This window comes from Rheinheimera baltica DSM 14885, assembly GCF_000425345.1.
Classification (GTDB): Bacteria; Pseudomonadota; Gammaproteobacteria; order Enterobacterales; family Alteromonadaceae; genus Alishewanella; species Alishewanella baltica.
Map to the genome: position 1 here is coordinate 1 of NZ_AUDG01000002.1, position 57,671 is coordinate 57,671.

The window sequence follows — 57,671 nt, forward strand, 5'->3', positions numbered from 1 at the left end:
CTAAATTGTTAAAGCGGATAACCAAATCACTGATGGTTGCCCGACCAATATTCAACGCTTGGGAGATTTGCCGATCGCTTAACCGTGCTTCAAATTTGAGGCGGAATATATCCAGATAAGTTTGCATATCTGTCCTTACCATTTTCTTTTTACGTGTCATGACTACTCCGGCAAAACAGTTAAAAAACTGTTATGCCAAAGTCCGTAAAACGAAGGAAGAACAAACTGGCCGGACGATACCGAAACAGATGGCCGGATGAGGCCGAAATCAGTGGCCGGATGATACCGAAATGGGTGGCCGACTCATGCCGAAATCGCTGGCCGGATCATCCCGAAATACGCACTGTTGTAGGGCCAGTTAATTTTGTTTACCCTAGCACCATAATTAACCGGACGTTAATAAACTAGCAATTTCAGCATCCAAAATACGGCATGGAAGCAACAAACTTACTTTATTATTAGTGGAACCTCATGTTTAGCCGTATCATGCAGTTGCTGTTATTAACAGAGTCTGATCTCAATTCACCTTCCGTTACCATCCTGCAACAGAGTGCCTTAAGAATTATTTTAAGCTCAGGCTTATTGCTGGTGCTGGGTATCGTGCTGCACAGCTCGTGGCAAGCTTTCCAGCAGGGAGCCTGGTACATTATTGTAATAACTTTTGGCTTTTATCTGTTGCTGGCCGCGGCTTTCTACCTTTCAACGCGCCAACTTGGCATTAGTCGGGTCATTATGTTGTTTGCGGTATTTGGTGCGGGCCTTTGCATGCAGCTATTTATTGATGATTTTGAACTGTCAAAACTTGGCGCAATTTTTGTCTATGTTGCACCGCTGATTGCTCTTCTATTTTTCAATCGTGCAGTAACGTTTTGGGTGATGGCGGCCAACTTTATTCCGTTTTTGTTTTTGCTTAACATTGACGCCCCCATTAAACTGTTCGATTTTTCTATTACGCTACCCGCTACTCACACCTATCTACATAGCTTATTATTTTTATTTATAAATTTATGTATTCCGCTGGCTATCATGCGGATGATAAGCACCTTTAAACGCAACGCCAATGCACTTAAAGCGCTCAATAATACGATTAGTGAAAGTAACCAGTTGTATCAGGAAATTTTCAATCATCACAGCAATGCTACCTTGCTGGTTGCATCAAAGGGACGCATTTTAAAAGCCAATGCGAAAGCCAAACAACTACTTCAACTTGAAAACATTGAGCAGCACCGACTAACAGCACTGTTACACACTACAGCGACTAATAGCCCGATGTTTTGGTTGGGGCACGACATGCACTGCCAGCTATCCAGTGAACCAGGTATCCACTTATTACTCAATCACATCACAACGACAGCCCAGGAACATCATTTAATTCAATTAGATGACGTAACACCCTTAAAGCTTATTCATGAGAAACTTACCGCTTCCAAGCAACAAAATCTGCTTTGGCGAAATTACGATCGCTTAACCTCATTACCCAATATGACGTTTTTTCTACATTTGATGCGTAAAGTGCAGCAGGAAAATACACAATCTGGCGTGATGCTAATTGTCCGCTTATGTCATGTAAAGGCATTTAACCAACAATATGGTTACGCGGCAGGTGATGAGCTATTAAGCAAGTTTGCGGGCCAATTTCGTGAAAGCTTGCCTGATGGCACTATACTAAGTCGTTTGCGTGGAGTTAAATTTGTACTTTGGCATCCGTTACGCGAACACAGCATTTCTGTGTCCGATGAAGTGTCGCGGCTAAGGCAATTGCTGCCGGCAAAATTAACCTTGTCGCACGGTGACATAATGCCCGCTTATGAAATTGGCGTCAGCACTGCCAAAATAGCTGACGCCAGCACTGAGCTTTTACTGGAACAATGCGAGTCAGCATTGGAGCTAGCTAACACCTACCATCAACCTGTTGCATATTTTCAGCAGGATTCATTGCACGAACGTAATGTAGAACTACAGCTACTGGCCGATTTGAAAATAGCGCTGGCACAAAAAGAGTTGACACTATGGTTACAACCTAAAGTAACGTCAGAAGGAACCATACAAAGCTTTGAAGCTTTGTTACGCTGGCAACGCAGTAGCGGCGAATATGTACCACCGGACAAGATTGTCGCTCTGGCTGAGCAATATGGGCTTATTGGGCAGTTGTCGCTTTATGTATTTAATGCCGCGCTGAATGTCATAGCTCAATTTCGTCAACAGCAGCTGTTTTACCCCATTGCGATAAACCTTTCCGGCTCTGATGTTATAACATCGAATTTTTATAACGCCTTGGTTGATCTGGCAACGCACAGACCTCAACTTTTAAAGTATTTAACGTTAGAACTGACAGAAAACAGTATCGTTAGCCACCAGCAACCGCTGTTTGATAAGTTAGCCGTGTTACAAAAACTGGGTTTTAGTATTGCGTTAGATGATTTTGGTACTGGCCAGGCATCATTAAGCATGCTGACAAAATTGCCACTAGATACCATGAAGCTCGATAAGAGTTTTTTGCGGGATATTCCACATAATAAAATGCAAGTACAATTAGTTCAGACGGTTATTCAACTGGCTAAAGCGCTTAATCTGCATCTGGTATTAGAAGGTGTAGAAACAGATGTCCAGCGTCGTTTTATGGCACAGCTGGGCTGTAAGCTAATGCAGGGCTACTTTTTTTCAAAGCCTCAGCCAGCACAACACTGGTTAGATACGCTTAAACAGCAACCGGCTATAAGTTAAAAGCCAAACACCGCTTTGCCCAAAGTAAGGGTTAGTGCACTTATAATAATGATGGCGAAAATATTAAGTGCCAGCCCCGCTTTAGCCATATCGATAATTTTAAGCTCACCCGATGAAAACACAATTGCATTGGGTGGCGTTGCAACGGGCATCATAAAGGCACAACTGGCGGCTATTGCCGCAGGAATAACTAAGGTTAAAGGGCTTCCTGATAATGACAGTGCGACAGGACCTAATAGTGGCAAGAAACCGGCAGCGGTAGCGGTATTGCTGGTGACTTCAGTTAAGAAAATAATCACAGCGGTAACCAATACCACCATCAGCCATAACGGCAACGTATCAAAGCTACTCACCTGCTGTGAAATATAAGCAGCCAGGCCTGAGCTGGACATTAGGGCGGCAAGCGATAAGCCACCACCAAACAACAACAATATGCCCCACGGTAACTTTTGCGTATCTTCCCACTGTAAAATTGGTTGTTTCATCTGGCCACTGGGTAACATAAACAACACTACCGCAGCAATAACTGCAATCATCGTATCATCTATCGCCAGTCCCGTTACGCTAACTAACACGGGCCGGAAAATCCACGCTAGCGCAGTAGTCACAAACACCAGTGCGACCGTTTTCTCCGCCTGACTAATGGGCCCTAACGCGTTACGTTGTTGCAGCAACGCTGCCTTGGCACACAGGGTACCGGACTGATCCAGCTTATACATAACGCGGGTAAGCCAGAACCAGGCAAAAACAATAAGGACCAATGTTAGCGGCACACCAAACAACATCCATTGAGCAAAACCGATATTTAGCTGATAAGTTTCATTTAAATAGGCCGCTAATAACGCATTGGGTGGCGTGCCGATTAATGTTGCCAAACCGCCGATAGAAGCAGCATACGCAATGGCTAACAGTAACGCTTTGGCGAAGCTGCCATTGTTTCCCGCTTGCACCATTTGGCAAACAGACAATCCAATTGGCAACATCATAACGGCAGTGGCCGTGTTAGACATCCACATTGATAAAAACGCGGTAACTGCCATGACGGCCGCTATTTGTTGGCTGGGTTTACTGCCAGCCATTAGCATAGTGGTTAAGGCAATTCGCTTGTGTAACGACCAGCGTTCCATAGCAATGGAAAGTATAAAACCGCCTAGAAACAGGAATATTAGCGGGTGGGCATAAGGTGCACTAGCCTCTTTAATGCTAGTAAGCCCTAGCAATGGTGCCAAAACAAGGGGCAGTAACGCCGTAACAGCAATCGCCACTGTTTCGCTTATCCACCACACTGCCATCCACACCGCCAGACCGCTGGTTAACCACGCTTGCTCAGTCATGCCTTGCGGCGCATCAGTGAGCATTGTAAATAACAAAGCGCCAGGCCCGGCAACACGGGCCAACCACTGCCAATTAGGTTGCATCATGCTAATTACCTTATCTGTTAGTTACAGCCGAATTAGTGCAAAAGTTGCAGCTCTGCCAGTTGCCGATACAAGGGGCTAGTTTGCAATAGCTGTTGGTGGGTTCCACTGGCAATGAGTTTGCCCTGTTCAAGCAGTAAAATTTTATCAGCATTAAGCACAGTGGCTAACCGGTGCGCAATAATTATGGTGGTCTTACCCCGCATAAGATAGTCTAACGCATGCTTAACGTGCTGCTCGCTCACGGCATCTAATGCACTGGTGGCTTCATCCAGCAATAATATGGGCCGGTCAGCTAATATAGCCCGTGCAATGGCAATGCGTTGTTTTTGTCCGCCGGACAGCCTAACGCCTCGCTCGCCCAGCTCAGTGGCGTAGCCCTGGCTAAATTGACGAATAAACTCATCAGCTCTTGCTGCAATACAGGCCTGCACCACATCCTCTTCACTGGCATCAGGACGGCCGTAACGCACGTTTTCCAACACCGACATAGCAAAAATAACCGACTCCTGTGGTACCAATGCATATTGTGCCCGTAGCTGCGCTAAATCAAGCTGACTAATATCAACATCATCTAAATAAATCTGTCCGGATTGCGGCTGATAAAACCGTTGTAGTAGTTGAAATAAGGTTGTCTTACCAGCACCACTGGGGCCAACCAGCGCCAATCGCTGGCCCGGTTTAATCTCTAAACTCAATTGATGCAGCACTGTGCTGTCGGGTACTTGCAGGTAGGCAAATTGCAAAGCGTCAATACGAATAGCCCCTCTTACCGGCTGTGCCAGTGCCTGTGGCGCTACAGGTGAAACAATATCAACCGGCATGGTTGCAAGTTCAATTAATCTTTCGGCAGCGCCTGCAGCACGCTGAATATCGCCAATCACTTCACTGATTGTCGCGGCGGCACCTGCCACCATTACGGCATAAAACATAAACGCGGTGAGCTCACCCGCACTTACATTACCGTTAATAACATCATGCGCGCCTACCCAGCTTATTAGCACCATAGCACTGATGCTAAGCAGCATTACGCCCGCAATTAGCATAGCCCGGTAAAGTATACGCCCTTGAGCCGCCTGCATTACCTGCTCAATTCGCGAGGTAAATAGCCTGGTGTCTTGTGCTTCATGGCCATAAGATTGCACGGTGTGAATTTCATGCAGGCTTTCATCAACATAGGCACCTACATCGGCCAACCTGTCTTGACTGTCTCGGGACAGTTTGCGTACTTTTCGTCCAAGTACAATAATGGGTAGCAATACCAGCGGCACAGCCAGCAATACCAATGCGGTCATTTTAAAGCTGGTCAGAGCCATCATTAGCAAGCCGCCTATTGCCGTAACCGCAGATCGCAACGCCATAGACAAGCTAGACCCGACGACACTTTGCAACAAGGTGGTGTCAGCAGTAAATCGCGATATCACCTCGCCGGTTCGCATTTCACTGTAAAAAGACGGCGTAAGCTTAAGCATATGCTGATACACCTGATTACGCATGTCTGCACTGACACGCTCGCCCAGCCAACTCATTAAATAAAAGCGACAAAAAATGGCCGCTGACGCCAGCAGACACACAAGTAAAATCGCCAACGTTATCTTATTAAGTGTGTCAGTGTTATTGGCAACAAAACCATCATCTACCAGCAGGCGCACGCCCTGACCCAGCATTAACCAACTAAGTGAACCAATTAGCAGAAACATCACCGCCAACACAACTCGCCAACGATATGGTGCTAAAAAGCCTGCAATCCAGGGGAGCACCGCGATATTTGTTTGTGGCATGGCTTTGAAGTCCTTACTAAGTAACGGCGAATTTATACAATGAATAACATGCCATTAAGCCGGATGTGGCGTGTACCAGTCAGTCCAACTGCGGGTAAGCGAATAGACGGTAAAACTGCTAAATTCAGAAATAAGTTTGCTGTAAAAATCATAGTTTGACAGGTTAACAGTCAGCATACAGTTAGCACTGCACTTAATCTGGCGAAATGTTTGGCTGGAGACCGACAGTACCTGGCTTGGCATTCTATACTGTTTAACTAACTGCTTAACGCGCCAGGCATGAAAATCGCTGCTTAAAATGTAGTCCGGTCGCAGGCCTTTTCGCTGGGACAAGCTAGTAAACTCCTGATAGGTATTTTCACCGCCATCAAAACAATCAATCGCCACATTCGATACCAAGCTGTGTAATTTATCAACGTAGGGTTTGCAATACTGGCTGGTAATTACCACGCTACTGCCTTCTTTGGGCAGTAACGTTGCCAAATGTTGCACTCTGGCCTCAGCACAAGCGGTTAACCCCTGCTCAGTGCCACCACAACCTAACAGCACCACTACACTACCTGGCGCAATAGCATAACTGCTGACCTGGCTGACGTACCAGTGACGAAGCTGGTTAGCAAAAAAGGTATTACCCGCCAGATAATAAAATACCAGCAGCACAAACAAACCTTTTTTACGATAACAAAAACAGGCCAGCATTAACCCGACCAAAGTCAGGTTGTGTGGATATAAAAATGGTTCGAAAAAATCCTTCATCTTAGCTCCATCGTTTTACACTCTTGTTGTGCCACTACCAGTAATAATGCGTTACACAGTGCCCATGGCAACCATAACATGCCAGAGGTAAGAATATGTCCTGCAATTGACGACACTAACAATAACAATACGTTAAGTAGTAACAGGCAACGACCAGCGCCACTATGGCGTGTTTGCAAACCAACGCGAAAGAATACCGCAAAACTGACAATAAACACCGCCAGCCCAGCCAAACCGTGAAACACGGTAAGGTCAAACCAATCCATCTCGGCAAAGTACTTTTTCAGATACACTGCAATGCCCCCCTGACCAACACCCAATAAGCGTTGCCCGTCTGCATAGTGCTGAGTGGCCACCTGCCAGATTTGGTTGGCATAATAATCACGTGAGGATAACAAAATGCCGCTGATCCCCCGCTGCTGGTAAACAAACTGCAGTTTGTCGTACATACCCAACATCCGCAGCAAGTATTCCGCATTAAGCCATACAGACAACGCCACGAATATCAGACCGCTTGCAATTAACATCAACGTTTTAGTATTTCGCTGCCAAAATAGCGTTGGCTGCAGCAACAGTGGTATTAACACGATAAACGTTGTCACACCAAATAGACCGGTTTTAGTTAGCAATAACGCAGCAATGATAATAAACATTGCGCTGCACAACAGATAAAGTGCTTTGTGCTGGCGCCAACAACTACTCAGCACTGCACAACAAAGCACCAACAACACGGCGGACAGTTCATTGGTGGAATAGAAAAATCCTTTAATACCTAAAAACGACTGGGCAACCCCATCAAGCGGTTGATAAGCATGAAAACCCAACCCCGCCAGCCCAGCTAAGGTATTTATCAACATCAACAGAGCACTAAAATATAAAGTATTTTTACATAATCTCAGGCAAGCCAAGGGTTCGCGCTGGCTTAGCAAGCATAAATAGCTAAAAGCGATTAGGGGGCTAAGAGCCTTGATAGCCAGCTGAACATCAGCTCGTATCCAGTGGAGTGACATGCTATGCCATAGCATTGCCGGGCCTGCTAACAGACACAATAGTGCAACAGCAAACGCTATAACCAACTTAGCCTGCTTATAGCCCAACGATATGAGCATCAGCAGCAACACGGTAAGTTTGTAGCCGACAGAAAGCCCGGGATTCACCCCAAAAAACTGCAATATGGCGCCATTTAGACCATCTACCAGCAAAAATACCGGCACCAGCCAAAAAAGCGCAATGTCGCAGCGTTGTTGCCAGCGCATGCTGTTATCTTGTTGTGGCATTATTTTTTAAACAGCCCAGACAACCCCTTACTAAACACTTTGATACGCCAACGCCCGAGTAAGCCTAATTTGTGTTTTATGTAGTATCGCCATTTTAGTTTTATCAAACCATAGCGACTGCTATTGAGCAACTGCACCAATGTCATTGGAATATGCTCCATCGACTGACGATAAAACATTTGATTATGTAAATTACGTTCGTTCATCAGCACACGATGTTTTGCAACAAATTGTTTGTGTGCATCTAAGCGCTTCGGCGAATTAGTAATGCGCCCCAATTCATGGCCAACATTTACTTTGTAGCTAGGTTCGGCAATGCGCAGAGCAGGGCCAAATGCCAGTACCACCCTAACCCACATGTCGTAGTCCTGAAATGCGGCTAGTGATGTGTCAAAACCACCTAGCTGAAGCATGCGGTCGCGTCGTACCAGCGCCTGATTGGACAAAGTATGCAAATCAAGCAGCTCGGGTAAACTCACCACATGACGATATGCAAATAAGGGTTTTTGCACTGTGCCATAGTCCCAGATATAACCAGAACAAACACAACTGTATTTGTCATCATAGGCCTGATATAAGCTGCTAAGCCGGTGCGACAAAAACTCATCGTCGTCGTCAATACCGGTAACAAATTCTCCCTTAGCTTCTTCAATTGCCCGGTTACGTGCAGCACAAGCGCCCTGCCCAGTACTTTGACGAAAGAACCGTATGCGATCGTCATTAATATACTTATTGGTCAACACTGGCCAGGTTTCATCGGTGGAAGCATCGTCTACCACCAACAGCTCAATATTTGGGTAGTCCTGCGCCAATACCGACTCTATAGCCCGGATAGCCATATTAACCCGGTTAAACGTGGGCATATAAACACTGATAAGCGGTAATTGTTGTTGAGTCATGTTATTGCATCCGTGACATTATATTTTACCAGTCCAATACAACCAGACGTATCGAAGTAGCCCCAGCTGTCGGCCAATACGACTTGGTTGCGCCAATAACCGATATGCCCATTCCAGATTTAACTTACACCACAGTGGCGGAGCGCGTTTAACGTTGCCCGTAAACACATCATAGGTACCGCCAACGCCCATATAAAAGCACTCTGGGTGCTGTGCTCTAATCCGCTGGAACAGTAGCTCCTGCTTTGGCGATCCCATCGCAACGGTAACAATACGAGCGCCACTTTGTTTAATTTGCGTAATTAGCGCACCTTCATCGGTAAAATATCCGTCTACCCTACCCACCAAATTAACGTGTTGCTCGAGCAGTTTATCAGCGGTTTGCTGGCATATCTCTGGTTTTGCACCCACAATAAACACCGGCACGTTATAAGCCGCAGCGCGTTTCATTAGTTGCTGCCACAATTCACAACCCGGAATCCGTTGCACATTTTGTTTTAGTCGGCTTCGCATTACTTTCACCACACCAATGCCATCGGCATAACAAATATCAGCACCGGAAATCACCGCTGCAATATCCGCACTGCGCATAGCGCTAAGCACTTTTTCCGGGTTAATCGCAATAGCTGAACCAGCATAAACACTGGCGTCGTCGCGAATAATAAATGTTAACAACTGTTGCATATCAACAAATGCTGACACCGGAACCGGGCCTATGTTTACTGCGGCTATGGGCTGTTGCAAAACCTCTGTTGCATTATTCATGACATCACTCTTTGATAGACACTTTGAAGTTCATTGACGACCTCACCCAACAAATATTGCTCTGCGCTGGCTCTGCTGTGCGTTTGCCACTGCGAATAGTGCATAGACGACAGCTGGAAAAAATCGGCTAACGCCTGCGCCAAACGGCCATTAACTTGCGCCTCATCACCTTGCTGACTAACCAGCAACCCGTTCACGCCAGATTGAATTTGCTCTACCGAGCCGTCAGTATGGGTAGCAATAACAGGGGTGTAACACGCCATTGCCTCCGCCATTACCAAGCCAAAAGCTTCATGGCGAGAAAAGCTAATAAAACATCTTGCCTGTTGATATAACGTTTTTAATGCCGCACTGTCTTTGGGCCCTACCACCAGCACATTGGGAAACTGTCTTGCCGCTAATTGCAGTTTATCGCGCCATGGCCCGGCGCCAGCAATAACCACCTTTTTATCTTTAAGATAAGGTAACAGTGCCAGCAACCGATCCATGCCTTTGTTGTGGTCAAGGCTGCCAACGTATAGCACATCAATCGTTTTATCCTGCCAGCTTACACGCTCAGCCTGGCGATACACTTCACTAATACCGGCAGTTAGCACCTGTGCACGCAACGCCGGCAAGCTAAAATGCTGTGCCAGCGCCTGGCTGGCAAATATCCAACTGTCCACTTTTGCAGCGCACCAACGATACAGTTTACCGGGCGGTTGATATTTATAAATATCACTGCCATGGCACGTAACAACTATCTTTACTCTGGGATTTCTTAATGCTTTATATAACAGCGCCAGCCAAATGGTCGGGTAAAAGAAATGTACGTGTACAATATCAAAACGACGCCTGCTCAGGATATAGCGCCAGACAAAATCCAGCAAAAAAACCGGATACTTCAACGCCTTGTTCAGCAAAGAGTCACTGTGCCAACGCATATAATGATAACCAGGATGAAGTGCTGCTAAAGCCCACACTTGGTTGTCCACAAACTTGCCTTGAAATGGCGACGAAGGTTTTGGTCCCATATTACTGATGATCAGAATATTACTGTTAATAGTGTGCACGCTGAATTTTATCCTGACAGTATCAAAGACTGTGTACAATACGTGTAACATGATTAAAAAACACTTTGTTTATAGCGCGTTGCGCCCTAAACCCGATGTAATAGTAATAACCGATATCAGCTGACGCTTAGCTGAATAAATAGAGTCTTTAGTGAACATCCGGATGGTGAAATGCCTGAATCCCTCTTAATGTATTTTGTCTCATTTATAGCGTCTTGCCTGGCCATAGGCATACTTTATCCCCTGTCAGTACGAATAGGCTTAGTGGATATCCCCCGCGGGCGCAAACAACATCAGGGCGCTGTACCACTTATTGGCGGCATTGCCACATACTGCGGGCTTGCCATTGCCATGTTATGGTTTGCCGACGGCGCTATTGAACCACTATATTACCTGACGTGCGCCGGTGTTATTGTTATTTTAGGCGCATTTGATGACTATCTGGATTTAAGTGTCAAGCTGCGTCTGGCAGTACAAACCCTGATTGGCCTTGCCATGACGTTTAGTCTGGACTTGCACCTTGCCAGCTTAGGTAATTTATTTGGCTTCGGTCAGGTCGAGCTTGGCCCCTTGGGCTTGCCCATCACCTTACTGGCCGTTATCGCCACCATTAATGCCTTTAATATGACTGACGGCATTGATGGCTTGGCTGGCATGCTCAGCTTAGTGAGCTTTAGCAGCATCGCTATTTTTATGTCGTTGTGGGGGCAGCAACATTACGCCGTAATGGCACTAGTCATTGTATTGGCCATGTTGCCTTATTTGGCTTGCAACTTACATGTAATCCCAGCCAGGCGTATTTTTTTAGGCGATGCCGGTAGCATGCTAATTGGCTTAAGTGTTATTTGGCTGCTTATTATTGGCACGCAAAGCGAAAGCGCGAGTTTTAGACCGGTTACTGCGCTTTGGATCATCGCTATACCTTTGATGGATATGATAGCCATTATGGTGCGTCGAATTCGTAAGGGCCAATCGCCGTTTCAGGCCGACCGGGAACACCTACATCATATATCATTGCGTCTGGGTTTAAGCTCACGTGAGTCACTGGCGTTGATCACGGCTTTGGCTTGCATCTTTGCCTGTTTTGGCATTATTGGTGAATATTTGTTGATACCTGAGGGCGTCATGCTGACATTATTTTTATTATTGTTCGCAGGCTACCTGTATCTGCTGCAACATATCTGGCGTATCATTTCGCACATTCGCCGCAAGCGCCTGCAACATAGCCGCCCCAAGGTAGTTAAGTAGTGAACTTAATTAAAAAAATTCTGCTCGCCAGGGCAACTGCCATGTTGGGTGATAAGCTGGTAAAACTCAGCGCTGGCGCTGTACTTACGGTATTAGTGGCCAGAATGCTTGGTGCAAGTGAACTGGGTGTTTACTCTATTGTTATGGCCTGGAGCGCCTTTTTAGTGCCCATTACCGGCCTTGGTTTAAATAACATTGTCGTGCGGCAAATGGCGAAACAGCAGCAAGGTCAAGATGCCATGACGCTGTTGTACAGCGCCATCAGTCTACGTCTGCTGGTGGGCTTGATTGGCGGCAGTTTGATGTTACTCGCGTTCTACTTGCTGTATCAGGATATGTTTAACGGTAATACCGCCATCGCAATACCGGTGCTGTTTTTACTGCAAAGCTTTTTTGGCTTCTTGTTATTTGAGCTTTATCTTAACTACCAAGGCACTTTTCGCAGTGTGGCTTACGCCAAGTCAATTATTTCGTTGTTTAGCTTTAGTGTAAAACTGGCCCTGTTATACAGTGGTTTTGGTATTGCCAGCTTGTTGCTGATCACTGGTATAGAATTTTTCGTCGTCGCGCTAGCGCAATACCTGCTTTATCGCCGTAAACTGCAAACGTTTCAACAAGGTGAAACGCTATGGCCCGGTTATCACCCTCGCTGGTTTAATGCAGCCCAGGCTAAATTATTGCTTAAGCGTTCATCCTGGTTATGGTTATCAGGTATTGTTTCGGTTATCTATCTAAAAATCGATATTGTGATGATTGGCTCTATGGCCGGCACAGACCAGGCCGGTATTTATGCTGCAGCCAGCAGGTTATCTGAGCTGTGGTATGTGTTTCCGGCAACGTTGGCTGCACGTTATTACCCGGACATGATCAAAGCACATCAGCAAGGCTGGCAACCCTACTACCTTAAGCTACGACGTTTTGCCATGCTGTTTTTTTGCTCGGCTTTTGTCATTGCCGTTATCATGTCGGTTAGTTCGCCCTGGATTATTAACCTGTTATTTGGCGACACTTTTAGCCGCGCGGTTGACGTATTACGTATACATATCTGGGCTGGCTGTTTTATTTTTGTACGCTACCTCATCAGCCAACATTTATTAATCACCGAACAAGAGCCGTTGTCCCTGCTAAGTCACGGTGTAGGCGCTTTGCTGAATATTGCGCTGAATTTCTGGTTAATACCCACCATGGGCATTGTTGGTGCGGCTTGGGCGACGCTAATATCCTATGCCTATGCCTCGTTTTTCTTTTTATTTTTTGCTGCAAGCACACGTAAGCAACTATGGCAGCTACTTACCGTGCGTAAATCGGCATCTATCAATTAAGGGGTGTTATGCAAAAGCCATTGTTTGTTGAAATAAAGGGCGTACAGTTTCGCAATAAAGGCGCCTACCTTATGCTACTGGCATGCCTTGATGGCTTGAATAAACTTCAGCGCCCTGTAGAACTGGTATTGTCGCCCGGTCCTAATCTGCCCTACCCTGAACGCGCCCGCTTTGGCGCCTGGCAAAAGCTTTCTTTACGCCGCGGCGGCTTGGATTTAACGCCTCTTATTGGCAAACTACCGGCCGCAGTGCAGCGCACCTTTAACCGCTATGGCATGGTAAGCGAACAACAAGTTGATATGGTGTTGGAAGCCAGCGGTTTTGCTTACGGCGATCAATGGCCGCTGCGCTTTTTACAAAATACCGCAAAAGAAGTTGTGCGCTTTGCTAAAGCCGGTAAACCGTTTATTTTTATGCCCCAGGCTTTAGGCCCTTTTAGCAGTACCCAGAGCAAAGCCGCTATGCGCGACATAATTCAGCATGCCACCCTGTTATTTGTGCGTGATCCGGTATCTCTTCAGCATGTGAAGAGCTGTGTAGATACCTTGCCAGACTCTGTAGTATTAACACCGGACTTTACCGTAGGATTAACCGCACGGCCTAACGATGAAATACCCGTTATCGCCACACCCTACGCTGCACTTATCCCCAACAACAAAGTGGTGTCGAAGTTTAATCACGCCAATGCTGAGCAGTTACGTAGCGACTATATCAATGCTTTCGCCGCTGCCGCCAATAAGCTGGCCGACCATGGCATGCAATGTGTATTAGTTAACCACGAAGGTAAGGAGGATGCGCTACTGTGTTCAGAGATTGCTGCTTTAGCCCCTTGCCACATTGTACAAATTGAAGATCCATTAGCAGTAAAGGCCTTTATTGGCAGTGCTGAACTGGCCATAAGCTCGCGTTTTCATGGCGCCGTTAATGCGCTTAGTCAGGGCGTGCCATGCATAGCAACCAGTTGGAGTCATAAGTATCACGCTATGATGACTGATTTTGGTATGGGTGATTATTGTGTGGCCGACTTAAGCGCCCAAAGCTTGTTAAATGCATTACAACAATTGCTAGAAAATAAAGTTGCTTTGACTAATGAGATTAAAACGAATGCTGTGGCGTTAAAACAGAAAAATGCTGAAATGTGGCAGCGCTTATATCACGCCGTTAATTAAGCACAAAGAGTGACAGCACCAAACTAATACACAGGCTAAATTAAATTATAATATAGCCTGTGTATTCTACGGGTAATTTATAAGCCTATTGAAAGGTTAATATATTGACTACAGTAAAACGATGATAAAGCAGCCGTATTAGCCTACTGCAGCAACAAACAAAGGCACCTTTAACGTGTTATCGACTTTTTCGGTCCCACCACACATTTCGTCATATGCAGACTTATGCACCAAGTGAGCATTATAAATAGTACACCGGTTCAACGCCTGTTTTACCTCTTCTACGCTATGAAACTGTTGTGGTTTGTTATTTTCATCAACCAAAAAGCCTAGACGGTCATCATAGTTTACTTCTGCTAAATACATGCCCATTTCCAACGAATGAACAGTTAATTCTTCAATTCGCACATCTTGCCTGTTTAAGTGACTAACCCGATGAAAGTTCATAATAGCAAGCTCCATTGTTATATTTTAACTTTTGCAAAATAAGTATAGCTAAACGTTCATTATTGCCAACGCGTAAGAATGAAAAACCGGTCATAGCTACTAGATGCTTTACTAAAGAGGTTAACATGCCATAGTATTAACAGCTCAATGTCATTAAGATGTGGCCTTTATGGATGCTAGCTTTTACCGTTGCAAACAAATATTAGTGATTGATGATTGCGCGCCTGTGCGTACATCAATAAAATCAATGGTGCAGCAAATAGGTTTTGAATCTATCCATCTCGCGCGTGATGCTAATGAAGCTATCGCCAAATGTCATGAAATCCCGTTCGATTTTATACTATGCGACTTTAATTTGGGTGATGGTAAAGATGGCTACCAAGTCTTTGAAACATTAAAAGCACAGCAATTATTAGCACCACTTGGCTGTTTTATTATGGTTAGTGCCGAAAACCAACGCCAAATTGTGCACGGCATGATTGAATTACAACCTGACGACTATCTGCTCAAACCCTTTACTTATCAACAACTAGAAGAGCGCATAGACCGAGCCGTTAAAAATCGTATTGCCCTGCGCAAAATATACGTCAGCTTATTCGAGCATGATTTTGTCAACGCGATAAAAGAATGCGATAGCGTGGTGCAAGCTAAACCAGATTTTGCTCTTGCTGCATTACGTATCAAAGGCGAATTGTTGCTCAACCAGCGTCAATTTGCTAAAGCCGAAAAATTTTATCAGCAAATCCAGCAACAATATAAACCATTAACCTGGGCCAGGCTTGGTTATGCTCTAGCCTGTTTTTATCAGGAGCGATGGGATGATACTGAGTTACAACTAGCCGATTTAACACAATTTGATGAAACCAAAGTGGAGTCGCTGGATTGGCTATCACGCCTGTATGTGAAGTATCGCCGGTTTCAAATTGCACACGATACCTTGTATGAAGCAGTGTTACTATCCCCGAAAAACATAACCCGGCAAAAAACACTGGCCAATCTGGCATCCATTGTTGGCGATAAACCTGCAGCAGCACGCATAAATGCCAAAATTGTTAGTGCCGCACGCCACTCTATTCACGACATCGCAGATAACTACTTAAACCAAGCTAGAGCACTAGTAGACGCAGCCTATTGCGGTAACGTATTGGAACGCGCAGTGACCATTAACAATGCTGCCAAGATTGTGGATCAGCTAGCCAAGCGCTTTGATATCAGTAAATTAAAAGGCGAAATAACCATACTGCGCAGCCGTTTTATGGCGGCCAAAAGTGAACTGGCTGAAGCCAAACAGTTGATAAGCGACATTCCGCTGTCATATCAACAGCAGCTTAGCATTGACAGTTGCATGGACGCCGCAAAAGCCTATTTTGAACTGGGCGATCTCTTCGCAAGCCAAAGCTATATCGACAAACTACAACATATTTTAGACCGGGATGACTTTCTTACTGAAACGCAACGCATTATGCTCGAAATGGAGCAAGCACGGCATGAAGAACTTAAAGCTAAGCTAAAAATAATAAATGCAGAAGCCAATGAAGCCTACCAACGTGAAAACTACAACGAAGCTTTTGACCGTTTTGCAGAGACATTTGATTATATGCCTACCAGTCCATCTATCGCGTTAAATTTAATGCAAAGCATGGTTAAAGGCGCCAAGGTAACCCCTTTCACTCAACGATACGTTCGAATGGCAGTAAAGTTACTGGCACGAAGCGAGCTTGATGATGAGATCATGCAACGATTTAAACGTTATCTTAATCAAATTAAAGAAATGCACCCGGAGGTTATCCCCCGGCGCAGGCCTAAAGAACGCGAAGCTTTGTAATCGTACTTTGATACGAATTCAGACCAACCACAGCTGTTTGCGCTAAAAATTAGTTTAATCTATTCTGGCGCAAGCTTCACTGCTTGTAGTTTTGTCACCACGCGTTCTACAGAGGCTGGGCTTGAGACGCATCTTGATACTCCACCATACCGCATCGTATAACGCACAACTCCATCTATTTACCATCCACTATCAACATAGCCTTTATTTATAACAAATTAAGGCATTAAATTTTCGAAATCCCTAAAAAACCAGACAATACATAACGTTGCATTTAGATTTTCGTGACTATATAAATTTAACAATGTACAAAAAAATGTTTTTTTTATTTACAATAAATAAGCTTTAAAGCTTGTTACTGAAACATTAATTACAATACACTATTGTTTCTTTGCAAAGTATTTTCTCAAACTAATTTATTGATTTTCATTAATATATTAGTCCGTATCACGCCAAGCTAGGCTGGCTGCACGGAAGAACACAACAGGGACAGTAGGATGACACTTTTAACGAAACTCAGTTTACTCACTGGCGTATTGCTTTTATCCGGTTGCGGTGGTGGCAAGCAAATCGCCCCCGAACCCATCCAAAAAAACAGTTACCAACTGGATGTAATTGTTGCGGGTACCGATGAAGCAGTCAAATTCAGTTGGCTTGGCAAAAACCTTACAGCAAGCAAACAAGGCAACTTTAATGAAAGTGCATCCAGCTATCAGCCACCTAGTGCCTTACAGTTTCCACTTAAGCACCAATGTAGCTATGCACACACTCAGTTAGCCCAATTGCACTATCAAATCAGCATTAACTGTCAGGCTGAGCAAACGTATCGACTGGTTGTAAGTGTTGCTGGCACAGATCAGCCAATACAATTTAACTGGCAAGCCAATAGCCATACAGTAACACGCCAGGCAGAAATAACTGCAACAGGCTATGAATATCAGCCTCCAACCGCATTTGTTTACCCCAACAATGTAACTTGCCAAGCTGTTCATAAAAGCGTTTTGGCGTTAGCGGATACGAATCAACAGGATTATCAACTCACAGTAACTTGCCAAACGCCAGAAGTAACAACTTACATTGAGATTTTACAGCCTTTACCCTATCAAAGCATGGTGCAATTTGGTGAACAAACCGTCGCAGTGCAAAATACCGACACATTAACGCTCAAGAGCGTTGATGTGAGCTTAGTTCCCAGCATCAGTTATTCCGATGGCCCGCAGCTATGTCAGCTAACTGTTATTCCAGAGCAAGCAAGACACTACAAGTTGACCTGTGAGGAGTTTTTGATTGCACAACACAATACGGCAGGTGCCGCTGCGCCATTAATGTTATTCACTGCTAATCAAACGCCACTAGACCTTGGGCTAAGCACCGATCTTATGCTTACAGAGCATAAAGTATTCACTTGGCAGGGAAGTTATTATTTTGCGACTAACCAGGGTATTTATAAAATGACCTTAGTCAATGGTGAGGTCGATAGGGTTACATTAGAACTTAACAACGACACAAGTTTAACGCACGAGTTTTACAATCAAGAGCTTAGGAAACTTGTCGCATTAGGTCCGGCAGGGGCAAAACGTTTAGAAGATAACGGATGGCAAACGGTGCAAGCAACCAGTGGCACTAATATCTCTGCATTATTTAGCTCCCAAAACAGCCTGTCCTGGCTAAATAAACAGAATGACAACAGCGTTCGACTAATGCAACGAGTTGATGGCGACACTGATCGTATTAAACTGGCTGAACAAGAGTTTTCTCGTCATAGCGACTATGGCACCTTGGTAGGAGAAGGCACTAGTGTTTGGACTTACTGGAATAAACATGGTGAGTTGGTGTATCAAAACCTACGTTACACTATACCAACGTTAATCGATGTTATACCTGCCGTTGAATCCCCCAGTGTATGGCAGCGTAGTAATATCGCTGACAACCTGGTGCGTTTGCGTGATGGCCAAGTGCAGTTTTTTGACACGGAAGCCGACAGCTACAATTTTAGTTGGCAGTTGCTATTTACTGACGCCGCTAACTGGTTAAGTGGTTCAAAAAAACTGTTGTTAACCGGCCAGCAGACCGAGCAATCGATAGCCCAAATAAATACCGTATACATTGATGGTGAAAATACCTTGCCACAATTACAAGCAAGTAGCCAATCGGTAAGCCCTTTTTGGATCAATACGCAAGTAATGGAAAATGACCAAAAAAGAGCGCTTAACCCCAAAACCATGCTGCAAGGCTGGGCATTATTGTATCAGGGCAGTGAACAGGCGGGCCAAATCTGGCTAACGAATGGCAAAGCGCTGTATTTAGTCAAAGATGCTAGCAATTTAGCTCAGTACCAAGCACTTAGTTTATTACAGGTTGGTAAGCAATTAGCGTTAATAAACAATGAAACAACAACGGCTGTTGAATTGACGCCGTTGATAAACAACCAAGCACTGACCAACACGAGTAAATAAAATCCAGCACCCGGGTTAGAGACGGTTAAGCCATTCCTAACCCGCCGCCCGGTTTAGTTATATCGTCAATGGTATCATCATCGACATAATCCTGGGCGTTGCCATCCAGTATGCGTTTGCGGATTTTGGCTAGCACTTTCTCAATATCGTGGCGCGGATAGGTGCCATCATCAGCAGCAGCTTGCAGCAGATCCATCAGTTGTTGGAGGGTTAAACCACGCAGATCAGCACGGTGGATTCTGGGCATGTGTTTCTCCTTAAAATTAAGGTTATGTTAAGACCTTGCACTAAGCGATAGGCTAGGACTAAATTACAACTTCAGTTTTCAATTTGCCTGCCAACCTAAGTTCAAAGACAAGTACGTAATTTCTTCAATCTGACTGCCCCCCAAAGTAATGGTAGCGTTAAGGGTAGACAGGAAAGACGGGTTAATTTCAGTATAACTAACAGATTGCCCCAGGGCTTCAGCACTCACTGTCTTAAAGAATTCGTCTGCGCTGCCACTACTGTCAGCTTTAAAATCACCGCTCCACTCACCATTAGCATCTAATGTAAAATTATTGGCGACAAAGCCGATGCTGAGCGGACGCTCTGATTTTCCAATGCGAAACATAACAAACCGTCGACCATCCCAAAGTAGCATTTCACGCCCAAATTCAAACACGATACGCACCGAAGAGCGTGGCGTCTCAGAAGCACGAAAACGCAAACCGCCGTTTGCAAGTTCAATACCGGTTACTTTAAGCAGTCGATTATTGCGAAAGAACTCATCCGCAGCAGGGATAAGATCCAGCATGGGTCCAAATACCACGCGTCGCTCACGCGCCAGCGCATTACGTCGAGTTGCATCTATTTCAAAACGTAAGACATTACCCCGAGGTATACCCTGCTCTTGTCGCTGGCGTAAAAGCTTACTCGCCAGTTCACTTAAAGTATTGCGCAATGCATCGTTACCAAAAGCTTCAATACTCGAATCGGTCATTACCGACAACTGAGCTATATCTGCCAAAGCATTCCCGTTTTTTGCGGTCTGACGGGCGTCACTAATGGCTTCCCGGCTGTTGCGCAGCCATTTATCTGCCTGCTCAATAAAACCATTTAAACTGGCTACATCATTTCCCACGGTTTCGCAGTATTCATACATATAAGCCTTACGAAGCAAATACAGATAGTAATCCATGCGTTGCCGTGCCTGACGTTGCATCGCAACCAGTGAATTTTTCAAGTTGGCATCAAGCCCGCGTGCGAACGCCAGTCGATTACGGCTAATATCGATGCTCGCCTGAATCGCGCTGGAAAAGTCCGCGGTTAAGGTCGTAACGCCCTGATTACAGTTCATCAACTCGCTTAATGCTTCAGTCATTGTTGCTGTGGCTTGCTTTACCTGATCTTGCAGTTCAGTATAACGCTCACCATATTTGCCTTTGAGGATCTGTGCTTTAACCGCTTGAACTTCATCACTGTCATGTTCTGGCATACGGGATACGCTGCTGATTGCTGTTGCAATGGAAGCTGCCCCTTCCGCCATGCGCTGAGCACCTTCAAGTGCTTTGCCCGCAGTAACACCAGCTTTCTTAATTTTAGTTTTAGCAGCTGATTCTTCAAAATCAGGTAGTAGCTTATCTAACGCCTTTTGCTGAGCTTCCAGCTCACTTCGTCTTGTCGCAAGCGCTTGGCGCGGAGCCTCTAGTTCTGCACGTTTTTGGCCATTGCCGGCAATCTGAAGTTCCAATTCACGGCTTTCGTTCTGACTATTGGCCAGCAAAGTGTAAAGTTTTGCGCGGGCAATAAGTAAACGCTGCTTAGCTCGGTTTGCTGCAGCATTTTTAATAGAATTATTGTCATCGCTATCTACACGCAAGTCATTCAGCGTCTGGTTAAAGTGTTTTAATTCTTGCAGAATATGTTCACGCTGTTGAGAGTTTCCGACTAAACGCTCGCTAAGTGCCTGATCGGTGTTTAGCAAGTCAGCCAGTACTTCGTCGCGTTCAAGTGTGGCGTTAGCTTCAATGACAGCAGCGTCATGCTCCGCTTGGCCTTGCGCAAGGGCCGTGCGCAGCTGATTAACCTGAGTACGCAAATCTGCGCCGTCAGGGTCAAGCTGGTCTTTATAACGGGTACGTAACTTATCTTCAAGCTGGCTCTTGAAGCTGCCCGCATTATCTTTTAGTACACTACCGACAGAGCTGCTAATAGTCGCCACCGCCTGCCAACCGTCAAATGGCTGCTCCGGATCAGGATCCATGCCGGAGACAACCACGCCGCCAATACTTTCCACAACGGCGCCTACGCCGGCTAAAGCAGGTTGGTAAACTGGTATAGCCTTTAGTACAGCACCAGAAATGTCAAAAATCGCCTTAACCACAGCTTTATCGTGGACCTTTATAATAGACGCGAGCTCAGCATCGTTTTCCAATGCAGCAAGCTGCTGTTGCACACTCATTAGTGTCGCGTTGGCTTTATCAAGCAACTCGCGCGCGGCGTCGTAACGCACAAAAGCGCTGTATAGTTCTTCGCGTAGCTGGTCAATTACCGTTTCAGCAGATGCCGCAATATCGCCCAGCATCGCATTGGCCTGTTCCAGCCCTCCCATCAGTTGAGTCGCATTTTCCATTATGCCGACAAAACGATAGCTAAAGCGACGATCTGCCAGATAAGTGCGCAGATAACTCGATGCGCTAAAACGGGGTACCCAACCTGGTGGATTGCCATAAAGATCGAGGTTGGCTTGATAATTCTGCACCAGGCTTTCGATGGCCTGACGGGTGCTCAGAGCCTCCGTGCTCAGTGTGGCATCTGGCAGTTCGCGACACGCCTGCCAATAAGGTGCTATAACTTCCCACGCGCGTTCGCGTTGCCCGGCAGCATAATATTCCCGGGCATAATCAGCCATAGTACGCAACAGTCGCGTATCTAACCAACTTAACCCTGCTGCATGGGTTAGCATGCCATCCTTGCCTTTACCTTTGGCGTTTCCTGAAGCTTTTTTTCCAGGCTTAGTGGCACCAATGATGCGGCTATCTGACAGTCGATCAAAAAATCGAAAAAGATTTATACCTGTGTCTGCAGAATCATTGACAAATTGTTCCGCACTAAACGCGGCACAGATATAGTATTGAGGTTGACCCGGTTTGCCTCCTTCAACGTCAGGCGAAAGTTGCGAACTACCACCACAGCAAGAATACCAGTTAGGCGTTCCATCGGTCGGTTCGAACACATCAGGGGCTGCAAGCAAAGTAGTAATAGAAATAGCGCCGCCGCGTCCACCATGTCCAGTGAATCCAGATGGATAAGCATCCTCACCATCAGACGGTATCCAAGGGTTACTAAGCTTGCTGGTGTTTTCCCATGCTTTACCAAAGGTTAGCTGTTGCGGCACCTTAATTCGACCAGACCTCTGTCTCGCCGGTAATGGCATTTCATTATAAAAATCTTGCAGAACCTTCATAAAGGCTAAGCCCACACGCACATCGGTAACTTTATAATCGCTGCAGTCAATAAGCTCACCATCAACAATGGCATCACGGTTCAAGGACTTCCAGGTATTATTAAGTCCGGTAGCACCCACACCACCTATGGTTTTCCAATGTTTGATATGTTTCAGGTCATTCGTTGAATTTTCGCTATCACTAAATACTGCCAGCAGTTGGTCTTTAGTGACCGGCACTACATCTTTGGTTGGCGGGCCATTCTTGCGGGGTACAAACGGCAACGTATTACCTTTTTCACCAATCTGTCCGGCACCACCGTCTTTTTTCAGCCGAAGCTTAGTGCTGTCTCCCAAATCCAGCTTAGCGATAAACAGACTGATATCACCGCCATCTTCGCCATCACGCCCGTCAGCAGCTTCAATCTTATTTGCGCCGTTCAATGGGTAATCGTGGTCATTGCGCTTTTCACTGAAGGCTGGGCCCGCATATGGTTCCGGGCTGGTATCAATGTGGCCATTACCACGAAACACCAACGATCGAGCGTAAATCTCAACTTGTGCCCCTTTCCACTGCAATGCTTGCTCTATCCGAATTTCATCTGCAATTAATACAATTCGGGTAACGTCTCGAGAAACGCATAAGGCTTCGAGTACGGGGTTAGAACCATTCCAGTGCAATACTGTACTGGTTACCGTAAGTTCGCGGGTTACCGGGTTTTGCAGAGTATTGAATTGCCCACGAATAAAGCTTTTTTGCTCAGACACCTGCACACGATCATCAGGCTTCACAACAAACTTTTCTTCAAGAACCACAATATCCGCTTGGTTGGTGCCAGACAACAGAGCCTGAGTATCCATAGAATTATTCTCACTTAAAAGCATTAGCGCTGCATTTAGCTGATAATTATGTCTACCGGCATCTTTTGTTGCATGGAATTAGCCGACAGCGAAAACTACCTGGCACTCAGCATTTATCGCAACAGCCAAATTGTTTAACATTTGTTATCAACTCTGCATGGTTCTGGCACTAATTTCAAGACAAAATTAACACTGCATTTCAACAGAAAACTAAATTCAAGTGGGAGAACAATAGCAAACCTGACAATATGTCAGGTTAATTTGATAAAAAGTGTGCGTTATATTTTTGCAAGCGAGCAGCACCCATTTCACCGTTCAAAATGATCCCAAGGGCCGGTGATTGCCAAGGTTTTAGTAGGCGAATACACATTAACAAACAGCGTTTTACCGTCTGGAGAAAAACAGGCTCCGGCAAGTTCTGTTTGCGCGGTTAAACGCGCAAAGTTGTATACGTCTCCCTGTGGTGTTACACCGCGTAAATGGTTATCCACAATGGCTGTATACTGGTCTTCGCACACAATTAAGTGGCCATTAGGTGCAACGGTTAAGTTGTCGCCAAAATTAAATAACGACTTATCGACACTTTCCAAAAACAACTGAATTTGACCCGGTACCGCCTGTTCTTTGTCTGTTCCTTCAAAGGGGGAAGGTTGGTACTTCATCACTTGGCCCAGCTGTTTTTTACCGCCATTGGTACAGCAGAAATAGAGCTCTTTGTCACCCCAATGTATTCCTTCACCTCGGGCAAAAAGTGCAGCACCTTGGGCATAACCACGCAGTCTTAAATCATCTTTTGGACTTTCAGGCTCAGTTAAATCAACCCATTCAACGTCCATATTCACTTGCAACGCCATGGCTGCATCGATCCAATTTCGGCTATCAAATTGAGGTTTTCGCTTTACTGCCATAGCTTGAAGTTTACCGCCTTTATTCAGCTTACCGGTTTGGTTAGGAATAAAACGGTAAAACAGGCTATCGCCTCTATCTTCGGTCAAATAAACAATACCTGTGCGAGGGTCAACCGCAGCCGCCTCATGATTAAAGCGGCCCATTGCAACTATAGGTTCAGCATTAACCAACCCTTTAGCGGTGGCCGGTACTTCAAAAATAAAACCGTGTGGCTTGGCAAAACCATCACTTTCATTGAGGACACTTTCTTCGCAAGTAAGCCAGCTGCCCCATGGCGTAATACCACCAGAGCAATTACGCATAGTGCCGCAAAGGCTTAAAAACTCCTGCTCACGTTTTTGCGTTTTTACATTATAAATAATGTGGCTGGTGCCGCCCGGCAAAGCAACGCCATCATCAAAGGCGTCATAAGCTAATGGCGTTCTATGTGACTGAATACTCGCTGACGCTCTTTTAATGTTATCCGGCGATAACTCATGGTTTCGAATAAGCGCTACCCGGTCATCATCAAGAGCAATACACCCCATACCATCCGCTTTATCTGGCACATCAAGTCCGTCATTCATTTTATCACCAAGCTGTGAAATAACCTGGTAACTAAAGCCAGCCGGTAAGTCGAGTAAGTTTTTAGCATCCGCTATTAAGGGGCCATAAGCGGGAACTGTATTCGTCACTCCCGTTAAGGATACTTTACCAAATGCGCTGCGTGTAAGCCCCATAAACGCAAGCGTACCTGCGCTAAAAATAAACTGTCGTCTTGAAAACATAGCTGACTCTACAAAAATTAAGATTGCAATAACAAGCATTGAGTATAGAGCAAAGCGTTAAAAAAAAGCCGCATAACACGGCCAAACCCCACAATTACCACGTGAAACCCAATACTAGCATTCTGGTATGCTTAAGCCTTATTGCTGCAAATTATTCGCTTTTAATCGTGGCTTGCCAGTTCACGGCCTGCCACTTACCACTGCGCTTTACAAAGGTGCCACTGTTTAAGTAGCGCTGAGTCTCAGTTTCAGACTTACCCACCAGAGTAAACGCTACAATTGCAACGTCGCCGTATTGCATAATACGCACATCTTCACTGCCGTAAACCGTTTCAATATCTTCTGGTTTTAATACCCCACTACTAGTGACGCCTTTCATTAACTCGGCTTTGCCAAAGCGGGTGCCGCGTGAGCTGGTATAGATCAGCTCATCGGCCCAGTATTTATCGTGAATTGCCGGGTCGTTACGCGTAGCGCCGTCTAAAAACTCGGCCAGTAGTGCGCTAAGTTCAGCCTTATCATCTGCCAGAACCAAGGTGGGTGTAAAAAGCAGCGCGCTAAGTAAAAAATAGTTTTTCATTATACGTTTCCTGTGGTTATAAATAATGTAAATGTATCTTTTATATACACTAATTATCATCTTTGGCAATTCTGCATAACCGTATGTGTGATAAACGAGTATTAAAAAAGGCGCCATAGCGCCTTTTATAATATCAATAGCCTCCGCTTACATGCTGATGCCGCCATCAATTTCCACTACCCGGCCGGTGAAGAAATCGTTTTCAAAGATGTATTTGGCGGTATGAGCTATTTCACTGGCCTCGCCTAAGCGCCCTACCGGCTTCATTTTTTCCAAGCGATCACGCGCTTCAGGCTTCATGGCATCAGTCATCGCGGTGCGGATAACACCCGGCGCAATTGCGCCCACGCGGATACCGAAGCGACCTAGTTCACGTGCCCAGGTTACGGTCATAGCAACAACACCGGCCTTAGAGGCGGCGTAATTGGTTTGCCCCATATTACCGCCACGGGCGACGCTGGACATATTGATGATAACGCCTTTAGTGCCACGTTTAACCATAATGGCAGCAGCTTCGCGGCCACACAGGAACACACCGGTTAAGTTAACATCGATAACTGACTGGAACTGCGCCAGCGACATCTTGCTTTGCAACGCGCCGTCTTTGTATTTCAGCAATAAGCCGTCACGCAATATACCGGCATTGTTAATCAGGCCATCAATGCCGTTAAAATCACTGTCGATTTGGGCGAAGGTGCTTTCTACCTGTTCTTCATTAGCCACGTTGGCAATGTAAGTATGTACTGTGGTGTTAGTGCCAAGTTCAGCTTTCGCCGCAGCTAACTGGTCGGCATTCATATCGATTAAGGCCAGCTTGGCACCTTCTGCTGCACACATGCGGGCCATTTCCAGACCTAAGCCTTGTGCTCCGCCAGTTATAACGATGGTTTTGTTTTGCAGGTTCATTTTTCTACCTTAATTTACAAGTATTGTTCTGCACCGCCAGCCGCTGCGTACATTTTTCGTCGGACACGACGTAAATACTTCCCTATAGGCTCCTCTTTTTCATCCATGAAAAAGACGGTCCGCCAAAAAAGTACATCCGCGTCTGTCTTTGAAGTAACGCCCGGCGGCGTAAAAAAGCCGCAGTAGCCGCGTGACTTCACTACTTAACCAATTACTTCTTTTCAAACAGTTTAAAAATACTGGAAAAATCCAGTTTGCCATTGCCGGCACGCTGGTGCGCCACATACAGGCTGCGCGCCAGTGCGCCCATTGGAGTGCTGCTACTACTTTGCAGCGCAGACTCCAGTGCTAAGCCTAAATCTTTCGCCATTAAGTCGACCATAAAGCCGCCCTGATAACCGTTTGATGATGGCACATTGGGCATAACGTCCGGGCATGGGTTGTACAATTCCAATGTCCAGTTGCGGCCTGAACTTTTTAGCATAATATCCGACAGCACTTTTGGATCTAAGCCGTTATCAACACCCATTTGCAACGCTTCTGAGGTGCCAACCATTAAAATACTCAGCAGCATATTATTACAAATCTTTGCTACCTGACCTGCACCAACATCACCTGCGTGAAACAGGTTTTTGCCCATATTACCCAGAACAGTTTTCGCACGGTCAAAATGCTCAGCATCGCCACCGATAATAAAGGTTAAAGTACCCGCCTTTGCACCGCCCACACCACCGGATACCGGCGCGTCGATAAAGGCAATGCCTTGTTCCGCTAAACCCGCGCCTACTTTGCGTGCGCTGTCTGCATCAATGGTAGAGCAATCAATGACCAGTGCTTCTTTGCTGATATTGCCTGCTACACCCTGCTCGCCCAGATATAAGCCGATGACATGCTTACCGGCCGGCAGCATGGAAATCACAAACTCCGCGCCTGTTACGGCCTCTGCTGCTGTAGCAGCAACCACTGCGCCTTCAGCTTTGACCTGTGCCAGTGCCGCCGCTGATAAATCAAACGCCGTAACGGCGTGCCCGGCTTTAACCAGATTGATGGCCATAGGGCCACCCATATTTCCCAAACCAATAAATGCAACCTTAGCCATGATATTTTCCTAATCAGTTATCCAGTTGACCCAGTTCGCGCAGCGGGTGCTCGTTTGCCGCCCATGGCGATGTAAACAGCTCGTCAATAATGCTTTGCGGCACGTCGCTCACTGTTTTGTACTGCCAGTTGGGTGTTAAATCTTTATCCATCAACAGCGCACGCACGCCTTCGGTAAATTCGCCCAGCTTCCCACATTGCACACTTAAGCCAAGTTCTAAACGGAAACTGTCAGCCAGAATTTTACTCTGCCCCAGTTTTAGCAGTTCAAACACAATATGAGCGGTAATTGGGCTGCCATAATCCAATGAAGCTTTGGCTTTGACCAGCCATTTATCATCGCCTGGCATAGCGTTAATAGCGGCAATAACATCAGCTAAACTACTGTGCTTAGCCAGCATTTCAATTTCAGTTTGATGCGGGCGAATTTGGCTTAACGGCATCTGCGTGCGGCACTGATCTTCTTCGCTACGTAGTGCATCGCTTAACTTCTGATGATTAAGCGCAACGGTATCGCCCCATTTAATCTGCAACAGCTTTTCCACTAATGCGTCTTTGCGCTCATGCAGCAAAAAGTTGTCTGCTAAGCCGATAAACTTTGCATCAGCTGCATTAATTGACGCACCAGTAAGCCCCAGAAACAAACCGCAACCAGCAGGCATGCGATTTAAGAACCAGCTGGCACCTACATCAGGATACAAACCAATAGCCATCTCAGGCATGGCTATGCGGCTGCTGACATTAACGACACGATGCGACGCTCCGGCCATTAACCCCAGACCACCGCCCATTACGATGCCATTACCCCACACCAAAACCGGTTTACCAAAGGTGTGGATTAAGTAATCCAGTGTGTATTCTTTGGTAAAAAACTCTTCGACATAGGGCGCATATTCACCAGGTTTATCCAGCATGGCTTTGTATAAATCGCGGATATCACCACCGGCACAAAATGCTTTTTCGCCACTGCCCTGCAGCAAAACCATGCTGATGCTGTTATCGGCTTGCCAGCTGGCCAATTTAGGCAGAAGCGATTCAACCATTGGCAAACTAAGTGCGTTTAATGACTTTTCTGAATTTAACGTGGCTATACCAATTTTCTTCCCGTTTTGCGCGGTCAGTTCCTGATACATCACGACATCATTTTGTCCGTCCATTAGCCGTTTACCCATTTTGCTTTGCGTTTTTCTAAAAACGCCTGCACACCTTCAACCTGATCTTTGGTATCAAACAAACTAACAAACAGCTCTCGCTCTAATGGCAAGGCACTTTGAATGCTGCCACTGCGACCTTGCTGAATCAGCTTTTTACAGGCGGTAACCGACGATGGGCTTTGTTCAGCGGCTTTATCTGCAAGTGCCAGCGCACTTTCCAACGCCATCCCAGTTGCAACAACCTCTTCAACTAGGCCAATTTGTTGTGCTTTTTCAGCATTTAACCGCTCGCCGCATAGGATCATACGCTTAGCCCAGCCCTCGCCAACCAACCACGCCAGATTTTGTGTACCACCGGCACAAGGTAGTAAACCTACTTTAGCTTCAGGCAGCGCCATTTGAGCTTGCTGTTCGGCAATGCGAATATCACAGGCCAATGCAACTTCAAGGCCGCCGCCCATAGCGTAACCATTAATTGCGGCGATAGACACGCCACTAAAAGCGCTTAAGGTTTCAAAGGCTTCACCGAAAATACGTGCCATATTGCTGGCCACTGCTTTATCGCCATCAGCAAACAACTTTAAATCAGCGCCGGCAGAGAAAAACTTATCACCCTCACCAGTGAGCACCAACGCGTAGATATTTTTATCAGCATCAAGGCTTTTTACCGCGTCACGCAGTTGCGTTAATGTTTCAGCCGTCCAGGTATTGGCAGGCGGATTTGACATGGTAATAAGCGCCGTGTGGCCGCGTTTTTCGAGTTTTAATTGAGCCATTTTGTCTCCTTTTACAGAATCTCGCCTGCGGCTTCATCCAGTAAACGCCGGCCGATAATCAGCCGCATAATTTCGTTGGTGCCTTCCAAAATTTGGTGCACACGCACATCACGGAAATGCCGCTCTAATGGGTACTCTTTAATGTAGCCATAACCGCCATGCAGTTGCAGCGCCTGGTCGCATACCTGAAAACCCACATCAGTAGCAAAACGTTTTGCCATAGCGCAATAGGCCGTGGCTTCACTATCTTTTTGATCTAGTTTAAACGCGGCTAAACGCACTAACTGCCGAGCCGCAACCAGTTCAGTGGCCATATCCGCTAACTTAAACTGTAGCGCTTGAAATGCTGCCAGTGGCTTACCAAATTGCTGACGCTCCAACATATAATTGCGTGCGGTATTCAGTGCCTGCTGTGCAGTACCGATAGAGCAAGTGGCAATATTGATACGACCGCCGTCCAAGCCTTTCATCGCGAAACTAAAACCTTCACCTTCGTTACCTAACAGGTAATGTGCCGGAATACGCACCTCCTCAAAGGTAATAAGCCGGGTAGGCTGTGCATTCCAGCCCATTTTCTCTTCGGCTTTGCCGTAAATTACGCCTTTGGCGTCTGCCGGTACAATAAACGCAGAAATGCCTTTTGGCCCGGCTTCACCGGTTCGCGCCATAACGACTAACACTTCGGTTTCGCCTGCGCCTGAGATAAACATTTTCGAGCCGTTTAACACGTACTCATTGCCATCTTTTTTCGCGCTGGTACGCAAGCCTGCTGCGTCTGAACCCGAACCCGGCTCAGTTAAACAGTAAGACGCCAGTTTCTGGCCTGTTACTAAATGTTCAACCCATTCTGCTTTGGCATCACTGGTGCCCCAGTTGGCTATCATCCAGGTGGCCATATTGTGAATGGTCAGCATAGCGGTGGTGGCCGTACAGCCCATCGAAAGCTGTTCGAAAATAATTGAGGAGTCTAACCGCGACAAACCCATGCCGCCGTCTTCTTCGGGCGTATACAATGAGCAAAAACCCAGCTCACCGGCTTTTTGAATGACGTCTTTAGGAAAGTGATGCTCACGATCCCACTGCGCGGCATGTGGCGCCAATTCTTGTTCGGCGAATTGTTTGGCTACATCAACAAAGGCTTGTTGGTCTTCTGTTAAATTGAAATTCATAGTTAATCCTGTTTCTTCAATCGGCTTTGTTGCTTGCGTACGTCGCCGTATTAACCGTTTTGAACCTGCATCAGATACTGACAGCAACGCGGAACCGGAACAACTAAGCAGACGATCAAAAGCGAATTTGGGAGAAATTCGCGGGTCTGCGTGTTGTTACGGTGGAAGCGGTTGCCTGCAGCGGGCAGCGAGGAACACACTTTACACACTGACACGCCGTAAACCGTCCCTGGGGCTCTATTCCGGCCATCCATGGCCTCCAACGGTCAGTTTAGTAAAGTCTGCTCCTCACCCTGTTCCGTTAACGCAAGTTAATCGACATATTCGGGCCTGACACCGGAATATCGTCGTCAAACCAGCGCGCTGTAATGGTTTTCGTCTCTGTATAAAACCGTACTGCCTGCTTACCGTAGGCGTGCTGATCACCATAGAACGAGCCTTTCCAGCCAGTAAATGAAAAGAATGGCAGAGGCACCGGAATAGGAATGTTAATACCCACCTGCCCCACTTCAACCTGATGCTGATACTTACGTGCCGCAGCACCGCTGGCGGTAAAGATAGAGGTACCATTGCCGTACGGGCTGTCGTTGACTACTTTTAATGCTTCATCCAGTGAGGCAACATGCATTGTTGTTAACACCGGACCGAAAATTTCCTGCTTATAAATTTCCATGTCGGTAGTCACGTTCGAGAACACCGTTGGGCCAACCCAGTTACCGTTCGGGTAACCGTCAACTTTGACACCTGAACCATCCAGCACACAGGTTGCGCCTTCTTTCTTACCTTGCTCAATTAACGACAACACGCGCGCACGCGCCTGTGGGCTAATTTGCGGGCCGTATGCAGCGTCAGGGTCGGTATAAACACCCGGGCGTACTTTGCTAATAGCTGCGGCAACTTCTGGGATCCAGTCAGCTGCTGCGCCAACAAATACTGCAACAGAAATTGCCATACAGCGCTGTCCCGCAGCACCCACTGATGCACCAACCAACGCGTTAACGACTTGTTGCTTATTGGCATCCGGCATAATTACCATGTGGTTTTTCGCACCGGCAAAAGCTTGCACGCGTTTTAAGTTATCAGTACCGGTTTTATAAATGTACTGACCCACATTAACCGAGCCAACGAATGAAATGGCTTTAATGTCCGGGTGATGCAAAATGGCATCAACCTGCTCTTTAGCACCGTGTACTACCTGCAACACACCTTTTGGTGCGCCAGCTTGCACAAACAGCTCGGCAATTTTGTTTACCGTCATTGGATCTTGCTCAGACGGTTTTAAAATAAAGGTATTACCGCAAGCGATTGCCATTGGGAACATCCACAGTGGGATCATCGCCGGGAAGTTAAACGGGGTAATACCCGCACATACACCCAGTGGCTGAATGTAGCTGTAGGTATCAATGCTGCGTGCTACGTTTTCTACCGTCTCACCCATCATTAATGACGGAATATTCGCTGCCTGCTCTACCACTTCTATACCGCGCCACACATCGCCTTTAGCATCTTCAACGGTTTTACCCAGTTCACGGCAGATAATGTCGGCAATTTCGCCCTGATGCTCTTTCAACAGGTGAGCAAAACGCATCATTAAACGGGCGCGCTCTGATACCGGCACTTCTTTCCACGTTAAAAAGGCGGCTTTGGCTGATTCAATGGCACGTTCCATTTCCGCTGGTGTAGCACACGCTACCTGAGCAATCACATCTTGTGTTGCCGGGTTGGTAACAGCGATCAGTTTGTCACCTGTTGGTGCGACAAACTCGCCGTCAATAAAATGCTTAACCTGTTGTGTCATGTTGCTTCTCCCGATTGTTTGGGTATGCCGCCAGCTTGTTGTATGTCTAATTATCAATCTATGCTGGCGAGCTTCTAATATGTTTGGCCGGACTATCCAGCCAAAGCGGAACCGGAACAACTAAGCAGACGATCAAAAGCGAGGATGGGAGATCCGAGCGGGTCTGCGTGTTGTTACGGTGGAAGCGTCGGCTTACACCGTTCTCCGGTTCCCGGCTACGTTGCTATCGCACATTTAACACGCTCGCCCGTTCGCCGCTCCCCGGCTCACTCTTGATCGCTCGCTAAGTTAAATCTGCTTCGCACGAAGCCTGATTCTTCTTTACTATAAAACTTCTACTGCCAGCGCTACGGCTTCACCGCCACCGATACACAGTGAGGCCACACCTTTGCTTAAACCGCGGTTACGCAGCGCATGAATCAGAGTAACCAGAATACGCGCTCCTGAAGCACCGATAGGATGCCCCAGCGCACAGGCGCCGCCATTCACGTTTACTTTGCTCTCGTCTAAACCCAGCTCGTTAATAGCCAGCATAGTAACCATGGCAAAAGCTTCGTTAATTTCCCACAGATCTACCTGCTGTTTATCCCAGCCAGCTTTTTGCAGCACTTTTTGCATCGCGCCAACCGGGGCAACAGTAAACAGTGCCGGCTCCATTGAGTTAGTGGCATGTGCCACCACGCGCGCTAACGGCTTAGCACCCTGCGCTTTGGCATCGCTTTCGCGCATCAATACCAGCGCAGCTGCGCCGTCAGAAATAGAGCTGGAGTTAGCCGCCGTAATAGTGCCGTCTTTGGCAAAGGCCGGCCGTAGCGATGGAATTTTGTCGATCTTGGCATTGCCTGGCTGCTCATCTACCGAAAAAGTCATTTCACCTTTACGGGTTTGAAACGTTACAGGGGAAATCTCGTTTTTAAAGGCACCGCTGCTAATCGCTTGCTGGGCGCGGGTGGTAGATTGCACCGCAAAGGCATCCATCTGCTCGCGGGTAATGCCTTTTTCATCTGCAGTACCCTGTGCAAAACAGCCCATGGCTTTACCATCGTAGGCGTTTTCCAGGCCATCTAACATCATGTGATCTTTAATTTCGCCGTGCCCCATACGATAACCGGCACGGGCCTTTGGCAAAATGTATGGCGCGTTAGTCATCGACTCCATGCCACCTGCAACCACAACGTCTGCACTGCCCGCTTTTAATAAATCACTGGCCAACATCACCGCTTTTAAGCCTGAGCCACACACTTTATTAATAGTGGTTGCGCCAGCAGTCAAAGGCAGACCGGCTTTTAACGTAGCTTGACGAGCTGGGGCCTGACCCAATCCGGCAGGCAATACATTACCCATAATGACTTCGCTAACCTTGTCACCGCTGATCCCGGCCTGTTCAATTGCCGCTTTTATCGCAGTCGCGCCCAATACGGTTGCATCCACATCAGACAAACCGCCCATGAAACCACCCATGGCAGTGCGCTTAGCAGCAACGATTACAATATTGTCAGAAGCCATAACATCTCCAAAAAATCTGTCGGCGAAAAAAGTTGCTCCAGAGCCTACACCAAATTTACGTTTACGCCAACGTCAACTACCTAACACTATGGTAGGGTGCGATACGTTTGGTTCATTTATTTGTACAGTTTTACCAGCGCTAACTGGCATTTTTGCTTTACAAAGTGATAAAAAATGCGTCGTCGCTGGCTGCAATACCAAGGCAACAGCTTTACCTTTACGTAAACTTCACCTATATTGACTGCGTTTTCGGGGATGGCGGTTATGACAGAAAAAGAAGAAAAAACATACAGTATCAGCGAACTGGCCAAAGAGTTTGATATTACCACGCGTAGTATCCGCTTTTATGAAGATCAGGGGCTGATAACGCCTTTACGTAACGGCCAAACCCGTATTTATAGTAAACGTGACCGAGTGCGGCTAAAGCTTATTTTACGCGGTAAACGCTTAGGTTTTAGTTTGGCAGAAACCGGTCAGCTGTTCGAACTTTATGACGCTGATAAGAGCAGTGTTACCCAATTAAATACCATGCTGAAGTTGATAGAGCATAAAAAAGCCGAGCTGCATCAGCAACTGGACGACATCAAAGTGGTGTTAATGGAGCTGGTAACGGTGGAGAAACGTTGCCGCGATACTTTAACAGACGCCAAACAACATAAAACCGGTCTGAATTAATACAGCACCGGTTAGAAGACATAGCAAACGGGGATTGACACAATGATAAGCAGTTATAAAGGGCTTAATTTCGATTTAGGTGAAACCGTTGATATGATTCGTGAGCAGGTTAACGCCTTCGCCCGTGATGAAATTGCACCGCGTGCCGCACAAATTGATGAAGTAAACGAATTCCCAAATGATTTATGGCGTAAATTCGGTGACTTAGGGCTATTAGGCATTACTGTCGATGAAAAATACGGTGGCTCAGGCTTAGGCTACGTAGAACACGTAGTGGCGCTGGAAGAAATAAGCCGTGCCTCAGCCTCTGTAGGCTTATCGTATGGAGCGCATTCTAACCTGTGCGTTAATCAGATTTTCCGCAACGGTACCGAAGAGCAAAAACTTAAGTATTTGCCAAAATTGTGTTCTGGCGAGCATATTGGTGCACTGGCGATGAGCGAACCCAACGCCGGTTCAGACGTGGTTAGCATGAAGCTGCGCGCTGAAAAGCAAGGCGATAAGTACATTTTAAACGGCAACAAAATGTGGATCACCAACGGTCCTGACGCTCACACCTATGTTATTTATGCCAAAACCGATATTAATGCCGGCAGCAAAGGTATTACCGCTTTTATTGTTGAACGTGGCTTTAAAGGTTTTAGTACCGCACAAAAACTGGACAAGCTGGGGATGCGCGGCTCTAACACCTGCGAATTGGTTTTTGAAGACTGCGAAGTTCCGGCAGAAAACGTGCTAGGCCAGGTTGGCGGTGGCGTTAAAGTATTAATGAGTGGCCTGGACTACGAGCGTGTCGTGCTGGCCGCTGGACCACTGGGCATTATGCAAGCCTGTATGGATGTGGTAGTGCCTTATATCCATGACCGTAAGCAGTTTGGCCAAGCCATTGGTGAATTCCAGCTTGTACAGGGCAAACTGGCCGATATGTACACCCAGATGAATGCCGCTAAATCTTACGTTTACACCGTAGCTAAAGCCTGTGACCGTGGCGAAACCACCCGTAAAGATGCAGCAGCCGTTATTCTGTATTCGGCGGAGCTGGCAACTAAAATGGCCTTGGATGCCATTCAGTTACTCGGCGGTAATGGCTACATTAACGAGTATCCTACCGGACGCTTACTGCGGGATGCCAAGCTGTATGAAATTGGCGCTGGCACCTCGGAAATCCGCCGTATGCTGATTGGCCGGGAATTGTTTACTGAATCAAATTAGCATAAAAAGCACTTCAGACCGGACTACGGTGTAAGCCTGTGCTTCCACCCTAACAACACGCAGACCCGCGAATTTCTCCCAAATTCGCTCTTGATCGTCTGCTTAGTTGTTCCGGTTCTGCGCCGGTCAGATATTCCGGCAAGTGTTTGAAATACGGACGAGGCGAAGCGCGGAGCAGATTTAACGTAGCGAGCGATCAAGAGCGAGGATGGGAGATCCGAGCGGGCGAGCGTGTTAAATGTGCGGAAGCAGCGAAGCCGTTGGCTCTCACTTGTGGCACAAAAGGTAACTTAAGTGACCAGAATCACCTCAAAAATCAATCCTCGCTCTGAGGACTTCCAAAAAAACGCCGCGGCCATGCAAGCGGTTGTTGATGATCTTAATAGCAAAGTACAACAAATTAAACTCGGTGGTGGCGAAGCGTTAATCGCACGTCATACCTCGCGTGGAAAACTGTTTGTTCGTGACCGTATTCAAAAACTACTCGATCCGGGCTCACCGTTTTTAGAAGTTGGCCAGTTTGCCGGTTGGGAATGCTACGACGACTACGTACCAAGCGCCGGTGTTGTTGCCGGCATTGGCCGTGTTAGTGGTGTTGAGTGCATGATTGTCGCCAACGACGCCACGGTAAAAGGCGGCACCTATTACCCGCTTACTGTGAAAAAACATTTGCGCGCACAGGAAATTGCCGAGCGCTGTCACCTGCCCTGTATTTATTTAGTCGATTCTGGCGGCGCTAACCTGCCACGTCAGGACGATGTGTTCCCCGACAAACTGCACTTTGGCCGCATCTTCTTTAACCAGGCCAATATGTCGGCCAAAGGTATTCCGCAAATTGCCGTGGTAATGGGGTTATGTACGGCAGGCGGTGCTTACGTACCGGCAATGGCAGATGAAAGCATTATTGTAAAAGATCAGGGCACTATTTTCCTTGCTGGCCCACCGCTGGTTAAAGCTGCTACGGGTGAAGAAGTTTCTGCTGAAGAGCTTGGTGGTGCTGATGTGCACTGTAAAATCTCCGGTGTTGCCGATCACTACGCCATGAACGATGAACATGCGCTGCAACTGGCACGCAATGCCGTATCGCGGTTAAATCGCCCCGCGCCGCAAGTGATGGATGTTAAAACACCGCAAGAACCTCTGTATGACGCCAAAGAGTTATACGGCATAGTCGGCACGGATTTGCGTAAGCCGTTTGATGTAAAAGAAGTAATAGCCAGAATTGTCGATAACTCTGATTTTGATGAGTTTAAACAATACTACGGTGCAACCTTGGTCTGCGGCTTTGCACGCATTTTCGGCTATCCGGTAGGTATCGTCGCAAATAACGGGATTTTATTCTCTGAATCTGCACAAAAAGGTGCGCACTTTATTGAGTTGTGTGCGCAGCGTAAAATTCCTCTGCTGTTTTTGCAAAACATCACCGGCTTTATGGTAGGTAAAAAATACGAAGCCGAAGGTATCGCTAAACACGGTGCAAAAATGGTGATGGCAGTAAGCTGTGCCAAGGTACCGAAATTTACCGTACTTATTGGTGGTAGCTATGGCGCAGGCAACTACGGCATGTGTGGCCGCGCCTATGACCCAACAATGATGTGGATGTGGCCAAATGCACGCATTTCAGTAATGGGTGGTGAACAAGCTGCTGGCGTAATGGCGCAGGTTACCAAAGACGGGCTGGCCCGTAAGGGGGAAACCTTGTCAGCAGACGCTGAGCAAGCGCTGAAAAAACCGATTATCGAGCAGTATGAAAAGCAGGGACACCCCTACTACGCCAGCGGCCGCTTGTGGGACGATGGCATTATTGATCCGGCACAAACGCGGATGACTGTAGGCTTGGCGTTGGCTGCTGCATTAAATGCACCCATTGAAGAGACGAAGTTTGGTGTGTTTAGGATGTAATGCGCAGTGCTGCTGAAATAGCACGCAATTGCTGCGTGTTTTTTTTCTGTGACACGCCATAAACCGTCCCTAGGGCTCGGTTCCGGCCATCCATGGCCTTCAACGGTCTCAGAAAAAAACACATCCGCACTTGCTGGTTCAGCGGTAAAGGCAAGCGCGCAGTACACTTTGACCAGAACCGTGTTTTTCAAGGACGAAAAACACGAGCCTACACGGATGTATTCACGGCGTGTTCTGGCAAAGTCGTACTGAGAGATTGCCGGTTGAATGAATATTTTCGCTCAAAGAACACTAACACTGTCGGAGAACCACGAATGAGCCAGGTTTACACACAAGTCAGTATCGATACCCGCGGCGTAGCAACACTCATGCTAAACCGCCCAGAAGTGCATAATGCCTTTGACGACGCCATGATTGCAGAGTTATTAGCCGTGCTTAAAAGCCTTGCCGATAACGACGACGTACGTTTATTGGTACTTACCTCCAGTGGTAAAAACTTCTCTGCCGGTGCCGACTTAAACTGGATGCGTTCGATGGCGCAAAAAGACTACCAGCAGAACTTGGCTGATGCCGATGAACTGGCAAACCTGATGCACAAGCTAGATAAATTTCCCAAGCCAACCATCGCACAGGTGAAAGGCGCAGCATTTGGTGGTGCGCTTGGCTTAGTTGCCTGCTGCGATATCGCCATTGCTGAGTCTAAAGCCAGCTTCTGCTTAAGCGAAGTCAAAATTGGTTTAATCCCCGCCGTTATTAGCCCGTATGTTATGCGCGCCATAGGCGAGCGCCAAAGCCGGCGTTACTTTTTAACCGCAGAGCGTTTTTCTGCCACAGTCGCACACGAAATGGGCTTATTACATGAAGTGGTTGGTGAAGGCGAATTAGCCACCAGTACCGAGCACCTCATTAGCAGTCTGTTACAAAATAGCCCGCAAGGCATGAGTGCGGCAAAAGCCCTAATTCATAATATTTATAACCGTAAAATCAGCAATAATGTTATCGCGCATACCACACAAGCTATTGCTGAAATTCGTGTATCAGACGAAGGCCAGGAAGGGTTATCAGCGTTTTTAGAAAAACGCACACCCGCCTGGCTTGGCAAGGAAGGATCATAATGTTTCGCAAAATTTTAATCGCTAACCGTGGCGAAATTGCCTGCCGCGTGATAGATACCGCGCATAAACTCGGTATCCGTTGTGTTGCCGTATATTCCGAGGCTGACGCCAACGCCCGTCATGTAAGAATGGCAGATGAAGCCTACTTGCTCGGCCCTGCGCCAAGCAAAGACTCCTATTTACGTGCAGACAAAATAATCGCTATTGCCAAACAAAGTGGCGCTGAAGCGATTCACCCAGGCTACGGATTTTTATCTGAAAACGAAGAGTTCGCCAAAGCGTGTGATGCTGCCGGCGTTGTTTTTATTGGCCCTCCGGTAGGCGCCATTACGGCTATGGGCTCGAAAAGCGCGGCTAAAGCAATCATGCAACAGGCAGGCGTTCCGCTAGTGCCTGGCTATCATGGTGATGATCAATCCGATGCGTTACTGGCCAAAGAGTCAGAAAAAATTGGCTACCCGCAACTGCTAAAAGCAGCTTATGGCGGCGGCGGAAAAGGTATGCGTGTGGTGTGGAAAGCAGCAGAGTTTGCCGATGCCCTGGCCAGTGCCCGGCGAGAAGCCAAAGCCGGTTTTGGTAACGATAAAATGCTGATTGAGCGCTACTTAACCAAACCGCGCCATATCGAAATTCAGGTATTTGCTGATAACCATGGCAACGCCGTCTATCTGGCTGAACGCGATTGCTCTATTCAGCGTCGTCACCAGAAAGTCATTGAAGAAGCCCCTGCACCAAACTTCAGCGCAGAGCAGCGCAAAGCGATGGGTGAAGCTGCGGTAAAAGCCGCCAAGGCCATTGATTACCGTGGTGCGGGTACCGTTGAGTTTTTATTTGACGAAGACGGCTCATTTTATTTTATGGAAATGAACACCCGCCTGCAGGTTGAGCATCCGGTAACGGAAATGATTACCGGTCAGGATCTGGTGAATTGGCAATTACTGGTCGCCGCAGGCGAGCCTTTGCCGTTAACACAAGATGAAATACAAATTGATGGCCATGCCATTGAAGTGCGTGTGTACGCTGAAGATCCAGAAAACGATTTCCTGCCCGCTACCGGTAAACTAACTTACTTACGCCAGCCTGAAGCCAACCGCCATGTGCGGGTAGACACCGGTGTGGTAGAAAATGACGAAGTATCACCGTTTTACGATCCTATGATCGCAAAGCTTATCGTTTGGGATGAAAGCCGTGATCGTGCTATCGCCCGTATGCTGCGAGCTTTAGATGATTACCGTATAGCCGGTGTTACTACCAACCTGAGCTTTTTAACCAGTTTAACCGAGCACCCGGCATTTAAAGCGGCAGAGCTGGACACCAACTTTATTAACCAGCATCAAGATAGTTTATTTGCCCCGGCGAATAAGCAAAATAATCAGGCATTAGTGTTAGCCGCTCTGTTTATTTTACAACAGCAAAAAGTACCTTCGACGCAAGCAAACCTGTCTAGTCCCTGGCAGTTTAGCCATGGCTGGCGACTGAATGAAACGCCAACGGTCAATCTTACCTTGCTTGAGGGAGAAACAACGCATCAGTTAACCATTCAACAATTACAGCAGCACTATATCGTTGATGTTGAAGGCCAACAGCTTTGCTGTACGGCGCAGCTGAACGGCGATGAGCTTAGCGCGGTGCTGGGTGATCACCGCAGCAAAGTGCGGGTCAGCCAATATCAAGACACTATTAGCGTGTTTATTAAACACCAACGCTACGACTTTATTTATCAAACAGAAGTCGCGGTGCTAACCGACGGCGCCGAGCATGCCGGCAGCTTAACCGCACCGATGAATGGCACCATCGTTGCCGTGATCGCGCAAAAAGGGGCCAACGTGAATGCCGGCGATACCCTGGTAATTATGGAAGCGATGAAAATGGAATACAGCATTAAAGCGCCAAAAAATGGCGTAGTGAATGACGTATTTTACGCGGCAGGTGATTTGGTTAAAGACGGCGCTGAGTTAGTTGATTTTACACCGGAGGACGCATGAGTTTCCCCAAACACGTCCGCATTGTTGAAGTAGGCCCACGTGATGGCCTGCAAAACGAAGCCAGTGTCAGTGCAGCAGATAAAATCACATTGATTAACATGCTAATGGCTGCAGGTCATAGTTACATTGAAAGCGGCGCCTTTGTATCCCCAAAATGGGTGCCGCAAATGGCAGACTCTGCTGAGGTATTTGCTGGTATTACACATAAAGCCGGTGTTACCTATGCGGCACTTACGCCTAATTTAAAAGGCTATGAAGCTGCTAAAGCGGCAGGCGCCAGCGAAGTGGCTATTTTTGGTGCGGCTTCTGAAGCCTTTAGTCAAAAAAATATTAACTGCACTATCGCTGAAAGCTTAGAACGCTTTGCGCCTGTGATGGCTGCAGCTAAAGCCGATGGCATTAAAGTACGCGGTTATGTGTCTTGTGTTGTCGGTTGCCCTTATCAAGGTGATGTGGCCCCTACCGAAGTGGCATTGGTCGCCAAAGCCCTGTTAGAGATGGGCTGCTATGAAATTTCACTGGGCGATACCATAGGTGTCGGCACCCCAGACAAAGTCAATGCCATGCTGGACGCGGTTTTGTCGATGGTACCAGCGGATAAACTTGCCGTGCATTTTCATGATACTTACGGTCAGGCGTTAACCAATATTTACGTCGCGCTAAGCCGTGGTATTCGTGTGATTGACAGTGCCGTGGCCGGTTTAGGTGGCTGCCCATACGCTGCCGGTGCGTCAGGCAATGTTGCCACTGAAGATGTGGTGTATTTACTTGACGGGCTTGGCATTTCGCACGGTATCGATTTAACTGCGCTGGCCAAAGCCGGCTGGTTTATTACCGACAAGCTGGGGAAGCAGCCTAGTTCTAAAGTAGGATTGGCACTTAGGGCCAAGTGCACACAAACTGGTAGTTAGTTAACAGCAACAACTAAGGTTCTTCGAACACGGTAATCACTCCGTACTACTTTGCCGGAACACGCCGTAAATACGTCCCTGTAGGCTCGTGTTTTTCGTCCCTTAAAAACACGGTTCCGGTCAAAGTGTACTGCGCGCTTACCTTGGCACAGATGCCAGCGGATGCGGATGTGATTTTTTCGGCGACCGTTGGAGGCCATGGATGGCCAGAATCGAGCCCCATGGATGGTTTATGGCGTGTCGCAGAAAAAACTTCACGCAGCAGCCGCGCAGTCGAAGAGCAGTTCGCAACAGATAGCTCAGCAAAGAACAGAGGACAACAAATGGCAGGGTTTAATAAAGTCGTACATAGCTACGAAGACGCCATGGCAGGCCTGCAAGACGGCATGACCGTTATTGCTGGTGGCTTTGGCTTATGCGGTATTCCTGAAGGCTTAATTGCCCGGATTAAAGAAATGAAAACCAAAGACTTAACCGTAGTATCAAACAACTGCGGTGTAGATGGCTTTGGTTTAGGTATCCTGCTTGAAGACCGTCAAATCAAAAAAATGGTCGCCTCATACGTGGGTGAAAATGCCCTGTTTGAAAAACAGCTGCTTAATGGTGAGTTAGAAGTAGAACTGACACCACAAGGCACCCTGGCAGAAAAAATGCGTGCTGGCGGTGCTGGCATTCCGGCATTTTTTACGGCCACCGGCTACGGCACCCCAGTTGCTGAAGGTAAAGAAACCCGTGAAATTGACGGCCGTCACTATGTGTTAGAGCCTGCCATTACAGGTGACTTTGCCATAGTGCGCGCCTGGAAAGCAGACCGTTACGGTAACCTGGTGTTTCGCCACACCTCAATGAACTTCAACCCGATGGCGGCTACCGCCGGCAAAATTACTGTGGCTGAAGTAGAAGAGATTGTCGAGCAGGGCGAGTTGGACCCCTCACAAATTCACACCCCTGGTATTTACGTGCAGCGCGTGATCAAAGGCAACTTTGAAAAACGCATTGAACGTCGTATGGTTCGTCAAGGTTAAGGAGGCAACAATGGCTTTATCTCGTGAACAGGTTGCCATGCGCGTCGCGCAAGAGCTGCAAGACGGTTACTACGTTAACTTAGGCATCGGCATTCCTACACTTGTAGCTAACTACGTGCCGGCTGGTATAGAAGTTATGCTGCAATCAGAAAACGGTTTATTAGGTATGGGCCCCTACCCAACCGAAGCTGAACTTGACGCCGATATGATTAATGCCGGTAAAGAAACCGTCACCGCCATTAAAGGCGCGGCAATTTTCAGCTCCGCCGAAAGCTTTGCCATGATCCGCGGCGGCCATGTTGATTTAACCGTACTGGGCGCCTTTGAAGTAGATCAAAACGGCAATATCGCCAGCTGGATGATCCCAGGCAAACTGGTAAAAGGCATGGGCGGCGCGATGGATTTAGTCGCCGGTGCACAAAACATTGTTGTGACCATGACCCACGCTGACAAATACGGCAACAGTAAACTATTGAGCGACTGCACCCTGCCCTTAACGGGCGTAGGCTGCGTGAAAAAAATTGTTACCGATTTAGCTGTATTAGAAGTACGCGAGGGCGCTTTCCATTTGTTAGAACGCGCACCAGGTATTTCTGTTGAAGAGATCCAGCAAAAAACCGCCGGTAAGTTGGTCATTACAGGCGATATTCCTGAAATGGTATTTAATTAACGCCAAAGGCGCGTTGCTGTAGCAGCTACGCGCCTTTTTATACCCACCTCTGTTATAACTCTGCCTATACTTTGACCAAAACAAAATCAACTGATAAAATTATAGCTATCATTTGATAGCGAGGTGGTTATGATTGCGCTGGTAAAAGAATTTACGCCACAGCTATATGCTGGCAATACTATTTGGCAACAGTTAGGTATAGCTGAACGTGGCCCTAAGCTTTATCAAGCATTACACAACGGTTTCGCCTACAGCGTTTTTGAACGTCTTGCCTTAATTTCAGCTTTGGACAAAAAACAGTTGGCGTCAGTATGTCAGCTTGCACCCGCTACTTTAGCTCGCCGGGCAAAAAGCGGTAAATTCTCTCAAGATGAAAGTGACCGACTGTTTCGCTTTGCAACGGTATTAGTTGCCGCGACAGCATTATTTAACGACGACATGCTAGCAACTAAACGCTGGTTAACCGAACCGGTATATGGCTTGGGTGACAAGGCCCCGCTGGATATGTTGGCAACCTCTGCTGAAACTCAAGCCATACTGGATTTAATTGGCCGTTTAGAGCATGGGGTGTTTGCGTAATGTATCACCGAACACCTTCCTTCCCTGTTCAGCAACAATTAGCCCATGGCTGAGTTCAACATTTACCGCTTAGTGCATACTAAATGGGCTTCTCAGGCATTTGATGGTGAAGGCGCTCGCTTATATGGTGGCCGCTGGAATAGCAAAGGCCAGTTATGTATTTATACTGCAGGAACAGAAGCACTGGCGATGTTAGAAGTGCTGGTACACTTAAATAACCGTATTGCCCTGGCACAGTACAGGCTATTCCAACTGACGCTTCAGGATACCGATTTATTGCGAATTGGTATTAACAGCTTGCCATTAAGCTGGCGTGAACAACCCGCTACAGCAGAAACAGCGCGTATTGGTGACAGCTGGCTAACAGAATGTGCCAGTCTGGCGTTAGCGGTGCCCAGTGTTGTTGCGCCGCGGGAAAACAATATTTTGCTTAACCCGCAGCACAAAGATTTTAATCAATGTATCAGTAATATTACCGAACTAGACTTTCTGCCCGATCCCAGATTAACGCTTTAGCCGTGCCAGCAAACTGGAGGTATCCCAGCGGCTACCGCCCATCTGCTGTACTTCGCTGTAAAATTGATCTACCAATGCCGTTACCGGTAAATGGCTACCGTTTTCACGCGCTTCGGCTAATGCAATACCTAGGTCTTTACGCATCCAGTCTACAGCAAAACCAAAATCGTATTTGCCATCAAGCATTGTTAACGATCGATTTTGCATCTGCCACGATGACGCCGCACCTTGCGATATCACCTCGACAACTGCCGCAGCATCTAAGCCCGCGTTTTGGGCAAAATTTAATGCCTCAGCAAGCCCCTGCACTATCCCGGCAATACAAATCTGATTCACCATTTTGGCTAACTGACCTGAGCCGGCTGGCCCCAGCAACTTAGCACAGCGTGAATAACACATAATTGCCGCTTCAGCTTGTGCAAAGTCGCCTTGTTCACCACCAACCATAACAGTGAGTACGCCGTTTTCAGCGCCTGCCTGACCGCCCGATACCGGCGCATCTAAAAAGCCAATACCCTGTTGCTTAGCGGCCTGAGATAGCTCTCGCGCTAAGTTGGCAGAGGCAGTTGTATGGTCAACCATAACCGCACCAGCCTGCATACCAGCTAGCACACCATGCTCGCCATAAACAACCGAGCGAACATCATTGTCGTTACCAACACACATAAACACCAGCTCAGCGCCTTGCGCCGCCTTAGCCGGGGTGTCAGCAAAGTTGCCACCATATTGCTTAGCCCATTGCTGTGCTTTAGCCGTTGTGCGATTAAACACCGAAACCTGGTAGCCTTTCTGTTGCAAATACCCAGCCATGGGGTAACCCATTACACCCAAACCAATAAAGGCAACTTTTTTAACACTGTTATTTGACATATTAATGACTTAAAACTGTGACATACTGTGGCGCTGAGCTTACAAAGATATCGGCCGGATTGAAAGCACTAACAGAAGGAAACATTATGCCAAATGTGCATCAGTACAAGATAAAAGACGGTCAGGGTAACGACATTGATTTAAGTCAGTTTCGTGGCAAGGTATTGTTAATTGTGAACACGGCTAGCAAATGCGGATTCACACCGCAATACAAAGAGCTGGAAGAGCTGCACCAGAAATATCATGACAAAGGCTTAGTGATCTTAGCCTTCCCGTGTAATCAGTTTGGTGCCCAAGAGCCCGGCTCCAATGGCGACATCCAACAGTTTTGTGAACTTAATTATGGTGTTAGCTTTGGCGTAATGGCCAAACTGGCAGTAAACGGCCCTGATGCTTCACCCTTGTTTGAACATTTAAAAGACAGTGCCCGTGGCCTGATGAAAACCCGCGCGATTAAATGGAATTTCACTAAGTTTTTGGTCAATAAAGACGGTGATGTCGTTAAACGTTACGCGCCCCGCACCAAACCAACCAGTATCGCTGCAACAATAGAAGACTTGCTGTAACTTTGATCCAGCGCTAAAAACCGCACTGAAATTTGCGCTAAGCTTTAGCGCAAATAATGGGAGACATGCCATGAAAGTTGCCGTATACAGCGCCAAACAATATGATCAAGATGGATTCAGCCGATGGGCCGACACTAGCTTACAATTTCAGTACCTGGACACTCGCCTGACAGCAGACAGTGTTAAGTTGGCTGCAGGCTGCCATGCTATCTGTGTCTTTGTAAACGACGAGCTTAATGAACAGGTGCTTCGGCAGTTATCTGAATTAGGTATAGAGATGGTGGCGCTGCGCTGTGCAGGCTTTAACAATGTAGATATCGCTGCGGCAAAAGAATTGGGGATCCGCATTGCACGCGTACCGGCTTATTCGCCAGAAGCGGTAGCGGAACATACTGTTGGCATGATCCTTTGCTTAAACCGTAAACTGCACAAAGCATACAATCGGGTACGTGATGACAACTTTGCCCTTGATGGCCTGCTGGGGTTTAATCTATTCGGCAAAACCGTTGGTTTAATTGGCACCGGCCGCATAGGGCTTGCAACCGCACGTATTCTGCGCGGTTTTGGCTGTGAGTTATTATGCCACGATACCACACCGTCAAATACCATCCTTGAGCTGGGTGGACGCTATGTGCTCCTGGCCGATTTATATGCGCAAAGTGACATTATTAGCCTGCACTGCCCACTGACACCTGACACCCGACATATGATTAACCATTACAGTATTGGCAGTATGAAAGATGGTGTAATGCTTATTAATACCAGTCGTGGTGCTCTCATTGATACAAAAGCGGTTATTTCTGGTTTAAAAAACCGTAAAATTGGCTATTTAGGGCTGGATGTATATGAGCAGGAAGCCGATTTGTTTTTTGAAAACCTGTCTGATCAAATGATTGATGATGATATATTTCAGCGCTTACTAACATTTCCCAATGTATTAATTACAGGACATCAAGCGTTTTTTACCAAAGAGGCATTACAGGAAATCAGTCAGATCACCAGCGACAATTTACTCGCATTTGCCAGCAATACCGAAACTGGGAATGAACTGGTTAACTAAGCTGATTAAGTTAGCTGGTTTAATAGATCGCACAATGAAGTACCACCCGGCTTAGAAGGTGTATACCAGTGATGCCGATGTTTCTGTATCCGTGGTACGTAAATTGCCTTCCGGCTGAGAGTTATACTTAACCACAAAGTTAAACCGCATAGACAGCTTATCGGCCATCTTTGCCGTAATGCTGCTACGGCTTAATACGGTAGAGTTTTCGCCATCCAGTGACATCGCGCTTTCTAACGACTGGCGAAAACTGGTGGTATCAAATAAAGCATAATCAAGATTCGCCGCTAAAAACCAAATCAGACCGCCATGACTAACGCCAGCTGCCGTTTGTTGATAAGAAAAACCCGGGCCAGTTTCTAAATCTAAATAGCTGCTAAGTTTCTCATACAGCCTATTACCATAACCAACAGTCAGCGAGGCCTGCTGCCGAAACGAACCAAATTTATCATGTGCATAGGCTGCACGACCAAAAATAGACTCACGCCCTTTGACTAACTTATAGTTGCTTTGGCTGGTAAAGCCGTATCGGCTGGCTGTAGTGACTTGATGCTTGCCACTGCTATCGCTATTTACGACATTATTTTTTTGCAGCAAACTTTGAAATTGATAGCGATTACGAAAGTATTCCAGATCGTGCACCAATTCACTGTTTGCCCGAATGGCAAAGGAATCAGTGTTACCAGAGCTAAACAAAAAACCCAGTTCAACATCGCCGGTAACCGTGCCAAAAAAGCCAATAGGCTGTAAAGGTTCTTCGCTACTCGCCAACATGTCGGTTTCTGCAGCGTATACCTCAGACAAGAGTAACAGCAGTGTAAGGCTAATCGCCGTTAAGAAACGTTGCATTGTGTCGTTACATCACTCCTGTTTATGTATTGGGCTATAAATGCATATTATTGTAGACCACAACTTTTTTGCCACTGCCTAGATGGGTATTGTATCAAGGAGAATTGCTCAGCCCAGTAGCCCGGACTGAGCAATTTGTGCATTTAACGTGTTTTACGCCAGGCTTTACTCAGCGGCGCGCTGTTGCACAAAAGTAATAGCTTGTTCTAAACGAGCAAGACTGCGCGTTTTACCCACCAATGCCAGGGTGATATCCAATGCAGGCGAGTTACCACCACCGGTTACTGCGACACGAAGCGGCATACCAATTTTGCCCATGCCAACGCCAAGTTGTTCTGCCGTCGCATTAATAGTCTGATGGATAGCTTCTACCGACCAATCCGTTAACTCTGCCAGTTTGGCAGCAACGGTTTGCAATGGTTCCAAAGCGACCGGACGTAAATGTTTTTTTGCTGCATCAGCATCAAATTCTAAGAAGTCCTCATAGAAATAACGGCTAACCTCAACCATTTCTTTCAGCGTTTTCACCCGCTCGGCCTGAGCCACAACTAAATCGGTTAACAAAGGTCCTTGGCTTATATCCAGTTTTTGCTCAGTAATATGCCATTGCAGCTGCTGCGCGACCTGCTCTGCCGGCAAAGTTTTCATGTAATGCTGGTTTAACCAAATCAACTTGTCGGTGTTAAACGCCGATGGCGCCCGGTTACAACTATCAAGATCAAATAACTGTATCAGCTCATCTTTGCTGAAAATTTCCTGATCGCCATGAGACCAGCCCAACCGAACCAAATAATTTAGTAAGGCTTCTGGTAGAAATCCATTATCACGATATTGCATAACGCCTACCGCACCGTGGCGCTTAGACAAACGCTTACCGTCGTCGCCCAGAATCATCGGCACATGAGCATATTTAGGAATATCCGCACCTAAAGCCGCCAGAATATTCATCTGTCGTGGCGTGTTGTTGACGTGATCATCTCCGCGGATAACATGGGTAATGCCCATTTTCCAGTCATCTACCACTACGGTTAGGTTGTAAGTTGGAGTACCGTCACTTCGGGCAATGATCAGATCATCCAATTCAGCGTTAGCAATTTCAATACGACCTTTGATCATGTCTTCAATAACCACAACGCCACTTTGTGGATTTTTAAAACGAATGACAAAGGGTTTATCTGCCGGGTGGTCGGTACGGTCGCGCCACATACCGTTATAACGCGGTTTTTCGCCTGCTGCAGTTTGCGCTTCACGCATAGCGTCAACTTCATCTATGGTACAAAAGCACTTATAAGCATTACCCTCTGCTAGCAGTTGCGCAACCACTTCTTTATATAAATCAAAACGCTTTGTTTGGTAATACGGGCCTTCATCATGGTCTAAACCTAACCATGCCATGCCCTCTATAATTGCATCAACTGATTCCTGCGTCGAACGCTCTAAATCAGTATCTTCAATACGTAATATAAATTTACCGCCTTTCTTTTTGGCGTATAACCAGCTAAAAAGCGCAGTACGAGCGCCACCTACATGCAAATAACCAGTGGGGCTTGGCGCAAAACGGGTAACAAGAGACATAGTTTATCCATCACAGTGCAATAATGTAGGGTATTGTAACAATGCCCAAGATAGGATGCACCCGCTAAGGTGTTCTATGGCGATCTGTTTTGCTGGAAAATCGCCCCTAGTGTCTACTTTTGCAGCAAGCAAACCACAATTACCAAAATAATGTTGACAGCTTTTTCATGCTCCCTATAATGAGCGCCATCAAACAGCGTGGATTGTTAGCTCAGCTGGGAGAGCACCGCCCTTACAAGGCGGGGGTCACTGGTTCGAACCCAGTACAATCCACCATCGCTTTTTTTGCGATAAAAATTTAGATACTCCCATGGATTGTTAGCTCAGCTGGGAGAGCACCGCCCTTACAAGGCGGGGGTCACTGGTTCGAACCCAGGAGCTAAAAAGATGTCTTATTATGAAGAGCCGCCCGCTCTTTACGACGAGACGGTGGACACTGATTAAACCCAGTACAATGCACCAATTTGATATTAAAGACTTATCCCATGGATTGTTAGCTCAGCTGGGAGAGCACCGCCCTTACAAGGCGGGGGTCACTGGTTCGAACCCAGTACAATCCACCACCGCTTAATACAAAAACCATAGCAAAGCACCGCCCGCTCTCTTCGACAACACGGTCGCCGTTAATTACCTGTTATTTTTTCTTCAAAGCTTGCTATAGTAAAACCAATATTACCTGCACCGGAACAGCCGTTAGCTATGGAACCCGCTGTTAAACGCGATGAACGTATTTTAATTATTGATGATCAAAGCTTAAGCCAAAGTTATTTGCGTTACGCGCTGGAACAGCTGGGATATCAAAACATTAGCTATGCTGGTCGCGCGCAATCGGCATTGAATTTTTGCAAGCAGAATAACTATGATCTAATTATCTGCGCGTATAACCTACCCAACGGTAAAGACGGCTACCAACTGTTTGAAGAGCTCAAAGCAACCGGCTTACATAAACTCAATTGCGGCGTAATTTTTATTAGTGCCGAAACCGAACCCGCATTGGTGCACAGTGTGTTGGAATTGCAGCCAGACGAGTTTCTGGCCAAGCCGTATGTTATTCGTGATTTACAGCAACGCATAGAGCGCGTGTTAAAGCGTAAACAACAGCTGCGGCCGGTATACGAATTACTCGAACTAAAACAGCATGACAAAGCGCTCGATTGGCTTAATCAACAACTGACACAACCTGAACTACACAAGCTATACCCGCTATTTCTTAAGCTAAAAGGCGATATCATGCTACAACAGCATGCCTATTCTGATGCTCTGGTATTTTTCAATGCCATGTTACAAATTCAGCCGTTTAGCTGGGCCAGAATTGGCAGGGTGTTTTGCCTGCTAAGACAAAATGCAGAAGATCAGGCCTTTGCGGAATTACAGCAAATGTTATCGCGTACTGAAACACGGCTTTATGCTTTGGATTGCCTGGCTGAACTAGAGTTTCGCCAGCAGCATTTTCAACAAGCACAGCAGCATATATTGGCTGCTGCAGATATAGCACCGCGAAATTTATTGCGCCAGCAAAAACTATTGCAATTGTCCCGGCTAAACCATGACTATGAACTGCAATACCGGGCCGCCAGAGACATGGTTAAATTTGCCCGCTATTCAATGTACGAACAGCCAGATTTATACCTGAACCTGGCAAGAGCCAGTATTGATTTCGCCCTTAGCAGTGAAGACAGTGAACAACAAACCCGTTTAAGTCGCCAGGCAACCATGTCGCTTAATACGGTGCAACGCCAGTATGGTTTGCAAAATCTGACAGAGGCGCAGCAAGTATTGCAGGCGCGTCTTTTGTATTTGCAAGACCACAGAGATAAAGCTCGCCAGTTATTAGTTGAGCTTAGCGAAGAAATAGAAATAGACTCATTAGAAAATGCCTTGGATAAGGCCAAAGCACTGCACGAAGTGGGGTTGAGTGACGCCTCTAAAAGCTTGTTTAATCGTATTAGCCAGCATTGCCGCCAACAACAACCAGAACCCTTATTTGCTGCCTACCTTAACCAAGAACAGCAAGAACGCGCTGCCATGGCACATGGCCCCCGCGAGCTAAACAACAATGCTGTACATTTATATCAACATGGTAACTGGCAAGAAGCCTTCTCTGCTTTCACACTGGCGTGGCAAGTGATGCCGAAAAATGCCGGCATTGCACTCAACTTATGGCAAACACTGCTTACAAGCCCTCGCCCACTTTGTTCGGCTCAGCAAAAACAGCAACTGCTTAACCAATGCCAACAGCTGATAGAAAACAGTAATTTAAAACCAGAACAAATGCTGCGTTACGAACAACTAAAACAAAAAAACCTTAGCATACTGGCTTAATTAGTATTGGTTTCTGTCACCGGCGCTATCGGCTCTGGCCACTCAGCAAAAACCGCTTTTAACGTTCTGGACCTTAGCAACCAGATACACCCAATAATTAGCAGTAACGGCGACACAATCCGCCATGGTGCATCTAACATAACCTGTGAGGGTAAATGCGATACACTCACCACCAAATCAACCACAGCAACACTGAGCATAATTAGGCCACCGTAGCGCCAAATATGGCGCCAGCCACGTCTGCCTTTCGGTTTACGCTGGCTTAACGCGGCAATCAATAACAGCAGCGGAGCGGCAACTGCGCAGGCGATAATAAAATCGCGCTGCAATGGATAAAACAGTGCCAGCATTGAGCGCTGATCCTGTGGCAGTGTTAATACCAATATCCAGCTTATGTATGGCCGGAGTAACAACAATAACAACCAGTAAAAACGCAGTGGCACCTTGTGCAGGCCATAGTCGTCTAGTACAGGCCACAGCGGGGCTTTACTCATAGCTGACGTCTGCGCTGCGCCAACATACCCAGCGCAATAAAAATGGTTAAACATACCCACGGCAGCCACAAATTAGTGAGTTTACCCAGTTGCACGGCAACGACAGGCGTAAGAAAAATCGTCAGGGCGCCATAACCAAAAGCACACAACGCGATAAAAATCAGTGTACGCCAAATAAAATGCAGCGAGCTTATTTGCCGGCGTACCAAGCGATTTAAATCGTCGCCAAACACCACCAGACATGTCGCTACCATGCCCAGCGCGATATCACGTACATAAGGTCGAAATACCCCGCCCCACTCCAACAATAATTGATAAATAACATCAGGCACTTACTGCACCCCATATTTTGCAAACACATCCAGCATCTGCTGCTCTGTCCACACGGGCACATTAAGCTCAGTTGCCTTAGCCAGTTTAGATCCGGCATTGTCACCGGCAATAACGGCATGGGTTTTAGCCGATACCGAGCCCGAAACCTTGGCCCCTAGCCTTTGCAGCCGCGCCTTAGCGTCATCACGCCCCATACTGGTAAGTGTACCGGTAAGTACCAGTGTTTGCCCGGCAAAGGGTTGCTCAGTCGCCGCCTGCTGCTCAATCGCCGGCCAGTGAATACCGCAACTTAGCAATTGCGCAATCACGTCTTGGTTATGAGGTTCAGCAAAAAAGCCCAGTACATGCTCTGCTACAACGGCACCAACATCCGAAACGGCAACTAACTGCGCTAAATCGGCCTGTTGTAACAGGGATAACTCGGTAAAATGATTGGCAAGATTTAGCGCTGTCGCCTCGCCCACTTCGCGAATACCTAATGCATAAATAAACCGCGCCAAGGTGGTTTGTTTAGATTGCTCTATCGCCGCTAGCAGTTTGAGGGCTGATTTTTCTGCCATGCGCTCAAGGCTAACCAACGCCGCCATATCAAGCTGGTAAATGCCTGCGGGGCTTGCAATGAGCTTGTGTTCAACCAGCTGGTCGACTAATTTATCGCCCAAGCCATCTATATCCATGGCTTTGCGTGCCACAAAGTGCTTAATTGACTCTTTTAGCTGTGCCGGACAAAACAAGCCGCCACTGCATCGTGCTACCGCTTCACCGCTTACCCGCTCGACAGCAGAGCTACAAACCGGGCATTCAGACGGAAACTCGATATCCCGCGCATCAGCCGGGCGCTGCTCTTGTACTACCGACACAATTTGTGGAATAACGTCACCTGCCCGGCGCACGATTACCGCATCGCCAATTTTCACGCCTAAACGCGCAATTTCATCGCGATTGTGCAGTGTGGCATTACTTACCGTAACACCGCCAACAACCACAGGTTCCAGTCTGGCCACCGGCGTAATAGCGCCGGTTCGGCCCACTTGAAATTCTACATCAAGCAAGGTGGTTAGCATTTCTTGTGCTGGAAACTTAAAGGCAATAGCCCAGCGCGGCGCTCTGGCAACAAAACCCAGCGCTTGTTGCTGCGCCAAGTCTGCAACTTTAATCACCACGCCATCAATTTCATAGCTAAGGCTGGCCCTGCGCTGCAAGATATCCTGATAATAATCCAGCGCGGCTTCAGCGCCGCTGACTAAGCGAATTTCAGGGCAAACAGGAAGCCCCCAGTCTTTTAACTGCATTAAACGTTGATAATGACTTTGGCTATCTAACAAGCCGGTAGCATCATCAATTGCGCCAACGGCGTAGGCATAAAACATCAGCGGCCGCTGCGCACTAATTTTCGGGTCAAGTTGGCGCAAGCTGCCCGCAGCAGCATTACGCGGATTGGCAAAAATCTTTTCGCCACTTTGCCGCGCCTTTTCGTTCATGGCATTAAAACCTGCCAACGGCATAAACACTTCGCCACGCACTTCAAGCACAGCGGGTACCTTGTCACCTTTAAGCTTTAATGGCACCGCGCGTATGGTTCGCACATTGCTGGTAATATCCTCGCCGGTGTAGCCATCTCCCCGCGTAGCCGCTTGCACAAGCACGCCATTTTCGTAACGAATACTGACCGCTAAACCATCAAGTTTTGGCTCACAACAAAAACTAAATGCCTGCACTGTATCCAGGCGATCTGCCATGCGTTTACAAAAAGCATGAAACTCTGCAGCATCAAACGCATTGTCCAGCGACAACATAGGAATGGTGTGAGCAACCTGACCAAACTTACTCAACGGCGCTGCGCCAACACGCTGTGTCGGTGAGTCGGCAGTAATAAGTTCTGGGTTCTCCTGCTCAATTTTCTGTAACTGGCGATAAAGTGTGTCGTACTGGGCGTCAGGAACGGTAGGTTCATCCAACACATAATACTGATAGCTATATTGTTCCAGCTGCTGACGCAACTGCTGTACTTGTTGTAAAACAGACTGACTCATAGGGTTGTTGCCTGAAAAATAGATTGTTTTAGTTTGCCATAACAAAAACGGCAGGCCTATTGCCTGCCGTTTTAGCTGCTAATATTTTAACGATTAACCGTGAATAAGCTGCTGACGCTGAAATTCACGAATTTTATCGACATAATGCCGCACGGTTTGAACCGTTAACACACTGCGTTGCCCATCCAGTACCTGGCCGCCAAATTCATCAGCCAGCTTTTTTGCCGCATTGTGCATCAGATTAAAGTTTTGTAGTGGTTCGCCAGGGCCAGGCAATGTCATAAATAAACTCACGCCACGGGTGGCAAGTTTGTCAATATTCTCTAAATCAAAGGTGCCCGGATTAAACATATTCGCCAGACTAAATAACACAGCGCCCGAGCCGGCACTGTCTAAGTGACGGTGAAAAATGTCCATATCACCATATTTAAAGCCAAGAGTGAGTAAGGCCGACAATAAATCCGGGCCTTTCATTTCTTTAGTTTCTGGCAGTAATACGTACAAGATCAGCACTTCTGCTGGTTCTTCAGCTGCCGGTCGCGGTTCACTTTTAGCGGCAGGCTGATCATTATCAATCTCTACTGCTCCAGTATCAAAAGACGGTGAAGGTGTTTCATCATCCTCTATCGCAGAAAAATTCAGCTCGGGTGTTTTAGCATCATCAAACGGCAGTTCAGTTTGCACTTCTTCTTTGTAGTTCACGGGTTCTTTGTAGCTTACTGGCGCAGCCTTTACCGGAGTAGCTTGTACCCGAGTGGTGTGGCGCACAACCGGCTCAGCCTTCGCCGGAGATGCTGTATTAGTGTCAACATCTGTCGCGTTTTTTTTCACTACCCGCACCGGGCCTACGCCTAAATCGTCAAACCCTTCGGCCTTTTCACTGCTATCTTTTGCTGTTTCTTCATAATAACGGTGTCTGGGCTGGCCCGCATTTTTACGCACTGTCCACAGACCATGCAATAACAGTGCACCTAATACCAGGGCTCCGATAATAATAAAAATCAAACGTAATTCGTCAGCCATAAGTTTACCTTTAATTAAGAGGCTGCTGCCATTTTAACAGCATCATCCACATCTACAGCAACTACGCGCGATACCCCAGGTTCCTGCATCGTCACACCCATTAACTGTGCCGCCATTTCCATGGCAATTTTATTGTGGCTAATATAAATAAATTGTACCGTTTCCGACATTTCCCGCACCAGATTACAAAACCGGCCAACGTTTGCATCATCCAGTGGCGCATCTACTTCATCTAACATACAAAATGGTGCCGGGTTAAGCCGGAAAATCGAAAACACCAATGATAAAGCGGTTAAGGCTTTTTCACCACCCGATAATAAATGTATTGTACTGTTTTTTTTGCCCGGTGGTCGGGCCATTATCGTCACACCGGTTTCCAGCATGTCATCCTCAGTTAATGCCAGGTATGCACTGCCGCCACCAAACACTTTAGGGAACAATGTCTTTAACCCATCATTAACCTGTTCAAAGGTTTCTTTAAACTTTTGCCGCGTTTCTTTATCAATTTTACGGATTGCCGTTTCAAGCGTGTCCATTGCCGAAGTTAAATCGTCATTTTGTGCATCTAAATACTGTTTACGCTCGGCTTGCTGCTCGTATTCTTCAATGGCTGCCAAATTTATTGGCCCAAGTCGCCCGACCGCCTCAACCGTTTTATCTAACTGCTGTTGCCACAATGCTTCTTCGGCATCGGCTGGCAGCTCAGCCAAAATGTCCTTCATATTAACTTGCTGCTCACGCAAAAGCTCAAGCATGTTGTTAGCGCGCACCCTGTAACCTTCGCTATCAAGGCGTAAGTCTTCAATTTCACTGCGTTTTTTATTTACTACTTGCAATACGCCGTGCTGCCCTTGTTCCAATTCGCGAATACGCTGCTCTACAGCGGCAACCGTTTCTTGCTGAGTTACCATTAGCTGCTCGGCATCTTGCCGCTCTAGCAAAGCTTGTTGCAACTGTTCCTGCAGCAGTATTTCCGGTGCGTCATCTTGTTCCAGCTGAAGCGTTATCTGTTGCACCTGCTCCTGCAATTGTTGCTGTTGTGCCTGCGCCCGTTTTATATTCTGCTGCACACTGGTTAACTGCTGCGCGGTAAGCTTTACCTGTGTCATTAGCTGCTGCAATAGCGTGCGTTTTTGTTCATACTGCGCTTTAAGCTGTTGTAACTGCAGTTGCTGTTGCCCGCTGGCACGGTTTAAGTCCACCTGTTCAGTTTCATGTTGCATTAGTGCGTCTAGTGCCGACTCAAGTTCAATCTCTAACTGCAACAACATCTCTTCGGCTTCCGCCTGTTGTAATGCGTACTGCTCAATAGCGGCCTGTAACTTAACTTGCTGTTTTTCCGCTTGTTGCAGTTCTTGCTGGTGCAATAACACCGTGGTGTGTAATTGCTGCGCCTGCCGCTCCAGCGTGCTTGCCTGTTGCAGCGTCTGCTGTAAAGCGGTTTCGGCCTGCTGCTGCAGCAAAAGCTCTGCACTAAGCTGGGTTTGCAGTGCAGTAAGTGCGCTCTGCTGTGTCTCTTGCTCTTGGGCTAATTCACTAAGCCGTTCAGTGCGGGCAAGATAGTTATCTTGCTGCTCGGCCCCGGCTTGCAATGCCCAGTTGCTACCCAGCCAATAGCCTTGCGGCGTAATGAAGGATTGCGCCGTATTAGTGCCTGGCATTTGCAAACGTTGTGCTTGCGCCTGTTCAATTGATGGACACAACATAATGTGGTTGAAGCACTCGGGGTAAATTCCCTCTACTATCACCTCACTAAGGCTACCCGGCACCGGTGTTGCCGTATTAGTACACACCACACTGCCAATAGTGGACGGCATGTCTGCCTCAATGCGGGCATGTTGTAATTGGCCAAGCACCAGGCCCACC

Annotated in this window: 46 protein-coding genes and 3 tRNA genes (1 of these 49 running past the window's edge); 22 read left to right on the forward strand and 27 right to left on the reverse strand. The window is 47.0% G+C overall.

Features of this window, described 5'->3' with window-relative positions; genetic code table 11:
• Window positions 1-471: 471 nt before the first annotated feature.
• Entirely contained in the window at window positions 472-2,724 is a 2,253-nt protein-coding gene (locus H595_RS0101135) for a GGDEF domain-containing phosphodiesterase (RefSeq protein ID WP_027669522.1), read from the forward strand.
• Here H595_RS0101135 and H595_RS0101140 read toward each other — a convergent pair.
• From H595_RS0101140 to H595_RS0101170, 7 genes are read right to left on the reverse strand one after another with little or no spacing between them, the layout of a single operon-like run.
• Window positions 2,721-4,145, reverse strand: coding sequence for an SLC13 family permease (locus H595_RS0101140; protein ID WP_037053380.1), 1,425 nt, complete (start codon window positions 4,143-4,145; stop codon window positions 2,721-2,723). The genes H595_RS0101135 and H595_RS0101140 overlap by 4 nt on opposite strands.
• Window positions 4,146-4,177: 32 nt before the next feature.
• On the reverse strand, window positions 4,178-5,923 hold the full coding sequence (locus tag H595_RS0101145) for an ABC transporter transmembrane domain-containing protein (protein WP_027669524.1): 1,746 nt from the start codon (window positions 5,921-5,923) through the stop codon (window positions 4,178-4,180).
• 54 nt (window positions 5,924-5,977) lie between these two features.
• Entirely contained in the window at window positions 5,978-6,679 is a 702-nt protein-coding gene (locus H595_RS0101150) for a hypothetical protein (protein ID WP_027669525.1), read from the reverse strand.
• Window positions 6,676-7,935: an O-antigen ligase family protein gene (locus H595_RS21465; protein ID WP_169338532.1), complete on the reverse strand. Its 1,260-nt coding sequence runs from the start codon at window positions 7,933-7,935 to the stop codon at window positions 6,676-6,678. The genes H595_RS0101150 and H595_RS21465 overlap by 4 nt, the downstream gene beginning before the upstream one ends.
• Window positions 7,936-7,955: 20 nt before the next feature.
• Window positions 7,956-8,855, reverse strand: a complete 900-nt coding sequence (locus H595_RS0101160) for a glycosyltransferase (protein WP_027669526.1) — start codon at window positions 8,853-8,855, stop codon at window positions 7,956-7,958.
• An 18-nt stretch (window positions 8,856-8,873) separates the two neighbouring features.
• Window positions 8,874-9,620 (reverse strand): WecB/TagA/CpsF family glycosyltransferase, encoded by a 747-nt coding sequence (locus H595_RS0101165; RefSeq protein WP_027669527.1) that lies wholly within the window; start codon window positions 9,618-9,620, stop codon window positions 8,874-8,876.
• Window positions 9,617-10,672: a glycosyltransferase family 4 protein gene (locus H595_RS0101170; RefSeq protein WP_205623149.1), complete on the reverse strand. Its 1,056-nt coding sequence runs from the start codon at window positions 10,670-10,672 to the stop codon at window positions 9,617-9,619. The genes H595_RS0101165 and H595_RS0101170 overlap by 4 nt, the downstream gene beginning before the upstream one ends.
• Window positions 10,673-10,843: 171 nt before the next feature.
• Between H595_RS0101170 and wecA the strand changes: the two genes are divergently transcribed.
• From wecA to H595_RS0101185, 3 genes are read left to right on the forward strand one after another with little or no spacing between them, the layout of a single operon-like run.
• On the forward strand, window positions 10,844-11,920 hold the full coding sequence (gene wecA / locus H595_RS0101175; protein ID WP_027669529.1) for a UDP-N-acetylglucosamine--undecaprenyl-phosphate N-acetylglucosaminephosphotransferase: 1,077 nt from the start codon (window positions 10,844-10,846) through the stop codon (window positions 11,918-11,920).
• Window positions 11,920-13,242, forward strand: a complete 1,323-nt coding sequence (locus tag H595_RS0101180) for a flippase (protein WP_027669530.1) — start codon at window positions 11,920-11,922, stop codon at window positions 13,240-13,242. The genes wecA and H595_RS0101180 overlap by 1 nt, the downstream gene beginning before the upstream one ends.
• An 8-nt stretch (window positions 13,243-13,250) precedes the next feature.
• Window positions 13,251-14,411 carry a polysaccharide pyruvyl transferase family protein gene (locus H595_RS0101185; RefSeq protein WP_027669531.1) on the forward strand — a complete coding sequence of 387 codons (1,161 nt, stop codon included), beginning with the start codon at window positions 13,251-13,253 and terminating at the stop codon, window positions 14,409-14,411.
• Between the two features lie 138 nt (window positions 14,412-14,549).
• On the opposite strand, the gene H595_RS0101190 is transcribed toward H595_RS0101185, so the two are convergent.
• Window positions 14,550-14,858, reverse strand: a complete 309-nt coding sequence (locus tag H595_RS0101190; protein ID WP_027669532.1) for a DUF6482 family protein — start codon at window positions 14,856-14,858, stop codon at window positions 14,550-14,552.
• Between the two features lie 169 nt (window positions 14,859-15,027).
• On the opposite strand from H595_RS0101190, the gene H595_RS0101195 reads away from it, so the two are divergent.
• Window positions 15,028-16,683 (forward strand): tetratricopeptide repeat-containing response regulator, encoded by a 1,656-nt coding sequence (locus H595_RS0101195; RefSeq protein WP_027669533.1) that lies wholly within the window; start codon window positions 15,028-15,030, stop codon window positions 16,681-16,683.
• Window positions 16,684-17,180: 497 nt separating this feature from the next.
• Window positions 17,181-19,139: a hypothetical protein gene (locus H595_RS0101200; protein ID WP_027669534.1), complete on the forward strand. Its 1,959-nt coding sequence runs from the start codon at window positions 17,181-17,183 to the stop codon at window positions 19,137-19,139.
• Between the two features lie 25 nt (window positions 19,140-19,164).
• On the opposite strand, the gene H595_RS0101205 is transcribed toward H595_RS0101200, so the two are convergent.
• From H595_RS0101205 to H595_RS0101255, 11 genes are all read right to left on the reverse strand, one after another.
• Window positions 19,165-19,386 carry a hypothetical protein gene (locus H595_RS0101205; RefSeq protein WP_027669535.1) on the reverse strand — a complete coding sequence of 74 codons (222 nt, stop codon included), beginning with the start codon at window positions 19,384-19,386 and terminating at the stop codon, window positions 19,165-19,167.
• A gap of 78 nt (window positions 19,387-19,464) precedes the next feature.
• Window positions 19,465-23,451 (reverse strand): coiled-coil domain-containing protein, encoded by a 3,987-nt coding sequence (locus H595_RS0101210; RefSeq protein ID WP_027669536.1) that lies wholly within the window; start codon window positions 23,449-23,451, stop codon window positions 19,465-19,467.
• 284 nt (window positions 23,452-23,735) lie between these two features.
• Window positions 23,736-25,103, reverse strand: coding sequence for an alkaline phosphatase PhoX (locus tag H595_RS0101215; RefSeq protein WP_027669537.1), 1,368 nt, complete (start codon window positions 25,101-25,103; stop codon window positions 23,736-23,738).
• A 151-nt stretch (window positions 25,104-25,254) separates the two neighbouring features.
• Window positions 25,255-25,683 (reverse strand): nuclear transport factor 2 family protein, encoded by a 429-nt coding sequence (locus tag H595_RS0101220; RefSeq protein ID WP_027669538.1) that lies wholly within the window; start codon window positions 25,681-25,683, stop codon window positions 25,255-25,257.
• 147 nt (window positions 25,684-25,830) lie between these two features.
• Entirely contained in the window at window positions 25,831-26,589 is a 759-nt protein-coding gene (locus H595_RS0101225; protein ID WP_027669539.1) for an SDR family oxidoreductase, read from the reverse strand.
• Window positions 26,590-26,800: 211 nt separating this feature from the next.
• Window positions 26,801-27,688, reverse strand: a complete 888-nt coding sequence (gene mmsB, locus H595_RS0101230; RefSeq protein ID WP_027669540.1) for a 3-hydroxyisobutyrate dehydrogenase — start codon at window positions 27,686-27,688, stop codon at window positions 26,801-26,803.
• 13 nt (window positions 27,689-27,701) lie between these two features.
• Window positions 27,702-28,859, reverse strand: a complete 1,158-nt coding sequence (locus tag H595_RS0101235) for an enoyl-CoA hydratase/isomerase family protein (RefSeq protein WP_240474806.1) — start codon at window positions 28,857-28,859, stop codon at window positions 27,702-27,704.
• Entirely contained in the window at window positions 28,844-29,617 is a 774-nt protein-coding gene (locus H595_RS0101240) for an enoyl-CoA hydratase (RefSeq protein ID WP_027669542.1), read from the reverse strand. Before H595_RS0101240 ends, H595_RS0101235 begins: the two co-directional genes overlap by 16 nt.
• Before the next feature lie 11 nt (window positions 29,618-29,628).
• Window positions 29,629-30,786, reverse strand: coding sequence for an acyl-CoA dehydrogenase family protein (locus tag H595_RS0101245; protein ID WP_027669543.1), 1,158 nt, complete (start codon window positions 30,784-30,786; stop codon window positions 29,629-29,631).
• A gap of 301 nt (window positions 30,787-31,087) precedes the next feature.
• Window positions 31,088-32,584 carry a CoA-acylating methylmalonate-semialdehyde dehydrogenase gene (locus H595_RS0101250; RefSeq protein ID WP_027669544.1) on the reverse strand — a complete coding sequence of 499 codons (1,497 nt, stop codon included), beginning with the start codon at window positions 32,582-32,584 and terminating at the stop codon, window positions 31,088-31,090.
• Between the two features lie 324 nt (window positions 32,585-32,908).
• Entirely contained in the window at window positions 32,909-34,090 is a 1,182-nt protein-coding gene (locus H595_RS0101255; RefSeq protein WP_027669545.1) for a thiolase family protein, read from the reverse strand.
• Between the two features lie 264 nt (window positions 34,091-34,354).
• Between H595_RS0101255 and H595_RS0101260 the strand changes: the two genes are divergently transcribed.
• From H595_RS0101260 to H595_RS0101305, 10 genes are all read left to right on the forward strand, one after another.
• Window positions 34,355-34,765 (forward strand): MerR family transcriptional regulator, encoded by a 411-nt coding sequence (locus tag H595_RS0101260; protein WP_027669546.1) that lies wholly within the window; start codon window positions 34,355-34,357, stop codon window positions 34,763-34,765.
• A 42-nt stretch (window positions 34,766-34,807) separates the two neighbouring features.
• Window positions 34,808-35,977 carry an isovaleryl-CoA dehydrogenase gene (locus tag H595_RS0101265; RefSeq protein WP_027669547.1) on the forward strand — a complete coding sequence of 390 codons (1,170 nt, stop codon included), beginning with the start codon at window positions 34,808-34,810 and terminating at the stop codon, window positions 35,975-35,977.
• A 294-nt stretch (window positions 35,978-36,271) separates the two neighbouring features.
• Window positions 36,272-37,879 carry a carboxyl transferase domain-containing protein gene (locus H595_RS0101270; RefSeq protein WP_027669548.1) on the forward strand — a complete coding sequence of 536 codons (1,608 nt, stop codon included), beginning with the start codon at window positions 36,272-36,274 and terminating at the stop codon, window positions 37,877-37,879.
• Between the two features lie 314 nt (window positions 37,880-38,193).
• Entirely contained in the window at window positions 38,194-38,994 is an 801-nt protein-coding gene (locus H595_RS0101275) for an enoyl-CoA hydratase/isomerase family protein (protein WP_027669549.1), read from the forward strand.
• Window positions 38,994-40,979 carry an acetyl/propionyl/methylcrotonyl-CoA carboxylase subunit alpha gene (locus H595_RS0101280; protein WP_027669550.1) on the forward strand — a complete coding sequence of 662 codons (1,986 nt, stop codon included), beginning with the start codon at window positions 38,994-38,996 and terminating at the stop codon, window positions 40,977-40,979. Before H595_RS0101275 ends, H595_RS0101280 begins: the two co-directional genes overlap by 1 nt.
• Complete coding sequence (locus H595_RS0101285) at window positions 40,976-41,890, forward strand: hydroxymethylglutaryl-CoA lyase (RefSeq protein ID WP_027669551.1); 915 nt, start codon at window positions 40,976-40,978, stop codon at window positions 41,888-41,890. Before H595_RS0101280 ends, H595_RS0101285 begins: the two co-directional genes overlap by 4 nt.
• Window positions 41,891-42,213: 323 nt before the next feature.
• Entirely contained in the window at window positions 42,214-42,915 is a 702-nt protein-coding gene (locus tag H595_RS0101290; protein WP_027669552.1) for a CoA transferase subunit A, read from the forward strand.
• Between the two features lie 10 nt (window positions 42,916-42,925).
• Window positions 42,926-43,585: a CoA transferase subunit B gene (locus H595_RS0101295; protein ID WP_027669553.1), complete on the forward strand. Its 660-nt coding sequence runs from the start codon at window positions 42,926-42,928 to the stop codon at window positions 43,583-43,585.
• Window positions 43,586-43,714: 129 nt separating this feature from the next.
• The gene (gene parS, locus H595_RS0101300; RefSeq protein WP_027669554.1) at window positions 43,715-44,164 is read left to right on the forward strand and encodes a type II RES/Xre toxin-antitoxin system antitoxin; all 450 of its coding nucleotides are present in this window, start codon (window positions 43,715-43,717) and stop codon (window positions 44,162-44,164) included.
• A 45-nt stretch (window positions 44,165-44,209) separates the two neighbouring features.
• Window positions 44,210-44,680: an RES family NAD+ phosphorylase gene (locus tag H595_RS0101305; protein ID WP_027669555.1), complete on the forward strand. Its 471-nt coding sequence runs from the start codon at window positions 44,210-44,212 to the stop codon at window positions 44,678-44,680.
• Here the strand turns inward: H595_RS0101305 and H595_RS0101310 are convergent.
• Complete coding sequence (locus H595_RS0101310) at window positions 44,669-45,550, reverse strand: NAD(P)-dependent oxidoreductase (RefSeq protein ID WP_027669556.1); 882 nt, start codon at window positions 45,548-45,550, stop codon at window positions 44,669-44,671. The two genes, H595_RS0101305 and H595_RS0101310, sit on opposite strands and share 12 nt — an antisense overlap.
• An 86-nt stretch (window positions 45,551-45,636) precedes the next feature.
• Between H595_RS0101310 and H595_RS0101315 the strand changes: the two genes are divergently transcribed.
• Window positions 45,637-46,116 carry a glutathione peroxidase gene (locus tag H595_RS0101315; protein WP_027669557.1) on the forward strand — a complete coding sequence of 160 codons (480 nt, stop codon included), beginning with the start codon at window positions 45,637-45,639 and terminating at the stop codon, window positions 46,114-46,116.
• A gap of 70 nt (window positions 46,117-46,186) precedes the next feature.
• The gene (locus H595_RS0101320) at window positions 46,187-47,176 is read left to right on the forward strand and encodes a 2-hydroxyacid dehydrogenase (protein ID WP_027669558.1); all 990 of its coding nucleotides are present in this window, start codon (window positions 46,187-46,189) and stop codon (window positions 47,174-47,176) included.
• Between the two features lie 51 nt (window positions 47,177-47,227).
• Here the strand turns inward: H595_RS0101320 and H595_RS0101325 are convergent, their stop codons facing one another.
• Window positions 47,228-48,025: a DUF481 domain-containing protein gene (locus H595_RS0101325; RefSeq protein ID WP_027669559.1), complete on the reverse strand. Its 798-nt coding sequence runs from the start codon at window positions 48,023-48,025 to the stop codon at window positions 47,228-47,230.
• Between the two features lie 165 nt (window positions 48,026-48,190).
• Window positions 48,191-49,600, reverse strand: coding sequence for a glutamate--tRNA ligase (gltX, locus tag H595_RS0101330; protein WP_027669560.1), 1,410 nt, complete (start codon window positions 49,598-49,600; stop codon window positions 48,191-48,193).
• Window positions 49,601-49,800: 200 nt separating this feature from the next.
• On the opposite strand from gltX, the gene H595_RS0101335 reads away from it, so the two are divergent.
• The 4 genes from H595_RS0101335 (at window position 49,801) to H595_RS0101350 (ending at window position 51,922) form a co-directional block, all read left to right on the forward strand.
• Window positions 49,801-49,876 (forward strand) — tRNA-Val (locus H595_RS0101335).
• Window positions 49,877-49,912: 36 nt separating this feature from the next.
• Window positions 49,913-50,062, forward strand: a tRNA-Val gene (locus H595_RS24075).
• 25 nt (window positions 50,063-50,087) lie between these two features.
• Window positions 50,088-50,163, forward strand: a tRNA-Val gene (locus H595_RS0101345).
• 136 nt (window positions 50,164-50,299) lie between these two features.
• A complete protein-coding gene (locus H595_RS0101350) occupies window positions 50,300-51,922 on the forward strand; it encodes a response regulator (protein ID WP_027669561.1) in 1,623 nt (540 codons plus the stop codon).
• On the opposite strand, the gene H595_RS0101355 is transcribed toward H595_RS0101350, so the two are convergent.
• The 5 genes from H595_RS0101355 to H595_RS0101375 all read right to left on the reverse strand — a co-directional run.
• Window positions 51,919-52,416, reverse strand: a complete 498-nt coding sequence (locus tag H595_RS0101355) for a DUF2919 family protein (protein ID WP_027669562.1) — start codon at window positions 52,414-52,416, stop codon at window positions 51,919-51,921. The two genes, H595_RS0101350 and H595_RS0101355, sit on opposite strands and share 4 nt — an antisense overlap.
• A complete protein-coding gene (locus H595_RS0101360) occupies window positions 52,413-52,748 on the reverse strand; it encodes a DUF3392 domain-containing protein (protein ID WP_037053399.1) in 336 nt (111 codons plus the stop codon). The genes H595_RS0101355 and H595_RS0101360 overlap by 4 nt, the downstream gene beginning before the upstream one ends.
• The gene (gene ligA, locus H595_RS0101365) at window positions 52,749-54,782 is read right to left on the reverse strand and encodes an NAD-dependent DNA ligase LigA (protein ID WP_027669564.1); all 2,034 of its coding nucleotides are present in this window, start codon (window positions 54,780-54,782) and stop codon (window positions 52,749-52,751) included. It lies immediately after the preceding gene.
• Window positions 54,783-54,875: 93 nt separating this feature from the next.
• Window positions 54,876-55,805: a cell division protein ZipA gene (gene zipA / locus H595_RS0101370; protein WP_027669565.1), complete on the reverse strand. Its 930-nt coding sequence runs from the start codon at window positions 55,803-55,805 to the stop codon at window positions 54,876-54,878.
• Window positions 55,806-55,819: 14 nt separating this feature from the next.
• A protein-coding gene (locus H595_RS0101375) for an AAA family ATPase (protein WP_027669566.1) crosses the window boundary here: on the reverse strand, window positions 55,820-57,671 show its 3' portion. 1,565 nt of this gene lie beyond the right edge of the window; 1,852 of the gene's 3,417 nt are visible here — the last part of the coding sequence; its start codon lies off the right edge, out of view — the gene reads right to left on this strand; it ends in the stop codon at window positions 55,820-55,822.

What these genes read in the sequence shown, in the direction of transcription:
- ligA (WP_027669564.1), bottom strand. Translation starts at nt 54,782, where the DNA reads ATGAGTCAGTCTGTTTTACAACAAGTACAGCAGTTGCGTCAGCAGCTG.
- H595_RS0101210 (WP_027669536.1), bottom strand. Translation starts at nt 23,451, where the DNA reads ATGCTTTTAAGTGAGAATAATTCTATGGATACTCAGGCTCTGTTGTCT.
- H595_RS0101320 (WP_027669558.1), top strand. Translation starts at nt 46,187, where the DNA reads ATGAAAGTTGCCGTATACAGCGCCAAACAATATGATCAAGATGGATTC.
- H595_RS0101140 (WP_037053380.1), bottom strand. Translation starts at nt 4,145, where the DNA reads ATGATGCAACCTAATTGGCAGTGGTTGGCCCGTGTTGCCGGGCCTGGC.
- H595_RS0101285 (WP_027669551.1), top strand. Translation starts at nt 40,976, where the DNA reads ATGAGTTTCCCCAAACACGTCCGCATTGTTGAAGTAGGCCCACGTGAT.
- H595_RS0101290 (WP_027669552.1), top strand. Translation starts at nt 42,214, where the DNA reads ATGGCAGGGTTTAATAAAGTCGTACATAGCTACGAAGACGCCATGGCA.
- H595_RS0101280 (WP_027669550.1), top strand. Translation starts at nt 38,994, where the DNA reads ATGTTTCGCAAAATTTTAATCGCTAACCGTGGCGAAATTGCCTGCCGC.
- H595_RS0101145 (WP_027669524.1), bottom strand. Translation starts at nt 5,923, where the DNA reads ATGCCACAAACAAATATCGCGGTGCTCCCCTGGATTGCAGGCTTTTTA.
- wecA (WP_027669529.1), top strand. Translation starts at nt 10,844, where the DNA reads ATGCCTGAATCCCTCTTAATGTATTTTGTCTCATTTATAGCGTCTTGC.
- H595_RS0101275 (WP_027669549.1), top strand. Translation starts at nt 38,194, where the DNA reads ATGAGCCAGGTTTACACACAAGTCAGTATCGATACCCGCGGCGTAGCA.
- H595_RS0101255 (WP_027669545.1), bottom strand. Translation starts at nt 34,090, where the DNA reads ATGGCTTCTGACAATATTGTAATCGTTGCTGCTAAGCGCACTGCCATG.
- H595_RS0101310 (WP_027669556.1), bottom strand. Translation starts at nt 45,550, where the DNA reads ATGTCAAATAACAGTGTTAAAAAAGTTGCCTTTATTGGTTTGGGTGTA.
- H595_RS0101295 (WP_027669553.1), top strand. Translation starts at nt 42,926, where the DNA reads ATGGCTTTATCTCGTGAACAGGTTGCCATGCGCGTCGCGCAAGAGCTG.
- H595_RS0101305 (WP_027669555.1), top strand. Translation starts at nt 44,210, where the DNA reads ATGGCTGAGTTCAACATTTACCGCTTAGTGCATACTAAATGGGCTTCT.
- H595_RS0101215 (WP_027669537.1), bottom strand. Translation starts at nt 25,103, where the DNA reads ATGTTTTCAAGACGACAGTTTATTTTTAGCGCAGGTACGCTTGCGTTT.
- H595_RS0101260 (WP_027669546.1), top strand. Translation starts at nt 34,355, where the DNA reads ATGACAGAAAAAGAAGAAAAAACATACAGTATCAGCGAACTGGCCAAA.
- H595_RS0101245 (WP_027669543.1), bottom strand. Translation starts at nt 30,786, where the DNA reads ATGAATTTCAATTTAACAGAAGACCAACAAGCCTTTGTTGATGTAGCC.
- H595_RS0101315 (WP_027669557.1), top strand. Translation starts at nt 45,637, where the DNA reads ATGCCAAATGTGCATCAGTACAAGATAAAAGACGGTCAGGGTAACGAC.
- H595_RS0101205 (WP_027669535.1), bottom strand. Translation starts at nt 19,386, where the DNA reads ATGCCCAGAATCCACCGTGCTGATCTGCGTGGTTTAACCCTCCAACAA.
- H595_RS0101225 (WP_027669539.1), bottom strand. Translation starts at nt 26,589, where the DNA reads ATGAACCTGCAAAACAAAACCATCGTTATAACTGGCGGAGCACAAGGC.
- H595_RS0101190 (WP_027669532.1), bottom strand. Translation starts at nt 14,858, where the DNA reads ATGAACTTTCATCGGGTTAGTCACTTAAACAGGCAAGATGTGCGAATT.
- H595_RS0101195 (WP_027669533.1), top strand. Translation starts at nt 15,028, where the DNA reads ATGGATGCTAGCTTTTACCGTTGCAAACAAATATTAGTGATTGATGAT.
- H595_RS0101200 (WP_027669534.1), top strand. Translation starts at nt 17,181, where the DNA reads ATGACACTTTTAACGAAACTCAGTTTACTCACTGGCGTATTGCTTTTA.
- H595_RS0101220 (WP_027669538.1), bottom strand. Translation starts at nt 25,683, where the DNA reads ATGAAAAACTATTTTTTACTTAGCGCGCTGCTTTTTACACCCACCTTG.
- H595_RS0101240 (WP_027669542.1), bottom strand. Translation starts at nt 29,617, where the DNA reads ATGGCTCAATTAAAACTCGAAAAACGCGGCCACACGGCGCTTATTACC.
- H595_RS0101235 (WP_240474806.1), bottom strand. Translation starts at nt 28,859, where the DNA reads ATGGGTAAACGGCTAATGGACGGACAAAATGATGTCGTGATGTATCAG.
- mmsB (WP_027669540.1), bottom strand. Translation starts at nt 27,688, where the DNA reads ATGGCTAAGGTTGCATTTATTGGTTTGGGAAATATGGGTGGCCCTATG.
- H595_RS0101135 (WP_027669522.1), top strand. Translation starts at nt 472, where the DNA reads ATGTTTAGCCGTATCATGCAGTTGCTGTTATTAACAGAGTCTGATCTC.
- H595_RS0101165 (WP_027669527.1), bottom strand. Translation starts at nt 9,620, where the DNA reads ATGAATAATGCAACAGAGGTTTTGCAACAGCCCATAGCCGCAGTAAAC.
- zipA (WP_027669565.1), bottom strand. Translation starts at nt 55,805, where the DNA reads ATGGCTGACGAATTACGTTTGATTTTTATTATTATCGGAGCCCTGGTA.
- parS (WP_027669554.1), top strand. Translation starts at nt 43,715, where the DNA reads ATGATTGCGCTGGTAAAAGAATTTACGCCACAGCTATATGCTGGCAAT.
- H595_RS21465 (WP_169338532.1), bottom strand. Translation starts at nt 7,935, where the DNA reads ATGCGCTGGCAACAACGCTGCGACATTGCGCTTTTTTGGCTGGTGCCG.
- H595_RS0101355 (WP_027669562.1), bottom strand. Translation starts at nt 52,416, where the DNA reads ATGAGTAAAGCCCCGCTGTGGCCTGTACTAGACGACTATGGCCTGCAC.
- H595_RS0101185 (WP_027669531.1), top strand. Translation starts at nt 13,251, where the DNA reads ATGCAAAAGCCATTGTTTGTTGAAATAAAGGGCGTACAGTTTCGCAAT.
- H595_RS0101160 (WP_027669526.1), bottom strand. Translation starts at nt 8,855, where the DNA reads ATGACTCAACAACAATTACCGCTTATCAGTGTTTATATGCCCACGTTT.
- H595_RS0101265 (WP_027669547.1), top strand. Translation starts at nt 34,808, where the DNA reads ATGATAAGCAGTTATAAAGGGCTTAATTTCGATTTAGGTGAAACCGTT.
- H595_RS0101325 (WP_027669559.1), bottom strand. Translation starts at nt 48,025, where the DNA reads ATGCAACGTTTCTTAACGGCGATTAGCCTTACACTGCTGTTACTCTTG.
- gltX (WP_027669560.1), bottom strand. Translation starts at nt 49,600, where the DNA reads ATGTCTCTTGTTACCCGTTTTGCGCCAAGCCCCACTGGTTATTTGCAT.
- H595_RS0101350 (WP_027669561.1), top strand. Translation starts at nt 50,300, where the DNA reads ATGGAACCCGCTGTTAAACGCGATGAACGTATTTTAATTATTGATGAT.
- H595_RS0101150 (WP_027669525.1), bottom strand. Translation starts at nt 6,679, where the DNA reads ATGAAGGATTTTTTCGAACCATTTTTATATCCACACAACCTGACTTTG.
- H595_RS0101250 (WP_027669544.1), bottom strand. Translation starts at nt 32,584, where the DNA reads ATGACACAACAGGTTAAGCATTTTATTGACGGCGAGTTTGTCGCACCA.